The organism is Acinetobacter sp. AHP123, from assembly GCF_023757925.1.
Classification (GTDB): Bacteria; Pseudomonadota; Gammaproteobacteria; order Pseudomonadales; family Moraxellaceae; genus Acinetobacter; species Acinetobacter oleivorans.
This window is the reverse complement of sequence record NZ_CP092454.1, coordinates 3,458,980-3,516,650: the sequence shown is the minus strand read 5'-3', so window position 1 is coordinate 3,516,650 and position 57,671 is coordinate 3,458,980. Positions and strand designations below refer to the sequence as shown.

Sequence of the window (57,671 nt, the reverse complement as noted above, 5' to 3'; positions counted from 1 at the left end):
TCAGTTGCATTTCTGTGGCTGTTTTAGATAAATTTCCACAGCGCATAAAAGCTAAAAAAATCTGTATTTTTTTAAGGGTGAGTTCTTCATCAATTTCCATATTAATTCCTTGAACCTGTTTCCCTTAAAACTATAGATTTGAGCTATAAAGTTAACACAAAATAAAGTCTATAAAATTGTGCTTAGGTCGAAGCATTTCTTTAGAGACTTGCTTCAACTCTTTGTTGAATGGTTTTGATAACCTGATCCAATGCGCTTTGAATTTTAGTGTTCCATTCAAAAGAACAGTTAATTCTCAAATAATGTTGCTGTGTGGGTAAAACACTAAACAGAGGGCTTGGCGCAACGCCAATGTCTTGATGAATCAACGCTTCATAAACTTGCATACTGTCTAGCGTACTAGGAAGTTTGACCCATAGAAAATAGCCACTTGGGTAGTAATACACTTCGCAAGAGCTCGGTAAATGCTGCTTTAAATAGTGATAAAACTGCTTTTTATAACGCTCAAGCGAAAGTCTAAGTGTACGCAAGTGCTTTTCATAATGATGATGTGACAAAAATTCAACCAATGCATTTTGAATGAGTGCATTTACTGAAATGGTACTCATGAGTTGCAAGTGTTGAATATGATCTGAAAATTTGCCCGCATAGACCCAACCGACCCGAAAACCAGCACCTAATGTTTTAGAAAAAGATGAGCAGTGAAGCACCAGATTTTGTTGGTCAAAATACTTCATTGAAAGTGGTTTTTGGCCGCCATAAAAAAGCTCTTCATAGACATCATCTTCAATCAAATAAATTTGGTGTTCATGAAGCAACTTGGCAATTTTATATTTAATGTCATCACTGACGGTAAAACCAATCGGGTTATGGGCATTCAGCATCAGCCAACACACCTTAATTGGGTATGTTTGAATAACCTGTGCAAAAGCTTCTAAGTCAAAACCATGTTGAGGATGTTCAGGAATGGTAATCACTTTAAGCCCTAAACGCTCGGCAGCTTGCCAAGCGCCATAAAACACGGTTTGCTGTAATAAAATATAATCGCCAGGTTGAGCAACAGCTTGTAGGGAAAGGTTTAATGCGTCCAAGCCTCCAGATGTAATGACAATGTCATCTGGGTCAGTTTGTATACCTTGCATACAGTAGCGCTGAGCAATCAGTTTTCTTAACGCTAAATTGCCTGGCGGTAGGCTTGTGGTCTGGTCATAACTTTGTCTTTGGCGCGCAAGCTGTCCCATAATTTGAATGAGTTTGGGTGCTGTTAAAAGCTGACTGTCTGGAAAAGCTGAGCCAAAAGGCACGACAGATTCATGTTGAATTGACTTAAGATATTTAAAAACTAAGGAATTAATTTCAATTTTAGAGTTCAGTGAAACAACTGAATATTGTTCGAGTGGCTTTAGTGCAATTTGCTCGGCAACAAAGTACCCAGATTTTTCTTTTGAATAGATCAGACCTTGTGATTCAAGCTCCTGATAAGCATTCATTACGGTCATTAAACTAAAGCCAGAGCGTTGTACCTGATCTCTCAATGACGGTAATTTTTCATGCGCACTTAAAGTGCCGCTTTCAATGAGTTGGCGAATGCTATGGGCAAGTTGTTCTGATTTATACATGTATGAGCTGCACGAAATAAAAAAAGATGCACTGAATCAATAATAAATGCCGTTTGCAGAATCTACAAACGGCATTTGTTTATAAAGTTGGAATTACTTTAAGTAAGGGGCTGCATAAATCAATATCACTTTAAACAATCCAGCAATCACAGCTAAGGCTAAAAAACCACCGAGCCATAGCAGAATAAACCATTGGGTTTGATTGAGTTTAACAGATGACTTTTTCATAAAACCCTCCATACTTAATGATAGCCTTCATCACCTACACGAACTTTGTCTCTGAATACCCAGTAAGACACAATGGTGTAAGCAATAATGATCGGAATCAGAATAAGTGCGCCAACCAAAGCAAACATCTGGCTTGAGTGAGGGGCCGCTGCCTGCCAAATAGTCACTGATGGCGGAATAATATATGGCCATAAACTAATGACGAAGCCTGTAAATGCAAGGAAAACTAGAGCCAGTGTATATATAAATGGCTTGAGGTCATGTTGCTGCTTTTTACACGCTGATAAAATCAGGCCGACAAATAATAAGACCAAAATAGGCACAGGGCTAAAATAAAACAGGTTTGGTAAAGAGAACCAGCGATCTGCAATTTCAGGATGAGTTAACGGAGTATATAAACTCACGCCGCCAAAAATAATGAGCAACGCAATAATTAGCTTTGGCATAAGCTCATACATACGTTGCTGCAAACCTTTTTCAGTTTTTAAGATGAGCCATCCACATCCTAAAGTGGCATACATGGCAACTACGCCAATACCTGTGAAGATCGTAAATGGAGATAACCAATCAAGTGATCCACCCGCATAAATACCATTTTCGGTTTTAATCCCTTGAATATAAGCACCTAAAATAATCCCTTGCAGGAAGCTGGTTAAAACTGAACCCCAAATAAAAGCCAAGTCCCAAAGGTGTTTGGTGCGATGAGCTTTAAAGCGGAATTCAAAAGCAACGCCACGGAAAATCAGGGCAATCACCATGAAAATGATCGGTAAATAGAGTGCTGATAAAACTGTTGAATAGACCAGTGGAAATGCAGCATATAGACCAGCACCACCGAGAACCATCCACGTTTCATTACCATCCCAGACAGGAGCCACGGTATTCATCATCACGTCACGTTCTTGGCTGTTCTTAATGAAGGGGAACATAATCCCGATTCCTAAGTCGAAGCCGTCCATGACCACATAAATCATGACACCTAAACCGATAATACCGACCCATATTAAAGAAAGATCAATCATGACGGTTCTCCCCAGAGTTTTGTTTGCTGTCAATGTTTTCATCAACTGCACTAAGTGGACGCATTGGTGTTTTAAAGTGTCCGACACCACCAGTTTCAATATTTGGTGTATCAATAAATGATGGGCCTTTATTAATCAGTTTTAAGGTGTAGTAGATACCGCTACCAAAAACGATGGTATAGACCACCACAAAAATAAACAGGCTCAGTCCGACTTGTTCTGCAGAAACCGTATGTGAAAGTCCATCTTTAGTTCGCATAATGCCGTACACCACCCACGGTTGACGGCCAACCTCAGTGGTTACCCAACCTGCAAGCATAGCGACATAACCAGAAGGTCCCATCACTAAAGCAAATTTATGGAACCATGATGTTTCATAGAGTTTTCCGCGTTTACGTAGCCAAAGTGCAATTAAAGACAGGGTGACCATGAGTACACCAAGGCCTACCATCACACGGAAGCTCCAGAAAACAATCGTTGAATTGGGACGGTCTTCAGGTGCGAAATCTTTTAAACCTGTCACTTGGCCATCCAAGCTATGCGTTAAAATTAAGCTACCCAAATAAGGAACACCCACTTCGAAGTGGTTACGTTCTTCTTTCATATCTGGAATTGCGAATAACAATAAAGGCATAGGCTCATTGTGATTGGTTTCCCAGTGTCCTTCCATTGCTGCAAGTTTGGCAGGTTGATGTTCACGGGTGTTTAAACCGTGATTATCGCCAATCACCACTTGTAAACATGAAGTCACCAGCACCATCCAAAGACCCATCGAGAACGATTTTTTCACTAATTCATCACGACGGCCTTTTACTAAATGCCATGCAGATGTTCCAACGACCAATAATGATGAAACCAAGAAGGCTGCTGCACCCATGTGGGCAAAGCGGTAAGGGAAGGATGGGTTAAAGACAATTGCAAACCAGTCTTTTGGCACAATAATGCCGTTTTCAATGGCAAAGCCTTGAGGTGTCTGCATCCAGCTATTGGAAGATAAAATCCAGAACATGGAAATACATGTTCCGATGGCAACCATAAGTGTCGCAAAAAAATGGGCTCGAGGACCAACACGCCCCCAGCCAAATAACATAATGCCTAAGAAACCTGCTTCTAAGAAGAAGGCACTCAAGACTTCATAGGTAAGTAAAGGACCAGTAATACTTCCGGCAACGCGTGAAAATTCACTCCAGTTAGTACCGAACTGGTAACTCATGACTACGCCCGAGACCACACCCATACCAAAGGCAACGGCAAAGATCTTAATCCAGTACTTAAATAGATCTTTATAAATTGGGTTTTGGGTTCTTAACCACTTCCACTCTAGCACTGCTAAAAAGCAGGCAAGACCGATGGAAGTGGCCGGAAAAATAATATGAAAGGATACTGTAAAAGCAAATTGTATTCGCGCTAATTCTAGAGCGGTTAGACCGAGGCTCATAAACTTTCCCCCTGTGAACTAGCTGATGATGGTTAAATGAGTTAAATACTTATTTTCAGGCAACAAGGTATTCTGACGATTAAACTTGCTTCTGTGATAAATGTTCTTAGCAAGTAAAATGCCAACAGGGTTAAGCAATATAATTGCTTGATATTTCAAGAGAATAGACTGATTAATTGTTCTCAGTCTGTTAACAAAGTTTATGCTTGATGTTGCATTTGTAAAAATGCATGTTGCATTGAAACATTGATGAAATATCTGGCGATATGCAATAGATCGTCTCATGAAAACTACCTACCTTAAGAAGTTTCCTTAATCATGCACTTACTATTTTTGTATATGTAGATACAGAAATTTTTTATAAAACTATAACAGTCTGAAGCACTCATGAGGTGTGCTATAGTTTTTTTTCAAATATCTGTAGCTATGTATCCATTCTTCAAAAGTCCAAAATAAATGAACAAGATTTACGAATGGCCAAAATCACTTTCCAAAACAAAGTGAATGCGACTTTGGGTAATAAGCGCAGAATAGTTTCTTCTCTTTTATTCCTTTGTTGTTTTGCGTGAGGTCTGGTTGTTACGTAGGTTATTAAAGACCTGATTTAAGTGTAGCTCTTCTAAAATAGCTTGGATGTTAAAAAATGTTTATTACTTCTCAACTCAATGTCCTGCATAAAATTATTAAAAATCAGCCTATTCCTGTATCTATATTGGCTCAGTTAGAGCAGACTTACGTTAATTTTGAAGCTACTTTATTAAGAGCGAAAGTACTCAGAGACTTTTCTAAATCTGAAACTGTATATTTAATCCAATCTCATATTGAGCCACAGCAAAGTAATGTTGCCTATCTATTTTCACCATTTATTTTTGCTAACTTAAACAAGGCAGCTATTTATACAACGCCTGCAACTGCGCCTGTGCTTTCTATTCTTAATAAATATTATCAAGCTGAGAAGAAAGTACTCTTTAAAGTAGATGACGTTTTAGAAAGTCTAAAAATTTATATAGATTTGGAACTTGCAGAGCTTAATGAAGTTGAGTTTATTTATTTAAGCTTAATCAAGGCACTGTGCCGAAGTGATCTCTCAACAGTTTTTTTAATTACGAGTTTAGACGTAGATGTCGAGCATTTAAAAGCACTGGAGCAATTTTTAAAGATCAAAATTTATTGGATTAAAACCACAAAAGATGATGACTTAAAAAACCTCAATGGCTTAGAAATGCGGAAATTATTATTCAAAAATAAAGATGAAACTTATGTAAAATTATGCGCGAAGTTTGCTCAAATGAACGCAGCGCTGGTTGGTTTATGCGACACCTTTACTGCTGGTCAAATGACACATTTAATTGATGATATGTTCTATTCAGAGCATATTTTCGAAAAATTATCTGTCTATTCAGAATATATACAAACACTTCTGCAAAGCCAGCAGAGCATTAGACAAAAAGAGCTATCCTAGGACTTGATAGATGAGCTTTTTATCTTTGTGCTTGGGGGGCTTATATAAAGAATGAATACAGTTATAAAAAAATAATCGTTTTCATGTGAAATAAATATTTTATGGTAAAAGCAAAGCAATATTGGTTTTATTTACATGACAAATCTAAATTTTGAGCACCATCTCGGTTCACTAACGCATGCAGCACTTAGTCAGGCCTCAATTATTTCTCGCGTGTGGGGTGAAGGACCATCAGAACGGTATGATGAGTTGGCAAAAAATTTCAGACCGACTTTTGCCCGTATTAAAGAAGGGGCTTTAATCCGTGAGCAACAGCATATTTTGCCGTATGAACAACTTCAGTGGCTCAAAGATGTTGGTTTTACGCGCTTAAGACTTCCCAAAGCTCATGGTGGCTTTGATGCAACCATTCCTGAATTATTTGCATTACTCATTGAACTTGCAGAAGCTGACTCAAACTTACCGCAAGCTTTACGTGTGCACTTTGGTTTCACTGAAGATGTCTTAGTAAGTAAAGACAAAGCGTTTCAACAGCGTTGGCTTAGCCGAATTGCAAATGGGGAAACAGTCGGTAGTGCATGGTCTGAAGGCGGGAAAGAGTCAATTGATCAGTTCGAAACACATTTATATCGAGACAGTGACGGAAAAATTCGCGTTAAGGGTAAAAAATATTACACCACAGGGAGTCTATATGCAGACTGGGTGGATGTTGGTGTAACTGACTTAAAGGGTGAATCTGGCTCGGTCGTTGTCCGCCGAGAAGATGAAGGTGTAGAAATTGTTGATGACTGGAATGGCTTTGGTCAGCAACTCACCGCAAGCGGTACAGCATATTTCCATGACGTATTGGTCGATGAAAATGAAATTTTACCTGATGATGACCGCTTTAAATATTCAGCGGCTTACTATCAACTGGTTCAACTGGCAATCATTACAGGTCTAGGGCGTGCTGCAACCTATGATGTTTCTCAAGCTGTTGCTAAACGTACCCGAAACTACACTCATGCAAATGCGCAATTTGTAAAACAGGATCCACAAATTTTACAAGTCGTAGGACAAATTCGTGGTGCGGCTTACAGTGCAGGGGCGATTGTTGAAAAAGTCGCGCAAAGCTTACAGCGTGCTTACTTGGCTGCATTTCAAAACAATGAGCAGCTCGAAGAAGAGCAAAATGCACTTGCTGAGCTTGAAAGTGCACAATCTCAAACGGTTATTACCGATTTGATTTTAAATGCTTCTACGATTTTATTTGACGCTTTAGGTGCTTCCGCAACAGACAAAGATTTAGGTCTAGATCGATACTGGCGTAATGTAAGAACTTTATCTTCACATAATCCGAGAGTATTTAAAAATCGGATTGTCGGTGATTTTAGTGTAAACGGCACATTACCTCCGTATCAATGGCGAATAGGGAATGTTGATAAACAATAAATTGTAGTTTTAGATATTAAGCTGCTATTTTAGCGGCTTAATATTATTTATGTTTTTTTTTAATAAATTATAAAAACCTATTAGAATAAAATCATATTTTGTTTGGGGTTTATATTATAAAGAAAACATAAAAATTGCTTTAGTATAAAAATTAAATAAAATGCTGGCTGATATTTTATGACTAAGAAAATTAGTTTTAATGCTTTTGAAATGAATTGTATTGCCCACCAATCTCCTGGATTATGGCGACATCCTCAAGATCGATCTGTTGAATATAAAGATTTAGAATATTGGACAGATTTAGCACAAATTCTTGAGCGTGGTTTTTTTGACGGTATTTTTATTGCAGATGTGCTTGGTATTTATGACGTTTATCATCAAAGTGCTGAACATGCCTTAACAGGTGCAGTACAAGTTCCAGTCAATGATCCGCTACAGATTGTGCCTGCTATGGCAGCAGTCACAAAACACTTGGGTTTTGGTGTCACGACTTCTATTTCCTTTGAACATCCTTATCCTTTTGCTAGACGTATTAGTACGCTAGACCATTTAACCAAAGGGCGAGTTGGATGGAATATCGTGACGTCTTATTTGGAAAGTGGTTCGAAAAACTTGGGCCTAAAAACTCAGGTTAATCATGACAATCGTTATGATATTGCTGATGAATACTTAGAAGTCCTTTACAAACTTTGGGAAGGTTCTTGGGAAGAAGGTTCGGTACTTCGTGATCGTGAAAGTGGTATCTTTGCTGACCATAAAAAAGTGCATCCAATTCAGCACGAGGGTAAATACTTTACTGTACCGGGTATCCATATTTGTGAACCATCACCGCAGCGAACACCAGTACTTTACCAAGCAGGCGCATCTTCACGCGGGCAGAAGTTTGCAAGTCAAAATGCCGAGTGCGTATTCATAGCAGCGCCGTCTAAAATTGCCACTAAAAAAGTGGTACAAGGCATTCGCCAAAAATTGGCTCAAGAAGGTCGCGACCCATACTCTGTCAAAATTTATGCACTTTTGTCGATTGTCACTGATGAAACCGATGCAAAAGCACAGGCTAAGTTTAAAGAATATCAAAGCTATGGAAGTTACGATGGCGCTTTAACATTGCTATCTGGCTGGTCGGGTGTCGATTTTTCACAATATCAACCGACAGACAAAGTTGAATATATTCAAACCAACGCGATTCAATCTTTATTAGATTCTTATGTAAATGCAGATCCAGAGCGTGTTTGGACCATTGAAGAAATTGCAAACTGGAACAGCTTAGGCGGTAATGGACCTGTGTTAGTGGGTTCGGCAGAAACTATTTCGGATGCTTTACAGCAATGGGTTGAAGATACCGATGTCGATGGTTTCAACCTTGCCTATATTTTGGCTCATCAAACCTTTGCCGATGTGGTTGAGTTTATTGTGCCAGAGTTGCAAAAACGAGGGGTATATCAAACCTCATATGCACAAGGAACATTAAGAGAAAAATTATTTGGTGCTGGGCCATATTTGCCTGAAAATCACCGCGGTGCAAAATATCGTAATCTAAAAGAGTTAAAACTTGCTGAGGCGAGTTAATATTTTAGAAAACCTTTAAATAAATAGCTGGTTAAATACCAGCTTTTATTTTGTCTTTTATATCGGTTTTACTGCTGAGTTAATAATGAAAAGATAATTCTATAATTTAGATTAAAAAATCAGATTAATTTGTTTTTGTATTATGTGAATAATCATTATTTTGTTCCTGTTATTAAAGTTTAGGAATTATTAAGTGAGCACACAAGAACTCGATCATAACCATCGTTATGAAATTAAATCTCCCGATGATGTTTCACAATTAATTTCAAAATTTGCAGGGAAGGGTAAATCGAATAAAGTTATTTGGTTGGCACTGATTGGGGTATTTATTGATGCCTATGATTTAACAACGCTGTCCTTTGGTATTGAGCAAGTCATCTCAGAGTTTTCTTTAAGCCCTGTGATGACTGGTGTGGTGGCTTCAGCAATTGTCTGCGGAACCATTGTTGGTAACCTGATTGGTGGTTGGCTGACAGATAAAATTGGCCGTTATCGGGTCTTCATGGCGGACATGGTGCTCTTTGTCATTGCGGCAATTGTCGCAGGCTTTGCACCGAATGTATGGGTTTTGATTTTAGCCCGATTTATTATGGGGATTAGTGTTGGTATTGATTTGCCTGTGGCAATGTCATACTTATCTGAGTTTTCCAAGTTTAATGGAAGTAGCAACAAGGCAGCGCGTTTAGCCGCATGGTGCCCAATGTGGTATGCCGCTTCTTCGGTATGTTTTGGTCTAGTTCTGGCGCTTTATTTTCTTTTACCCCCTGAGCATAGCAACTGGTTATGGCGAGCATCTTTAATTTTTGGAGCAGTGCCAGCGTTACTCATCATTTTTATTCGCGGTAAATATTTAACTGAGTCACCCATTTGGCTTGCAAACCAAGGTGATTTAAAAGGTGCAGCTAAAGTTCTACAAGAATCCTATGCAATTAATGCAGTTGCTACAGTTGAAAAAGTAGAAAGAACTGCTGAAAAGAAAAAGCGCGAGGGGTTTGCAGTTTTATTTAATAAAACCTATTTGCCAAGAACGATTGTGGCAATTGTGATTCACATTTCAGTGGCGTTTCAGTACACCACCATTGCCTTCTTTTTACCTTCTATTTTAACGCGTTTCTTTCATACCGATGTCTTGACGACCATTACTACAACACTCGGACTCAATTTGCTGTTTGCATTTACGGGCGGGCTGTTAGGCGTATTTGTTGCTAGCAGATTTAAATCTCGTCATGTGTTGCTTACAGGCTTTTTACTCCAGTTTATAGCTCTTATTGCCTTAGCATTAATTGGTGAACCCGGTAATAGCTTTTTACTCTACACCGCAATTGGCATGCTAGGTTTATGGCTTTTTGCCGAAGGCTTTGGGCCTGGGGCACAAATGATGGTTTATCCAACCATGGCTTATCCAGCTTCGATTCGTGGCGTTGGGGTCGGCTTTAACCGTGCAGTAACGGGTGTTGCTCAAGCAATTGCTTTGTTTGTTTTACCGATCTGGATGGCGGGATATAAAACTGATGTTTACCTGATTATTTCTATCTTTGCATTTATTCCTTTAATTGTGATTGGACTACTGATTAAGTTTGAGCCTACCGCCCAAGATGTCGATGTTATCGATGAGGATAAAACAGAACTTCCTCTCAATAATTCACCAGTAATCGATTAGAGTAAAACTAGATATCTAGATAAAAACAAAGGCCAACATCTGTTGGCCTTTGTTTTTGGAGTTAGAAGTAATAAGCAAAAATTACAAATGCTTTTTTATTCCATTTATCATTGCTTCCTCCAGCCGCAAGGCCTTCACTATCTCCTAGATATGGATCGTGTTTACCCACTAGCAACTCGGCTTGTACTGTCAATTTTTGATAGTTAAAGGCAATGCCGGGAATAAAACGAGTGGAGTCTTTAAAGCCATCTTGCTCTTTTCGATAAGCACTATAGTTTAGGTAGGGGCGAACAGAGGTAATTGGGCCAAACTGCTGAGGAAATAAATAGCTCAGTTCGGCTGAGTAAATCTGACCTTTGGTTGCCGAGTTAAATGAATAATCGAAACCGCCCAAAGTCAGATGATCTTTATATTCAGTGTCGGCATTATCAATGTCTTGATAACCAGCCAAAAGCTGTAAATTCCATTGGTTATAATTGGTATTGCTAAAAACTGAATAGACTTGGCGATCGCCATCTTGCCCTGAACGTTTATTTTCAATAGTGGAATACCATGCAGAGGCACCCAGTTGGGTAGAGAAATTTTCTTGGCCTAAGACATTTTTAAAGGTATGAGCGCCGCGAACAACAATGGAGTTCTTTTCTTTAGTATTGGTACCTTGTGGTACAGAGTCATCCGCATTGACAGGGTTGATACTAAATCGACTCGAGTCTTTGCTTTTACCTCTATAGGTGCCACCATCGGTAGGATAAAAGGCGAGTTGTGCTTCATTGATTCCATCATTGAAATCATATTTCACCCCAAGGTTATGTACATCTTCCCAACCTGCACTATTGGCAATGCCTAAATAATAAGTATTTCCCCAAAAGCGACCTAAGCCAAAAGGAACTGGGTTTAAGCCCGCAATAATTTTACTGTTATCATTAATTTTATAACCCAACCATGCATCAGTAAGCCAATTGGCATCGCCTAAACGCCCGTAATATTCATAAACCCGATAATCTAGGCGGCCTATCCATTTCGGGGAGTTGTAATCTAGCCATAATACCGCGTCATTAAAGGAAAATTTACTGGTAGTGGGATCAGAGTCAAAATCATAAACATATTTAGCTCGAACAGTACCACTTACTTTAAGTTGACCTTCTTCAGCATTACCAAAGGTGAGAGCCGCATGACTTGAAAGGCTAAATGTAATTAAAGACGCTGTAATTAATGTTTTTTTCAAAATTTGATAATGTTTAAACAAAAGAATTTTTCTCCTATTAAAAATAAAAATTAAATTTGCGTCATGTATAAACCAGAAAAAGATTTGTCCAAATCTTAATATTTGCAGAAGTTTTAAGATAAAAAGATAATAAAATCTGAACTTTATATAAAAGAATGAAAATTAATTAGATGCAAAACTCTGGATGCGATAAGCAAAAAATAAAAATGACGAAATGAGTAGGATAAAATAATTAGAGTAGGTATGTCAGGTTTTTCTCATCATGTGTTTTTTGAATATCCTTTTTAATTATTGATATATAAGTATTTTAATTTTATGGCTAATCTGTAAGTTTGGTTGATATTTGCTTTTTACCAAAAGATAAAAACTTATATGAAAAAGTTATTTATCAAAAATAGATAAGCAACTCATATTTTTTTATTTTTCATTATAAAGCCAGCTGCATACCATGAGCTTATATTATTGAAAGATCATGAAATTATGAGCACAAAGACCAAACCGTTGATTATCACGGCAATTGTGGTTGTAGCAATTGTTGCATTTATCGTATGGCAAAATAAGAAAGACAATAATACAAGTGCTTCAGTTAGTGACACCAAACCTGTCGTGATTGCCTATCAAACAGGGGTGGACCCAAGCAAAGTTGCGCAGGCCAATGGGGAATATGAAAAACATAGTCAACGTAACATTCAATGGAAAAAATTTGATGCGGGTTCAGACGTTGTAAACGCACTTGCTTCAGGTGATGTCGTACTTGGCAATATTGGCTCAAGTCCACTTGCTGCTGCGGCAAGCCGTGATTTACCGATAGAAGTCTTCTTAATTACATCAAAACTTGGTGGATCTGAAGCACTCGTAGTAAGTAATAAATCAGGCATTAAAACGCCTCAAGATTTAATTGGCAAAACCATTGCTGTACCGTTTGTTTCAACCACGCATTACAGCCTTTTGTCTGCACTTAAACATTGGAACATTCCAGAAGACAAAGTAAAAATTATTAACTTGCGTCCACCTGAAATTTCAGCTGCTTGGGAACGTGGTGATATTGATGCAGCATATGTGTGGGAACCTGCTTTAAGTAAAGCCAAAGCATCTGGTACGGTTTTAACCGACTCAAAACAAGTGGGTGAATGGGGCGCTCCAACTTATGACTTATGGGTTGTGCGTAAAGATTTTGCAGAAAAAAATCCTGATTTCTTAAAAGCTTTTGTTAAAACTACGCTTGAGCAGCTTGAAAAATATAATCAAGATCCAGCCGCTTACGTTAAAGATGCCAATAACGTGCAAAAAATTGCGCAGCTTACAGGTTCTGATCCAAAAGATATCCCGCTTTTATTAAGTGGAAATATTTACCTAGACCACGCTCAGCAAAAACAAACTTTAGATGGTGAATTTGCACAAAATATTTTTGATACAGCGAAGTTCTTAAAAGGTCAGGGCAAAGTCGATCAACTTAAAGCCGATTATAAAGGCAATGTGAATTCTTCATTTTTGCAGCCTTAAGGAGTTGTCATGAGTGTACTAGAAGCCAAACATATTCATCTGACTTTTCCTAAACAGCAAAAGCCAGTTTTACAAGACATTAACCTAACGATTGAAGAAGGTTCTTTAACCGTGATTTTAGGCGAGTCAGGTTGTGGCAAAACAACTTTGCTTAATATCTTGGCAGGCTTTCAAAAGCCGAGTTCAGGTGATGTGCTTGTAAATCACGAAGTGGTAAATGGACCAGATGTAACCCGCGCTGTCGTGTTTCAGGATCATGCACTCCTTCCTTGGTTGAATGTTGCAGATAATGTTGGCTTCGCTTTGCAGTTAAAAGGTTTAAAGCGCGCAGATATCGAAGCTCAAGTGAACGCAATTTTAAAAATTGTGGGTTTAAGTCACGTTGAAAAAGCCAATATTTGGGAACTTTCCGGTGGTATGAAACAACGTGTTGGTATTGCCAGAGCTTTGATCAGCCACGCGCCGTTTATTTTATTGGATGAACCTTTTGCGGCATTAGATGCTTTTACGCGTGAAAACATGCAGCAGTTAGTGCTCGATTTATGGATTCAACAAAATAAAAGCTTCTTTTTAATTACTCATGACATTGAAGAAGCATTATTACTTAGCAATCAGTTAGTTCTGATGACAGCGCATCCAGGCAAAATTGTAGAAACTCTACATCTCGATTTTGCTAATCGATATCGTCAGGGCGAGTCTATTCGCTCAATTAAATCAGACCCTCAATTTATTCAGCTCAGAGAACAGCTATTTGAAAGCTTAAGAGCACAAAAGCAAAGCGGTAAGGAGGCGTTAACCACATGAGTACTAAAGATAACGTCTATGAGTATGACAAAGCAGGGCTAAAACTTAAGCCAGATGTCCAAACAGAAAATGCTTCATTTCTATCGTTATTTTTTGAAAAGCATCGTACTTTGGCAGTTAGCATAATTAGTGTGGGAAGTGTGGTTGCACTCTGGTTCCTCATTACTGCTTTGCATGTCGTACCTGAACTGTTTTTACCGAGCCCACAGGCAGTTTGGCAAAAATTTATATCGGTCAGCCAAGAAGGCTTTATGAAGGCTACTTTGTGGCAACACTTGGCCGCTAGTATCTCGCGTGTGTTCTTAGCCTTGATTGCTGCCGTGGTGATTGGTGTACCAATGGGTTTATGGATGGGCCTGAACAAATGGGTTCGTGCTGTTCTAGATCCTTTGGTTGAATTATTACGTCCAATTCCACCATTAGCTTATTTACCGTTACTTGTTATTTGGTTCGGTATTGGTGAAACCACAAAAGTACTTTTGATTTTCTTCTCGATTTTGGCGCCTGTCATCATTAGTAGTGCGCATGGTGTGTTAAGCCATCAACTTAATCGTGAGCGTGCGGCATTGTCGCTAGGGGCAAGTCAGTCACAAGTCTTTTGGCATGTCATTTTACCAACGGCTTTACCTCATATTATTACCGGTATTCGTATTGGTCTTGGGGTGGGCTGGTCAACCTTAGTTGCAGCAGAGTTGGTTGCAGCGGACCGTGGTATTGGTTTTATGGTGCAATCGGCAGCGCAGTTCTTAATTACCGATACGGTGATTCTAGGCATTATTGTGATTGCGATTGTCGCAGTTAGTTTTGAGCTGTTTTTACGTTGGTTACAAAAACAGTTTTCTCCTTGGTATGGTCAGCAGTTGTAGTAAAGAAGATGAATACAGTAGTAGCAAACTTAAATATTGAAGTGATCAAGCCTACCATTGGCGCAATTATTCACGATATTGATTTGAATGCGTTAAATGAACAGACAACGCAACAAATCCAGCAGGCTTTGCTTGATCATCAGGTTATTTTTTTTCGAAAGCAACAATTAGCGCCGCAAGCACAAGCAGACTTGGCACGCAGTTTTGGTAGCTTACATGTGCACCCGATTTATCCTTCAATTGAAGATGTACCTGAAGTGATGGTGCTCGATAGCTGGAAACAAGATTTGCGTGACAATGAACTTTGGCACACAGATGTGACTTTTAGTAAAAATCCACCTTTAGGCTGTGTGTTGCAAGCCATTAAAATTCCACCTGTAGGCGGAGATACATTATGGTCGAGTAACACAGCAGCTTTTAAAGGGCTTCCGCTTGAGCTACAGCAAAAATTGCGTGGCTTAATTGCAACACACGATATTCGTAAGTCTTTTCCACTTGAGCGTTTTGCTCATAACGAAGAAGAACGTGAAAAGCTTTTGCAAACATTTAAGCGTAATCCACCAGTGGTTCACCCAGTGGTGCGTACCCATCCAGTTACAGGTGAGCCTTTGTTGTTTGTAAGCGAGGGTTTTACCACTCGAATTAATGAGTTACCTGAACAAGAAAGTGAGCAATTACTTAATTTCTTGTTTGAACATGCGACCCAAGAGCAATTTCATTTGCGTTGGAAGTGGCAAGATGGTGATATCGCGATTTGGGATAACCGTTGTACGCAACATAAAGCATTATTTGATTATGGCGATGCTCATCGCATCATGCACCGTGCAACCATTAACGGTGATGTGCCATTTTATAAAAATGAACAACAGCCAGAGTTAGCTGAAGTTTAATTCTTTGGTTTTCAGCCGTTTCAATTCCAACGCAGCGTTTTGAGTTGGAATTGAAACAGTAATTTATTTCTAATGTGCTCCAAATCCTGACAATATGCCTGTGTAACTCTTTACAGGAGGTGAGGCCCAATCACCAACTTTGCTGGTTTTTAAATTTAACTGGACTAACATTTCAGCTTGTTTAACTGCTGCTGCAACGCCATCAATAACAATCACGCCCAACTCGTTTTGTAGCTTTTGGCACAAATCACTCATACCTGCACAGCCCAAAACAATCGCATCGCTTTTATCTTCTACTAGTGCTTTTTTGCACTCATCTCGTATGGTTCGATAAGCATCTGAGTCAGGAAGCTCTAACTCTTCAACTGCAATGTCACAAGCTCGAACATTTTTGCAAAATGGTGTAGCCCCATAGCGATGAGCCAGATGCCAACTCATATTCACTGTGCGTTGTAAGGTTGTGACCACACTAAAACCAGTACTTACATAACTTGCAGTTCGCATAGCTGCTTCGGCAATCCCAATCACAGGTGCTGAAGTGATTTCACGGGCAGCGTAAAGCGCAGGGTCCCCAAAACAGGCAATAACATAAGCATTTACACCAAGAAATTCACCTTGGCGAATTTCCTCCAGCACACCTACTGCACTTAGGGCTTCATCATAATAACTTTCAATCGTTGCAGGACCCATTTGAGGACTCACTGCAATAATTTGAGTACCAGAACCTGCGACTATCTTTGCTGATGCAGCAATTTTATCTGTCATGCTTTGGGTGGTATTAGGATTAATAATTTTAATTTTCATTGTACTTTTACCTTAGTCATTGCCGATTTAGCATGAGTAAGCGGTTGGTTAAGAAATCGGTAAATGACAAAACCGAATCCCATCCCAATAAACCATGTGAAATTAGCAAGAGCAGATAATTGTGGTAACAGCACACATAGAATAGGAATTAATGAAGCTGGAATTAAGGCATAAAAGGCAGAGTGGTTATAACCATTTTTGTACCAATATAAACCATTGCTATCTAAGGTATATAAATCATCTACTACGATTTTTTGTTTTTTAACGAGGTAAAAATCGGCGAGCAATACACCAAAAAGTGGGCCGATAAATGCACCTAAAATATCAATGGTGTAATGGATCACTTGAGGGTTATTAAACAAATTCCATGGTGTAATGAAAATCGAACCAACTGCTGCAATCATTCCACCCATGCGCCAGCTAATTTTGCTCGGTGAAACGTTGGAAAAATCAAAGGCAGGTGAAACAAAGTTAGCGACAATATTAATCCCGATGGTGGCAATCATTAAGGTTAAACTGCCTAAAATCACCACAAAGGTGTTATCAAGTTTGCCAACCATCTCGACAGGGTCTGTAATGAGCTTGCCGTAGACTGGAAGTGTTGCTGCAATACACACCACAGTAAGTAAAGAAAAGCCTAAGAAATTAATTGGTAGTCCAAGAAAGTTACCCATTTTAATGGCATTAAAACTTTTGCCATAACGAGAGAAGTCACCAAAGTTCAGCATCGGCCCTGAAAAATATGAAACAACAAGCGCAATAGCCCCAATCATAACTGGCACAACCGCAAAACCGTCGTATTGAACACCACTCAAGTTTAAATCAATATTTTGCCAGCCAGCTTTCCAGATCAGCCATACTGCCATCGCAAACATTACAACGTAGACAGCTGGACCTGCCCAGTCAATAAACTTACGAATACTGTCCATGCCAGACCAAAAAACAATCGCTTGAAGTAGCCAAAGCAGCATGAAGCCAACCCAACCTAGATAGGAAAGTCCAAGAAAGCCATAAGTTGAAACATCGGCATACACCGACCATTCTGGAAAGAACTTTAAAATGACTAATAAGAAAGCACTTGAGGCTAAATAGGTTTGAATGCCATACCATGCGACAGCAATAATCCCACGAATAACAGCAGGAATATTTGCACCAAGCACACCGAAGGTTGCGCGGCAAATAACCGGATAGGGCGTACCCGTTTGTTGGCTAGACTTGGCAATGAGGTTTGTAAAAAACTGAACTATGGCAATGCCGATGAGTAAAGAGAGAAGTACCTGCCAGCTATTGAGCCCGAGTGCAAAAAGGCTCCCAGCCATAACATAACCGCCGACACTATGAACATCAGACATCCAGAAAGCAAAAATATTATAAGCGCCCCATGTTTGCTTTTTTAAAGGAGCTAAATCTTGATTTGTCAGTTTTGCATCATAAGAAGGTTTAATTATTGCTTCGGTATTATTCATCTTGAACACTCACTTCCTTAAGATGGAGGCACTTTCAGCAGCATTGTTTTTCTGTCTAAAAGAATGAAATTAAAATTGTGTACAATGTGATATTTAAATTGTGCACAATTTTAATTGAGCAAAAGTTATGCCAAATTTAGGAAGTAGCGTTTATGAGTCATTAAAACTGGTATGGATTTTGGATATGAAGAGACAAATTTAGAAAATGAGAAGTGCTTAATTTTTTATAAAAAGTAAGTAAATTAAGGTGTATAAGTGGATATTTAGATGTCTAATATTGGATTGTTTAGCTCAACATAAGTGGTTTGGGAATGAGAGCAATATTCCAAAACGCTTAAGTTAAACTTACACTATTCAAAATAGATAAAGTTCTAAAAAAGGGGGGCATCAATAAAAATGGAGAAATCAATGCCATCGAATGCACCAAAAAAAGCCGTAGAAATGAGCAATGATGAAATTGATGACCATATATATAACGCTATTGTAGATGCTATTTTAAATCGACAACTTGCCCCTGGCGCACGTTTAGTTGAAGCACCTTTGTGTGAAGCATTCGGTGTAACGCGAGGAGTGTTAAGACGTGTTTTTGTCAAACTTGCACATGATAAGGTTATCGAAATTCAGCCCAATCGTGGAGCACTCATTGCAAAACATAGTGTTCATGAAACAAAAGAGGTCTTTGAAGCACGCAGCATGCTTGAAATCGCCACTGTAAAAAAGCTAGCTCAAAAGTCACATAGCCTAGATTTTAGTGAGCTTCGAGGTTTAGTCGATCAAGAGTCTCATGAGCGTTTAGCTGGAAATTGGGCCGAGTGGATTAAGCTATCAGGGCAATTTCATTTAAAGCTGATTGAAGCAAATCAAAATACGATTATGACCAGTTATTTGCAGACGCTTATTGCAAGGACTTCGTTATTAATTGGGTTATATGAAATTCCCAAACATAATAATTGTTCGGCAGATGAACATCGTGCAATTTTAAATGCCATTGAGCAAGGCGATGAAAAACGAGCCACTCAATTGATGGAAGAGCATTTAGAACACTACGCGACGACATTTGTTGAAGAAGACAGCACAGCAACAGCAGAGCAAAATTTATTAAATTTATTTAAAAATAAGAAGATTGAAACCATTTAAACTAACTGAAAAATAATGGGCCATTTCCTATGGAAAAGGCCCAGATTGGTTATTTTATAGGAATGATTTGATGCGTTAAAAAATCAATAAATAGTTTTACTTTCTTCGACAAAATCTTACGGTTTGGCCATGTCACATATAAATGAAGTGGCTGACTGGTGTAGTCCTCCAAACATTTTTGTAATTTACCTTCTTTGTAGTAAGGTTCCGCAATAAACTCTGGAAGAAAGACGATACCGTGATCTTTCAAGCACATATCTAATAATAATTCACCATTATTACAGGTCATCACAGGGAAGCAATTAAAGGAGACTTCTTTTTGATCTTTTTGGAAAATCAGTTTTTTATGTCGGCTATCTTGATAATAAATTAAAAACTTATGATCTTTAAGTTCTTCTAATGAGTCTGGTAATCCATGCTGATTAAAATACTCAGGTGTTGCATATAAATATCGTTGGTAGGTATTTAATATTTTACTATTTGCCAAATTTGGAGGGGAGCCATCTACGCGAATGGTTAAATCAAATTTATTATTATTCATGTCTAGTAGTTGATCAGTCATGAATAAATCAATTTTGATGCTGGGATATTTCTCAATAAAGTCTGAAATGATATTTTGAAGAAAAATATTGCTAAAAGACATTGGCGTATTGAGCTTGAGTTCGCCTTCTGGGTACTGCTGATTATAGCTAATTTCGTAGGCAGCCCATTCAAACTCACTTAAAATGACTTTGCTATGCTGATAAAACTTTTCTCCACAAGAGGTGAGGTTCATCTGTCTTGTGGTTCGGGTTAACAGTGTAGTTTTTAGGTCATTTTCGAGGTAGCAAACACGTTTGGCCACTAAATCACGTGAGATGTCGAGTGCTCTGGCTGCGCTACTAAAATTCCCATGTTCTACGACACTTACAAAAGTGGAAATACAGTCTAATCGATCCATGGTTAAGCAAAAGTTAAAAAAATATATATCAATGATTAAACTATAAAAATTAAAAAGCAATCATTGATTTTATTGTATTCGTACAGCATACAGATTCGTGCTGATTTGCTGTCTATGCTTTTACATTTTTATCTGTTTTGATAATGACCAGTAAGCAATTTTAATGCATTACTCATAAGGAATAATGGAGTTTACCCATGAATAAGTCACTTTTAGAACAACTTTCACCAACAAATTGTCAGGTTATTTTTATTGATCATCAGCCACAAATGGCTTTTGGGGTACAATCAATAGATCGCCAAGTATTAAAGAATAATACTGTAGGCTTAGCAAAAGCAGCTAAAACATTCAATATTCCTGTCACCATTACTACGGTCGAAACTGAAAGCTTCTCTGGTCATACCTATCCAGAACTTTTAGATGTATTTCCAGATGCTCCATTACTAGAACGTACTTCAATGAATTCATGGGATGACCAAAAAGTACGTGATTCACTTGCAAAAAATAATCGTAAGAAAGTGATTGTTTCAGGCTTATGGACTGAAGTGTGCAATAACACCTTTGCTTTTGGTGCCATGCTTGAAGGCGATTATGAAATTTATATGGTTGCCGATGCTTCTGGTGGTACATCGAAAGAGGCACATGACTATTCTATGCAACGTATGATTCAAGCAGGTGTTGTTCCGGTAACTTGGCAACAAGTATTACTTGAATGGCAACGTGATTGGGCACATCGTGATACGTATGATGCAGTTATGGCAATTGTACGCGAGCATTCTGGTGCTTACGGTATGGGTGTGGACTATGCCTATACGATGGTACATAAGGCGCCTGAACGTACAACATCAAAACACGAAGTACTTGCACCAGTTCCTGCAAAATAAAACAGTACTGATTTAGGTAAAGGCATGTCTAGTATTCAATATTTAAGTGATATTAATACAGATATGCCTTTATTTTTTAGAACGATAATTCACAAGAATGGAGTTCAGAATGACCGAAATAAACCTCATACTCATAAACGGTAAAATCACAACACTAGATCCTCAGAATCCCGAAGTACAAGCAATTGCGATTGCAGACGGTAAAGTCGTACGTACGGGTACAAATGATGAGGTTATGAAGCTCGCAACACCTACAGGCAAAGTCGTAGACTTAAATGGTCGTCGCGTTATACCGGGTCTAAATGACAGTCATCTGCATATTATTCGTGGTGGCTTAAATTACAATATGGAACTGCGCTGGGAAGGTGTGCCATCTGTTGCCGATGCATTACGCTTACTTAAAGAGCAAGCAGATAATACGCCAGCTCCGCAATGGGTTCGTGTAGTAGGTGGTTGGACTGAGTTCCAGTTTGCCGAAAAGCGGTTACCGACTTTAGAAGAAATTAATAAAGCTGCACCAGATACTCCCGTATTTGTTTTACATTTATACGCCAGTGCCTTGTTGAACCGAGCTGCGCTTGATGTATTAGGCTTTAATAAAGACACGCCAGACCCACCGGGTGGCAAGATTGTAAGAGATGAAAAAGGTGAACCAACAGGTCTCTTGCTCGCAACGCCATCCGCTATGATTTTATATTCGACCTTAGGTAAAGCACCAAAATTGCCAGTTGAAGATCAAGTCAATTCAACTCGCCATTTCATGCGTGAGTTGAACCGATTAGGTATTACGTCAGCAATTGATGCGGGTGGCGGCGGTCAAAACTATCCTGAAGATTATGATGTGATTAAGCAATTGCACGATCAAAATCAGATGACAGTGCGAATTGCTTACAACTTATTTGCTCAGAAGGCAGGTCAAGAGCTTGATGATTATCGCCGCTGGACAGAAATGACATTTCCGGGCGATGGTGATGAACTATTTAGAATGAATGGAGCAGGTGAGAACCTGACGTGGTCAGCGGGTGACTTTGAAGATTTCTATGAGCCACGTCCGGATTTACCAGAAAAAATGGAAGGCGAACTCGAAGCCATTGTAGAACACTTGGCTGAAAAGAAATGGCCATTCCGTATTCATGCAACCTATGATGAAAGTATTAATCGTTTGCTCAATGTCTTTGAGAAAGTAAATTCAAAACAGCCGTTTGCAACTCGATTTATTATTGACCATGCCGAAACGGTATCTGAGCGTAATATCGAACGTATTGGTGCGTTGGGTGGTGGTATTGCCATTCAACACCGTATGGCATATCAAGGTGAGATTTTCGTAAAACGCTATGGTGCCGAAGCTGCTCAGGCAACGCCACCAGTTAAGAAAATGTTAGAACTTGGTGTTCCTGTGGGGGCTGGGACAGATGCGACTCGTGTTGCCTCTTATAACCCTTGGGTGTGTTTGTATTGGCTAAGTACTGGTAAAACAGTCGGTGGTTTACCACTCTATGATGAAAAAAATCTGTTAGACCGTCAGACAGCACTTAAACTCTGGACTAAAGGTTCGGCTTGGTTCTCAGGTGAAAAAGATGTCAAAGGTTCACTCACAGCAGGGGAACTTGCTGACTTGGTCGTATTGTCCGATGACTACTTCAAAGTGGAAGCAGAAGATATCCAGTGGATTGAGTCTGTACTCACTGTTTTAGGCGGAAAAGTGGTATATGCAGGTGCAGAGTTTAAGCAAGACGATCCACCGTTACCGCCAGCATCTCCAACATGGTCGCCAGTAAAACGCTTTGGTGGTCAGTGGCGTTTATCCGAAAATCGTAATGCACCTTCGAATCAATCATTACAGTCACAAAGTGCATTGTGTGAATGTGCTAGCAGTTGTGGCATGCATGGGCATAGTCACTCTTGGATGCTTGATGTTCCTGTAAATGATAAAGATAAAAAGTCTTTCTGGGGTGCACTCGGGTGTTCTTGTTTTGCATTTTAAATAAAACAGTTTGGGAACCTGCCTCGTTAAATGGTTTGCTTCCCTAAGGTATGTACGATGAAAATGTACTTGTTATCTTTGGCTGTAGGGTTGCTCGTTGGTGTCTTATATTACGTTTTAAATGTTAAGTCACCAGCTCCACCTCTTGTTGCATTAGTCGGTTTATTAGGCATGGTAATAGGAGAGCAACTCCTTCCTTTTATCAAATCCTATTTTTAATCCGTTTCATTCAAAAAAGCTAAATGGTGTCGTGCCATTTAGCTTTTTATATTAATAAGTATCTTCAATTATTTTATACGACGACCTTGCTCATCAATGATTACTTCACCATCTTCTTTTGCAAAATAGCCTAAGTTTTTTGAATCTAAAATGTCCAGTACAATCTCAGAAGGGCGGCAAAGTCGTGTGCCTTTTGATGTAACCACAAATGGGCGATTAATTAAAATTGGGTACTGAACCATAAAATCAATTAACTGCTCATCGGTCCAATCGGCTTGTTCCAACTCTAAATCTTTATATGGATCAACATTTTTACGAATGGCTTCTCGTACAGTTAAGTTTGAATCTTTAATGAGTTGGATTAGCTCATCTTTACTTGGTGGTTTTTGCAAATATTCAATAACGATAGGTTCAAGTCCTGCACAACGAATAAGCGCCAAAGTATTGCGCGAGGTTCCGCAAGCAGGGTTATGGTAAATCTTCACTAGCTCAGTCATGGGAAATTCAGGGTCGAATTAAGATATTGCATTTATATATGGATATCCGTATATTTGCAATAACGAATATATTCTGTTGAAGATATGATCAATCAAGTCGATTTCTTTAAATGTCTATCTGATCAAACTCGGTTAAACATTCTTAAATTAGTTCTAAACAAACAAAATATTTGTGTCTGTGAGCTAACTGAACAACTGGATTTGAGTCAACCTAAAATTTCCAGACACTTAGCCTTATTAAGAACTCATGGCATTTTACTTGATGCACGACAGGGGCAATGGGTGTATTACAGCGTCAATCCAGATTTACCAAGTTGGGCCGTTGAAGTTTTGAAAATTATAGGAAACCAAGATGAAAGTTTAGTGAATCAATCATCTTCACAGTTTTCGTCAATTTCTACTTATTGTGAGTAAAAACATGAAATTTTTATTTTTATGCACTGGAAACAGTTGCCGTAGCATTTTGTCAGAAGTTTTATTTAACAGTCGTGCACCAAAAGGTTGGAAAGCTTACAGCGCTGGGAGTAAACCATCAGGGCAGGTGCATCCACTCACGCTCGAAACGCTTGAAAATTTAGGTCTTTCAACAGAAGGCTTATGGAGTAAAAATATTGATGATTGTGAACAATATCAGCCAGATGTTGTGATTACAGTTTGTGATGCTGCTGCTCAAGAAGCATGTCCACTTTATTTAGGTGGCGCAATCAAAGCACATTGGGGACTGAGTGACCCATCACATCTTGATTTGCCAAAAGAAGAAAAACTCAAAGCTTTTCAAGATACAGTGAATCATATTAATCGTCGTTTAGATGCCTTGTTTGCTTTAGATGTGGCACATTTAAATCGGTCACATTTGATTGCTGAGATTAATAAAATCTCTAATATTGAGTAAGAGAGCCGAGATGACTAAGCAAAAGCTTTCTTTTTTAGACCGGAACCTAACGCTATGGATTTTTATTGCCATGGGTTTAGGTGTGGCAATAGGTGTTTTTTTCCCTCAGGCCTCGGTTTCTTTGAATCAGATGAGTGTGGATAACGTTAATATTCCAATCGCAATCGGCTTAATTTTAATGATGTATCCGCCTTTAGCAAAGGTAGATTATGCTGCGTTACCAGAAGTATTTAAAGATAAGAAAACCTTAACTTTATCGTTGGTACAGAACTGGATTATTGCTCCAGTTTTAATGTTTATCCTTGCGATTATTTTCTTACATAGCTATCCAGAGTATATGACTGGCCTTATTTTAATTGGCTTAGCACGTTGTATTGCCATGGTATTAGTCTGGAATGGCTTGGCTTGTGGCGATAACCAATATGTTGCAGCGTTGGTTGCTTTTAACAGTATTTTCCAAATTTTGTTTTTTAGTACTTATGCATGGTTATTCTTGACCTTTTTGCCGCCGTATTTTGGTGTGGCAGGGCAAGTCATTGATGTCAATTTCTGGACTATTACACATGCGGTTTTGGTGTACTTAGGTATTCCATTCTTAATGGGGTTCTTGACGCGTTTGATTTTAGTTAAATCAAAAGGGTTAGATTGGTATCAAACCACATTTTTACCAAAGATCAGTCCAATCAGTCTTATTGCTTTACTTTTTACCATTGTGGCGATGTTTAGTCTAAAAGGTGGTGATGTGGTGAGCTTACCTTTAGATGTATTACGTATTGCAATTCCACTCACGATTTACTTTGTGGTCATGTTCTTTATTAGCTTTTTTATGAGTAAACGTATGGGGAATAATTACCCGCGTACAGCGGCAATTTCATTTACCGCGGCAGGTAATAACTTTGAGTTGGCTTTAGCTGTTGCGATTGCAACTTTTGGTTTAGCGTCACCTGTGGCATTTACTACAGTAATAGGACCATTGGTTGAAGTACCTGTGCTGATTTCATTGGTTTCAGTTTCGCTTTGGTTAAAGAAAAAGTATTACGCTTAAGAGATATAACAAAATTTATTTGATCAAAGTTTTATTAAAGTGCCTTTAGACAGGCACTTTTTTATTGTCTCGTTATTCACATTCAAGTCATCTTTGGCAAAAGTTTTTGCAATAGTTCAATAAAGTTTGAAACTTTCGCTGAATTTTCATTTTCACGTGTAATCAAGTAAATAGGCGCATTCATTTTTATAGAGTCATCAAACTCGCGATATACAATTTCATGTTCCCAAAAGTTATGCATTGAGGCTGGCACAATCGTTATACCAATTCCAGCAGCGACTAAATTTAATGTTGCAGTAGGGCGAGGTGCTTCCTGAATAATGCGTGGACTAAAGCCTGCTTGATAACAGCTATATAAAATATTGTCATATAAACCTTGTCCTGAAGAACGACGGTATAAAACAAAATTTTCATCTGATAAGTCATTTGAGCTAATTTTTTCTTTTTGTGTAAGTGGGTGGCCCATAGGTAATGCCACTACCATTGGCTCATCTAATATATGAAGATGCTTTAGCCCAATATCACGGCTAATCGGTGCTCTTAAAAAAGCGATATCAAGTTTCTCTGAGATTAATCGATCTAATTGTTTTTGGCTGCCTGCTTCTTCAAGTTTGGTTAGCACCTTTGGATATATTTCTCGATATGACCGCAATACGAGTGAAATGAGCGGATGCAAACCTGCGGAACTTGTAAAACCAATATTGAGTTGTCCAGTTTTACCTTGGCTAACATCTTGGACTAATTTTGGAATATGTTTGGCATGTTCTAATAAAAGTTGTGCTTCTTTAAATAAGGCTAAACCCGCTTCAGTCGGTTCAATGCCACGAGGCTGGCGAATAAGTAATTGTGTACCGAGTTCTTCTTCAAGCTTTTTGAGTAAACGCGTCAAAGGCGGCTGTTGAATAAATAATCGGTTTGCTGCGTGAGTAATATTTCTTTCTTCGACGACCACTACAAAGGCGTGGAGCTTATGCAAATCGAGCATAGGAATACCTTTAGGGTATGGTTAATGAAAATAAAAGCATTTGTAGATATATCATAAAAGTAGCATTCTATCTTGGTCAGATAAAGTGAAAAGTAACGAAAATGAACCATGTTGAGATTGCTGTGCAGAAGGAGACCGTACCGACCTGCACAGAACTGTTTTTAGGTTTTTTAACATTAGGTTTAATCGGATTTGGTGGCGTATTGCCTTTAGCGCGTAAAGTCGTTGTAGAGCAACGACAGTGGCTAAGTCCTGAAAAATTCACTGAGTTACTGGGTCTGTGTCAATTTTTACCGGGCGGCAATATCATTAATTTATCTGTTGCGATTGGCATGGAGTTTCGCGGTGTACGTGGCGCGGTGAGTTCACTGATTGGGTTGATCCTTGCGCCTACGATAATTGTTGTACTTTTACATTATGTCTATGAGCAGTTCCAAGACAACCTTATGGTTAAGCATCTTTTTGAAGGACTGGGAGCAGCAGCAGCTGGGCTTCTGGTTGCAACTGGTTTGAAAATGTTGAAACCATTGTTACGTAACCCAATAGCGATGTGTGTTGTTGTGGCAGCAATTGTTAGCATTGCTTTTCTAAAAATCTCCTTGCTTTTGACTATGCTGATTTTGTTGGCACTTTATTCAACTATTATTTGGAGACGTGTGTAATGGGCGCAGTTCTACTTACTTTAGCCATCATTTTTACTCAATTGTCTCTTATTGCATTTGGTGGCGGCAATACAATTTTGCCTGAAATGCAACGCCAAGTGGTTGATATTCATCATTGGATGACGGCACAAGAATTTAGTGCGTTGTTTGCCATGGCTCAAGCTGCACCTGGACCAAATATGATGATTGTACCGTTGGTAGGATGGCATGTAGCAGGATTGTCAGGTCTACTGGTAACGTCTACTGCTAAATTTTTACCTTCATCAATTATTACTGTGTTTGTAATGAGAGGTTGGTCAAAATTTAAAGATAAGAAATGGCGCCGTGTTTTACAGCTTGCTTTACAACCTGTCACTGTGGGAACTGTGCTTGCCAGTGCGTGGATTATTTCTGAGGCAGCGGCAATAAATACTTTACTTGTCATTATGGTCGTCATCGCAACTTTATTATCTTTAATTAAAAAGGTTCATCCCTTACATGTCTTGATTGCTGGGGCGTTATTTGGTGTGGTCTTACTCTAGTTTAACCAGTTTGCCGACCTGCGCTGGATGAGTTCAGGTTGGCTTTTTTTGATTTAAGTAAATAATAAAATCTAAAAAACCGATTAAATCTATAAAAACATACTGTTTCACCTATTTTGTGTTTTAACGTACTATGCATCTATTGAAAGAATTTGGATGCATTGGAGTAAAAAACAGATGTTAGATCAAAACATTAAAACTCAATTAAAAGCTTACTTAGAACGTTTAGAAAGTCCAATCGAATTAGTTGCTGCTTTAGATGAATCAGATAAAGCTGCTCAAATTAAAGAGTTAGTGACAGAAATCGCTGAGCTTTCTGACAAAGTCACTGCCCGTTTTGATGGCAACAATACACGTCGTCCAAGCTTTGGTGTGGCTAAAGCAGGTGAACAACCTCGTGTGTTCTTTGCAGGCTTACCAATGGGCCATGAGTTTACATCTTTGATCTTGGCTCTGTTACAAGTGTCTGGCTATGCACCTAAAGTGTCAAATGAAGTGCTTAACCAGATTAAAGGTTTAAACCTCAAAGCCAACTTTGATGTGTTTGTATCACTCAGCTGTCATAACTGTCCGGATGTGGTACAGGCGCTTAACCTGATCGCGATTTATAACCCGAACACAACAGCAACCATGATTGATGGTTCATTCTTCCAAGACGAAGTTGAACAACGCAAAATCATGGCTGTACCAATGGTGTTCCAAGACAATGAGCACATTGGCCAAGGTCGTATGACCCTTGAAGAGATTGTGGCAAAACTCGACACCAACTCAGCTGAAAAAGATGCAGCAGCACTCAATGCCAAAGATGCTTTTGATGTATTGGTGATTGGTGGTGGACCTGCGGGTGCAACAGCAGCCATCTATGCTGCACGTAAAGGTATTAACACAGGTATCGTAGCTGAACGCTTCGGTGGTCAGGTGATGGATACCATGGACATTGAAAACTTCACGTCTGTGCAAAAGACTCAAGGTCCTAAGTTTGCTGCCGAGATGGAATCACACGTTCGTGAATATGATGTGGATATCATGAACCTGCAACGTGTTAGCAAAATCACCGGTGCAAACCAAACGATCAATGGCTTGGTTGAAGTTGAACTTGAAAACGGTGCGAAACTTGAATCAAAAACAGTGATCCTTTCAACAGGAGCGCGTTGGAGAGAAATGAATGTACCGGGTGAGCAAGAATACCGTACCCGTGGTGTTGCGTACTGCCCACACTGTGATGGTCCATTATTCAAAGGCAAACGTGTCGCGGTGATTGGTGGTGGTAACTCAGGTGTTGAAGCTGCAATTGACCTTGCAGGGATCGTGGAGCATGTGACTCTGGTTGAGTTCGATACTAAACTTCGTGCAGACCAAGTTTTGCAAAACAAACTGCATAGCTTGCCGAACACCACTGTAATTATGAATGCCTTAAGTACAGAAGTGTTAGGTGACGGCTCACAAGTGACTGGTCTTAAATATAAAGACCGTGCGACTGATGAAGAGCATGTGGTAGAACTTGCAGGGATCTTTGTACAGATTGGTTTATTACCAAATACTGACTTCTTAAAAGACAGTGAAGTTGAGTTAACCAACCGTGGAGAGATCATTGTGAATGACCGCAATGAGACCAATGTCAAAGGTGTATTTGCTGCGGGCGACTGTACAACTGTGCCTTACAAGCAAATCATTATTGCCACAGGTGAAGGTGCTAAAGCATCACTCTCTGCATTTGATTACATCATCCGTTCTGGGCAGTAATATTTAGCCTAAAACGAAAGAGCCAAAGGCTAACCTTTGGCTCTTTTTGTGTTTATGGTTTATACAAACCATGTTCAACTAAGTGTTCTCGTAAAATACGACGTAGCTCTAGTACAGCTTGAGGTGTTAACTGAATAGAGTGTCCACCTGGAAGGACTTTCTCAGACTTTGCACCGTCTAAGTGAGCACTCTTATAAGGAACAATACCATCAGTAATCACATTGGGATCATCGCTCTTGGTAATGTTACCCATAATTGAGTGGAAGACTAATCCTTGATGTGGATTAATATTTTCGGTAAGTTCCATAAATTTAGATTGATGGCTTAAGTCACTTGGTCCATTTTGAATTAGACCATTATCAATATTATTCAAGAAATCTTTAACATCTAGGTTTTCAGTGGTGAGCGAAGTTGCTACAGCCGATAAAAAAGCACCCGGCAAACGAATAACTTTACGAGCAGCTAAGGTAAACCATCGATCTGCATAATCTGTACCTCTGTGAGGCGATGCCAAGAAAATTGCACGATCAAAGTTTCCAATTGAATGCATTTGCAATCGTTCAGTTACCATAGGGTGTTTTTTGAAACGGTTCTGTTGACGTACAGTCATCAGTTTTAAGGCAGGTTTGGTAATATCACCATCACTGACCAGTAAACGGCTAATAATACCGCCCATACTATGACCTACAAGCACAGCATCATGTGCAGCAGGGTCATTTGGGTTTAACGAACCAAATGCTTGCTTAAGCAGAGCGTAAATCTGGAAGCGACTTTCCAAAATTGGCATGTTGGTCGAATAGAAAACTTGCCAAACCTGATAGTTATCTCTTAAAACAGTATCACCCATCACATCGTTGGTGAGTGCAATCCATGCCTCGGGGCTACTTGCCAAACCATGCACCAGTACAATAATTTTTTTGTTTGGATTATAAGGTTCGAGCATATATAAATGTGGCATGGTTAAATGCTGATCACGATCAATCAGACTTAAATAAGCTGCCACACCTAAGTTATTTTCGGCTAGCCATAGACCATAAGGGGCAGAGAAGTTGGCTGCTAGAGGATATTGCTTACCAGCGACATTAATATTATCGGTGCGATAAGGGTCGTAAACGCGAATCACGAATTCAGAATTATTAATAATTTCTTCAACAGTGGTCGCATGTTTTGGTTCAGCGACAATCGTTGCAGCCAAATAACGTGCATGATGAATATTGGGGTTAACGCCATTTTTATAATTGTATTTAAGCGGGTCTAGAATATATTCATTAATATCTTCTTTTCCTGAACTAGGAAAAACCGCTACAAATTCAGAGCCAAAACCATCGCGGCGGTTAATGGTTCTTAACCCTGAAAAATTTAAATTATAACTAGAAATTAACTTTTCTAATTTTTGTCCAGCAAGTTGTTGGTGAAATTCAAAATCAATCGAATAGACACTTTTACCAATATGTATTTGAGGTTCTACGACATCTTTTTTTGGATAGCGTAAATCATAAACACTTACCATTTTTGCTATGGCTTGATTGTAAAAGTCCCGAATCTGAACTTGTCTATTATCAAAAATACGGTCGGTAGGCTTACGTTTTGTTGAAAACAGATAGGCATAGCTATAACGAATACTTTTATCGAGTAAATTTAATTGCTGATCTAAGCAATCATCATATTTATTCTGAATATTGGTTTGTTCTTCTTCGGACTTATGTTTAGTAAATCTACTAATTTTACAATCCGAGGAATCTGACAGGGCCATTGCTTTTGCCAGATACATTTCACTTGCAGCTGATAAAAACTGTTCATCTAAAATTTGAGGAAGTTTTTTGAGTTGATTTACACAGTTATCAGGTGTGTCAGTGCAGACTTTAGCTTCCTGACCAGACATTGATAAAACATTCAGACTTGCTTCGCTGAGTTTATCTTGCGTAAGAATACTATTACGTTCATTTGCAATAGTCACATTCAAAGCTTGCTGTTTAACATTAACGACCTGACAACCACTCAGAATTGAACCGAGTAGGATGACCGTCAATACTGTTTTGCTTCTTTTTATTGAAAACATTATGGTCAAAATTTAGTGGCTCAATGGTAGGTAGATCATACAAATTTTAAAATATTTTTCAAATGATCAAATAAAAAAAAGGGCTATCAAAACAGCCCTTTTTTAACTATTTAAGCTTATTTTTTAGGTGTTGCACTTGGTGTTGTAGTTGCAGACATTGCAGGGTTAGTCAAAACTTGCCATACATTCCAACGACCTTGTTTTTCAATTTCTTGAATTAAACGATCAGCAATTTCCGATTCATCTGGATATTTCACTTTATAATTTTTAAGTGTCTGAATCGCGTTTTTCTTTTGCTCCATTGCAATATAGTTATTTGCAGCAGCTAGATACGCTTCTTGAACATTACCTTTAATGGCTTTATCTAAGTAAGGAATGGCTTCACGTTGACCACCACCTTCAGATAAACCGAAACCAAACCAGAAGTTTGTTTCTGCATCATCTGGGCTAATTTTTAAAAGTCTTTGAGCATATTCTAAAGATCTAGTGGTATGAACGGTACCTAAATCAAGATTACGTGCAAGAACGCTTGCTTTAAAAGCGCGAAGCAAAATATCAAATGATGCATTTGGGTTTGCAGCAAGTGTATCAAGTTGTTGTGTTACTTCTTTAAGTTTACTTTCAAAGCCTTTACGTTCTTGGCGATCAGTAAAACGAGGTGGGTAGTGACGAGCTTTGCCTTCTACTAACTGTAAAAAGTCATCAATACTTGTTACATCAATTTCATTTTCACCAGCTAAAACTGCGTATTTCATTGAACGCTGTGAATTATTTACAGTCGGAACAATCAGTTTATTGACGTCGAGAGTAAGCTGTTTAGTTGGGTCATCTTGACGATTAACGACCATTTTGGTTACTGGCTGTGCAGCAGCGTCTTTTAAGGCAACTTCAAATGCTGGTGGTTGATCGTAGTTAAAAGGATTTAACGCATAAAAAGGAGGAGTAAGCTCTGGTTCCTTGAAAACAAAAGGCTCAATTTTTTGTTGTTTTACAGGTGCCATTGTACAAGCTGTTAAACTTGAGGTCGCAAGGATGATATATGCCAAAGGCTTAAAATTCATAGGATCTTCCGTTCATTTTAGTAAAGTCAGATTTGGTAGTGACAAGTCTAGAAAAAGCTAAACCGACATGCAAGGGTAAGCGTGTTACATTATGAATCAAGAATATTACGTTTTTGATATCTTGTTTTGTGCACCACATTCACGACGCACTTCTTCAAGAATTTTTAGCTCTTCATCACTAAAAGGTTGTTCATCTTGACTTTCTTTTTCGAAGCTAGGATCTAGCTCTGATAAACGCTGACATAAATTATTCATACGCGTTTCATTATGCTGAATACGATCAAGTAAAACACGCATGCCTTCTAAAATAGGGTCTGACTGATCAGCAGTTGTCGCATATGGGGCAAAACCAATACTTTGTGCATAATCACGGCGACGTTCTTCATCTTTATCTTTGTTGGCATCTTTATAGATATAGCGAGCAGGGTTTCCTACAGCAGTTACTCCAGCAGGAACAGCTTTGGTCACCACGGCATTTGAACCGACTTTGGCACCTTTACCTACAGTAAATGGACCTAAAATTTTCGCACCCGCACCAACAACTACACCATCTTCTAAAGTTGGATGGCGTTTACCAGTTTTCCATGTGGTACCGCCTAAGGTAACCCCATGATAAAGCGTAACATCATCACCAATTTCAGCAGTTTCACCAATCACAACACCCATGCCATGATCAATAAAAAAACGCTTACCGATTTTAGCGCCAGGATGAATTTCAATTCCAGTTGCAAAACGGCTAAATGAAGAAAGTAGGCGAGCTGCACCTTTACAGTCTTTTTGCCATAATTCATGCGCAACACGATGCATCATAATTGCATGAATACCTGGGTAAGTCGTGAGAACTTCAAGTGTATTGCGGGCAGCAGGATCTCGCGCAAATACAGCTTTTATATCTTCTTTAAGCTGCTTAAGCATTGGATTGATCCTCCTTGTCAGATAATGCTTTTTTCCATTTACCACTTGTTAAAGCTTGTACGCGACTAAAAATACCGCGAAGTAAATGATATTCCATACGATCTAATTGTATACGACCAAATAAACGACGCAAGCGTAAAGGTAATAAACGTGGATTTTCTGGATCTAAAAATTCAATTTCAGTCAGCATTTTTTCTAGATGAGGATAAAACTCTTCCATTTGTTGCTGAGTCACCAAGGGTTCATCCCATTGCATGCTTTGGCCTTGAACTAATGGCATTTCATCTACATTCTGATCGACTTGCTCTTGCTCTTGCTCGAGAGCAGACATGCGAAGTTCGTAACATACAACTTGAATCGCTTGTGCAACATTCAACACGCCATAGTCCGGATTAACAGGAATAGTTAAGTGATAATTTGCCAGTGCTAATTCTTCATTTGTTAAGCCACGGTCTTCACGGCCAAAAACAATAGCAATTTGTTGTCCTTGAGTGGTTGCCTTAATGGCTTCTTTAGCCGCAGGTCTCACATCAAGTAAAGGCCAAGGAATGGTGCGACTACGAGCACTTGTTCCAAATACTAAATGACAATCTTTAATCGCATCTTCTAAGGTATCTACAATCTCAAGATGTTCAAATAAATCTTGAGCACCAGCGGCAAGTGCTTGTATATCTGGATGAGGATATGTTTTTGGTGCTACGAGAACTAATTTAATTAGTCCCATTGTTTTCATGGCACGTAAAGCACTACCAATATTGGCAGGCAAAGTTGTATTTACCATGACAATACGCACTTGTGCTAATTGCTTTGACACGGTGGTGTGGTCAAACGAACTCATAAGATTTCCAGAAATTACGAATATTGAGAAACTTCGCTTTGGTATAAATCCAATGCATCGTCCATAGACATACCCGCAGGAGGAGGGGCAACAGCATGTGGACGAACAGGGTCTGCTGCTTTAGCTGCTTTCGACTTTACTTGATATTCAATATAAATATTATCTTTACCAAAATAATCTCTGAGTTTAGCAAGTAATTCATCTAGAGGAGCGACTTTCCATTGCGGACCAAACTGAAGTTCGGCTTGAGCATAGGGTTGATCAATCTGTAACTGTAGAGAGATATGTTGATGCATATCTACATTGCAAAATGGCAAGATCATGTTTTGCAGATCTTTTACCAATGTTGGCTGCATGAACTCTTCTGTCAATTTGATTTGAATACTGTTAGCACGTTTTTGTCTTATTTCATTTAATGTGAAAGCCTTGGTTAAACGTCCCATTGGACGATCAAAGCCTTCTCGCTCATAGATTTCGCCTTCGAAAACTACAACACGTTCAACTTGCACAATATCTTTAAAACGTTGGAAGCGCTCATGGTTACAGCTGACTTCAATACGTGCCGTACCATCATCTAGTACAATAACCACACGGTTCGGGAAGTTTGCGACATCAATGACCAAACCTGCATAAACCGTTGTAACACCACGACGCGTCGCAGTAATTTCATTTAGTTTTACAGGAATAAAAGCTTTGAGTTCTTGTCGGTAAACATCAATTGGATGACCGGTTAAATATAAACCAAGCGTATCTTTTTCGCCTTTGAGACGAACTTCGTCACTCCATGGTTTTACTGGTTTAGCTGGCTTGCGTTGAACTTCTTCAACCTCACCAAATAAATCCATAATTCCGCTTTCACGGTTACTGCGAGCTTGTTCAGCGGCTTGAACAGCTTCGGGCAATTGAGCCATTAAGCTTGCACGTTCAATTCCTAAGCAATCGAGTGCACCCGCGCGAATTAAGGCTTCAAGAGTACGCTTATTGATTTTCTTCAAATCAATACGATGGCAAAAATCGAATAGATCTGTATAAGGACCAAATTGTCGACGAGAGTCAATAACTGACTGCATTGCTTGTTCGCCGACGCCCTTAATTGCACCTAAACCGTAAACAATCGTTTTATCATTACTTGCATGGAAGTGATAAGTCGACATGTTGACTGATGGTGGTAAGACTTCAAGATTATTGTTTCGACAGTCATCAATCAAAAATACAACACTGTCCGTGTTTTGCATTTCCGATGTCATTACCGCTGCCATAAACTCAGCAGGATAGTGAGCTTTTAACCATGCAGTATGGTAGGCAACTAGAGCATAAGCAGCCGCGTGAGATTTGTTAAAACCATAGCCTGCAAACTTTTCCATATAGTCAAAGATATGGTTTGCTGTGCTTTCGTCAATCCCTTTTTCAGCAGCACCTTCTAAGAAGATTTGGCGCTGTTTCACCATTTCCTCAGGTTTCTTTTTACCCATTGCACGGCGTAATAAGTCTGCGCCACCTAAGGTATAACCCGCACAGATCTGTGCAGTCTGCATTACCTGCTCCTGATAAACCATAATCCCGTAAGTTGGTTCTAATACACCTTCTAAAAGAGGATGAAGATATTCAAAATCTCCACCATGCATACGGTGAATAAAGTCAGGAATCAGGTCCATTGGACCCGGACGATACAAGGATACGAACGCAATAATTTCTTCAAATTTGCTTGGACGTGCTTCTTTAAGCATCCGTTTCATGCCGACGGATTCAAACTGGAATACCGCTGTCGTATTTGCATCAGCAAAGACAGAGTAAGCTTTAGCGTCGTCTAGAGGAACATGCAAGATATTGAGTTGATCATTACTGTCGCGGTTTTTATTAATATTTTGAATCGCGTCTTCAATAACGGTTAAGTTACGTAAACCCAAGAAGTCGAACTTGACCAGACCTGCTGCTTCTACATCGTCTTTATCATATTGAGCAACGCGGTTTGTCCCATCTGCATCACAAAGTACAGCCGAGAAATCGGTAATTTTACCTGGTGCAATAACTACACCTCCGGCATGTTTACCGGTATTTCGGGTTACACCTTCTAATTTTAATGCCATTTCCCAGATTTCACTTGCATCGTCGTTATCTGGGTTAGATGGGTTGGTCACAATATCTTTAAGCTGTGGTTCCATATCAATAGCGGTAGCTAAATCCACACCGAGCGGTTTGGTAGGTACCATTTTTGAAATACGGTCAGCTAAACCGTAAGATTTACCCAATACACGTGCAACGTCACGGATTGCACCTTTTGCTGCCATGGTTCCGAAAGTTGCAATTTGTGAAACGGCTTCGCGACCATAAGTACGCGATACGTAATCAATAACGCGGTCACGTCCAGCAATACAGAAATCGACATCAAAGTCAGGCATCGATACACGTTCTGGGTTTAAGAAACGTTCGAAAAGCAGATCGTAACGAAGTGGATCAAGGTCTGTAATTTTTAAGCTGTATGCGACTAATGAACCTGCACCTGAACCACGACCTGGCCCAACTGGCACACCATTATTTTTTGCCCATTGAATGAAGTCCATGACGATGAGAAAGTAGCCGGGGAAACCCATCTTCAGGATAATACCGACTTCATAATCAATTCGTTCATCGTAAGGCTTACGAATCTCTGGCCAATCCTCACCACGTTTTTCAACAGGGTAAAGATAATTTAAGCGCTCTTCCAAACCTACTTTAGATAAATGTTCAAAATAAGTGTCGATGGTAAAACCATCTGGAATTGGATAGTCAGGTAAAAAGTAAGTACCGAGTTGCAGTTTAACGTTGCAGCGTTTAGCAATATGATAGGTGTTCTCGATAGCACTAGGAATATCGGAAAACAATTCGATCATTTCATCTGAGGTTTTAAAGTGCTGCTCAGGACTATATATGCGTGGACGGCGATTATCTGCTAGTACATAACCATCAGCGATACAAACACGTGCTTCGTGTGCTTCGAAATCTTCTTTTTCTACAAAGTGCACATCATTATGTGCAACTACACCAACATTATATTGTGCAGCAAGTTTAGCTGCTTCTTGAATAAAGTCTTCTTCACCAGGACGGTCGGTACGTGTTAAAGAAAGATAAACACGGTTACCAAACTTTTCGAGCCATGCTTCTAAAAGGGGAGCTGCTTTTTGCGGGTTAGATGAACAAAGCATCTGACCAACATCACTATGTTGGCCAAGTAAAACGATAATATCTTGATGCTGTTCAAGTACCCATTCTTTTTTTACACATGGAATACTGAGCTGTTGTCCTTCAATAAAACCGCGTGAAACGATTTCGGTAAGACTTTTCCACCCAACATCACTCATTGCAAGTAAAGTTGCACGGTGTTGAGCATCATCAAGGCGAATCGTGCTGCCTAAAAGAGGCTTAATGCCTTTTTTTAAACAAGAATTATAAAACTTTACCGCCGCATGGAGGTTAGAGAGGTCAGTTAATGCCAACGCAGGCATTTGGTCTTTAACCGCAGCATTGACCAAGTCAGGTATGCGAACTATCGACTCTGTAATCGAAAATTCTGTATAAATACCTAGATGAACAAACTGCATAAACCAATCCTTAATGCGACCGAAGCATAGTTTAACACGCAAAGTTAAAAGGAAATGGTTAATATTTTGGCAAACTGTTAGTGATTTTATTATTCAAGAAGAATGAGTTGAACATCTATTGTACAGTTTTAATATAAAAGACATTATTTTTATAAAATAAGACCAGCTCAAACACCAAGGTTTGAGCTGGTTGAAAAACTTAGTACTGCCAGAACATACGTTGAATTTCTTTAGCATCATTAGTCTTAGTAAGAGCTAATGCAGCAAGAAGACGTGCTTTTTGTGGGTTTAAGTCATGAGCAGCTACCCAACCATATTTATCGTCAGGTTGTTCAGCATTACGTAATACGAAACCTTGTGGTACACGTGATGAACGGATAATTTGAATACCGTCTTTATCATGAAGTTTTTGTAAAGTTGGAACGATATAGTTCGCAACAGAACCGTTACCAGTACCTGCATGGATAATCGCTTTAGCACCAGCTTTTGCATATGCTTCATAAGCATCAGGAAGCATAGAATCTGAACCGTAAACGATTTGTACTAGAGGAAGTGCATCACCTTTAATATTTTCGATATTAAATTCTGAAGCATTTGTAAAACGTTTTACAGACTGTCTGAACCAGTATGGCTTGCCTTCAACTAATGTACCTAAAGCGCCCCATTGGCTAACAAAAGCATTTGTATGAATGTTAATGCCTTTAGTGACATCACGCGCTGCAAAAATAGAGTCGTTCATCAGAACCATAACGCCTTTATTTTTTGCATCATCAGAAGCTGCTAAAGCAACTGCGCTATAAAGGTTAAGTGGTCCATCTGCTGAAAGAGCAGTTGAAGGACGCATTGAACCAACAATAACAATCGGTTTATCAGTGTGAACAACAAGATTTAAGAAAAATGCTGTTTCTTCTAAAGTGTCTGTACCGTGAGTAATCACGACACCATTAACAGATGGTTTTTTTACCAGCTCATTTACTTGACGAGCAATTTGTAATAATTCCTTGTCAGTAATACTTTCAGAAGCGACCTGTAATGCTTGAATACCAGTGACATTCGCCAAATCTTTGATTTGTGGAACAGCATTAATTAAGGCATCAACTGGAACTTTTGCAGCAGTGTAGGTTGCACTGTTTGCTGAGCTTGCGCCAGCACCCGCGATAGTACCGCCAGTGGCTACAACAACTACATTATTTTTTGCGTAAAGTGGGAGAGAGCAGGCCAATAAGCCCATCGCTAAACCTAAAGATTTAACAGTTTTAGTCAACATCGAAAATATCCTTATGAAGTGACGAAGTAGAAGTTTGCCGAATACGCCTGCTTTTCCTAAGCAAAATACATACCATGTAAAACATATTCGTAACTTGTTTGAATAAGAAGCATCCCTGAATAGCATTTTGTTTCATCAACAATTGCTTAGTCATTGCCTTTATTTAGCGTTAATAAATATCATGAATAAAATAAAAAATCTATTAAGTTTTTCTAATTTATCTCAATTTTTTTGTTTTCTATATAAACGATACAAATGATTTTCTTATTATTATAAAATTTAAAAATAATGGGTGTGATATGCTTTTTCTTTACCATTTGGTATTTATATATCATTGATTATATATCATATTGTTTGTAAATAAAATTATATAAATTTTTTGATAGATAAACTAAACAATAATTTCAATAGTTTAATATAATTAAGTGGTAATAAAATGAATTAAAAATTAATCAATTGATGTTTGTTTCTAAGAATATAAATTCTGTTTGGGTGAATTTTATTCTCTTTTTAAGGTTTGTTTTAAGAAAATTTAATAGCAGTAAAAATACATTATTGGGTTCATTATTTAATATGGAAATACACATAAATTTTTATTGTTTAATTTTAGAATAAAAAGAAGAGCAATTTTATAAGGTCATATAAAATTGCTCTTAAGTTGGGAGAGTGGGAGAAAAGAGAAACTTAAGCGGGCGTTTGTTCTTGAGTTGATTTAATTAATACAGGCTCTGGTAGCTCTTCAGTATCTGCTACTTTTTCGCCTTCAAGCTTAGCAACAACTGCGGTAGCAATACTGTTACCTACTACGTTTGTTGCAGTACGACCCATATCAAGGAACTGATCGATACCAAGCAATAAGAGAATGCCAGCTTCAGGTAAATGGAACATGGTGAGTGTTGCTGAAATAACCACGATTGAAGCTCGTGATACACCTGCAATACCTTTACTTGTCACCATCAGAGTTAACAGAATTAAGATTTGTTGAGTGAAGCTAAGATCGATGTTGTAAGCTTGAGCAATAAACAGTACTGCAAACGTGGTGTACATCATTGAACCATCTAGGTTAAATGAATAACCCAACGGTAATACAAAGCTGGTTACTTTTTTAGGCACACCAAATTTATTGAGTGCATCCATTACTTTAGGGTAGGCAGACTCACTTGAAGCTGTAGCGAAAGCAAGAGTTACAGGTTCACGAATTAATTTACCTAAGCGGAAAATATCTTTTTTAAGTACGATTGCACCAACAGAGAACAAAATGATCCAAAGTAATAGAAGACCGAAATAGAACTCAGCGATTAAAATACCGTAGTCAACAATTAAGCCTAAACCTTGTACTGTAATTGCTGAAGCAATTGCAGCAAATACTGCAAAAGGTGCAAACATCATGACGTAATCGGTGATACGGAACATGATCTTGCTAAGTTCTTCAGTCAAACGAACAATAACTGAATCTTTTTCGTTGCCTTGATTTACAAAAGCGAGTGCTGAACCAAAGAAAATAGCGAAAACAAGTACTTGTAAAATATCGTTATTTGCCATTGCTTCTGCAATGCTGCGTGGGAACACATGACTTAAAAATGATTGCAGTGTAAAGCCAGTAGTCTCTGGGAGAGAAGCGCCACTAAGTTGTTGAGCTGTTGGTAGTGCTAAATCTAGAGCTGCGCCTGGTTGGAAAAAGTTTGCTAAACCCATGCCGATGGCAAGTGATACAAACGAAGCAGTAATAAACCAAGTCATTGACTTGAGTGTGATACTACCAATCGATGTAGATTTCCCCATTGATACAATGCCTGAAACAATTGTGGCAAATACCAATGGAGCAATAATCATTTTGATGAGGCGTAAAAAGATGTCTGTGCCGATGCTAAAATAAGAAGCGATTTGTTTGAGTTGGTCACCTTCATTAAAAAAGTGGTGACAAATCCAGCCTGTCAGTACGCCAAGTAAAATAGCAATAACAATATACTTGAGCAATTTCTTTTGCTTCATATGAACCTCTATCCATTTGATTCAATCATTCTTTGATGGGATTTGAATGATTGAAAGCTTTCCTTGTTAGTTCAGTCCGGTCGTTCTACCGATTTTATCTTCCTAGATATCTGAATCTGTTTTAACCGAATCGAATATGGTGATGTTGTTATGGGAAGGGATTGTTGCTCGATTTTGAAGCAGTGTGAAATGCAAAAAAATATTGATCCATGCATTTTTTGCATAATGAAGATTGCGGGAAATGTGAAATTACGCACAAATTTAAACGTATGGTAAAAAATATAGAAATGAATTGTTAAACAGATTTTAAAGATTAAATAAATTAAATTTTTAATTAAAATTACTTAAATTCAAATAGTTATTTAAATTTAAGTGGAAGTTCGGAAGAGTTTGTAATTATTCTTTTTTAAATTAATTAAATAAAATTATCAAAAAAGGCATCTAATTTAAGATGCCTTTTTTGATATGCATTTTTTTAACGACGATTGGCTAAGAAACGACCTAAACGAGTGATTGCTTCTCGTAATTCATTTTCAGCTGGTAAGAAAACCACACGGAAATGATCTGGAGTTGGCCAATTAAAACCTGTACCTTGGACCAATAACACTTTTTCTGCGCGTAACAAATCAAGCATTAACTTTTCGTCATCTTCAATTGGATAGATGTTTGGATCAAGGCGAGGGAAACAGTACATTGCTCCATCTGGTTTTACGCAGCTTACGCCAGGAATTTCATTTAGCATTTCCCAAGCAATATTACGCTGTTCGTACAAACGGCCACCCGGACGAATCAGGTCATTAATTGATTGATAACCGCCTAAAGCAGTTTGAATCGCATATTGAGCCTGAACGTTTGCACATAGACGCATTGATGCCAACATATCTAAACCTTCGATATAGTCAGCAGCGCGGCTTTTATCTCCGGTAATTGCCATCCAGCCTGAACGGAAACCTGCAATACGATAAGCTTTTGATAGACCATTAAAAGATACGCAAAGCTGGTCGCCAGCTAATGATGCTACTGAAACATGTTCAATACCGTCATAAATAATTTTGTCGTAAATTTCATCAGCAAATAAAATTAGATCATATTTCTTTGCAAGCGCTACAATCTGTTCAAGAATATGACGTGGATAGACTGAACCAGTAGGGTTGTTCGGGTTAATGATGACAATACCGCGAGTATTCGATGTAATCTTGCTTTCAATGTCAGCAATATCTGGATACCAGCTATTTTCTTCATCACATTTATAGTGAATTGCTGTACCACCTGAAAGATTAACAGCTGCTGTCCAAAGCGGATAATCCGGCATTGGAATCAACATTTCGTCGCCATCATCAAGTAGGCCTTGCATCGCCATAACAATAAGTTCAGACACACCATTACCAATATACACGTCATTCACGTGCATATTTAGGATGCCTTTTTGTTGGTAATATTGGCAGATAGCTTTACGTGCTGGAAAGATACCTTTTGAGTCAACATAACCAATCGCATTTGGTAGGTTTAAAGCAACGTCATTAATAATTTCTTGTGGGGCTTCAAAACCAAATGGAGCAGGGTTGCCGATATTGAGCTTGATGATTTTATGTCCTTGCTCTTCCATTTCATTGGCGGCTCGTAATACTGGTCCGCGAATGTCATAACAAACATGCTCAAGCTTCGATGATTTCTTTATTTCTCGAGAAGTTGGCATGGATTGGAGGATAGCAGTATTTTTAGACATAGCTGGATTCACTTTTGCATATCGGTATAAATAACTTTTAAATGTTTTAACTGTTACCAAATTCAGATCGTGTTGATCTTTTAGTAATTCAACAATTTTTTCATGGGTAAAGCCCGATTGCTGATACTGTTTGATAACTGGTAATAGTTGCTGGAAAAGCACACTTTTTTTCTGAGACATGTTTTGTCCTATACAACCGTGCCGAACAAGAATAGCACCATATTTGCTTCCTTGGAAGAAAATAAAATATAAATTTGCTTACTTTAAATTTTGAATTTTGCTTACTTTTTGCTTTCTATTGCTTAGGTGATTAAATTCCAACAAATTTTACGTTCAGAGACTAGTGTTTTTGCGAGGAATGGCGTAAATATAAAACTCAATCATCAGAAATGTTTACTTCAGAATAAAGGTGCATGTCATGGGAAAAGTCAATAAAACAGACCGGGAATGGCAAAGAGAGTTATCACCAGAAGAGTATCGGATCACACGACAAAAGGGCACTGAACCTGCATTTACGGGGCAATACTGGAATACTAAGCAACATGGTACCTATGTCTGCCGTTGCTGCGGTGCAGAATTGTTCTCATCAGATACTAAATATGACAGTGGTTGTGGTTGGCCTAGCTTTTTTAAACCGATTGAGCCCACTGCAATTGAAGAACATGACGATTTATCGCATGGTATGGTCAGAACAGAAATAGTTTGTCATGATTGCGAAGCCCATTTAGGGCATGTTTTTGAAGATGGACCACAGCCGACTGGTTTGCGCTATTGTGTAAACTCGGCATCATTACAACTTAAATCACAAGAAAAAAATGATGAGGAAACCTATCCATGAGTAATATTTATCAGTTTGAAGCTGAACTGTTAGAGGGTGAAGTTAAGCAATTAGCTGATTACAAAGGTAAAGTTTTACTAATTGTAAATACTGCAAGTAAATGTGGTTTTACACCACAATTTGCTGGCCTTGAAAAGCTTTATGAGAAATATAAAGATCAAGGCTTGGAAGTTTTAGGGTTTCCCTGCAACCAGTTTGGTGGGCAAGATCCGGGTAGCAATAAAGAAATCGGTACGTTCTGCCAGCGCAACTATGGGGTGAAATTCCCGATGTTTGCTAAAGTAGATGTAAAAGGCCCAGAAGCTCACGTGATTTTTAGATATTTGACACGTGAAGCTAAAGGTATTTTAGGAAGTAGCACGATTAAATGGAACTTTACTAAATTTTTGGTAGGGAAAGATGGTGCAGTGCTTAATCGCTATGCCCCTACGACTAAACCAGAAGCATTAGAAGCTGATATTGAAAAAGCATTAGCAAGTTAATGAATTCAATGAACGCTATTCCTCAAGCTTTTGAGTTTTGGCAAGATGGGCGAATGCCTTATGTTGAAGCCAGAAGATCTTGTTTTAGTCGAACATGTTATAAGTCTCATAGTCATCCAACATTTTCTATTGGAGCTATAGATGAAGGGAATAGCGTTTTTCAAAGTTCATTTGGTACAGCACAAAAGATTTCTTCTGGTACCTTAGTCATTGTACCTGCCCACATAGAACATTCTTGTAACCCATTACCTGATCAGGTTTGGAGTTACCAGATGTTGCATCTGGATATATCTTGGCTTAATCAATGGTATGCCGAATTTCAAAAAGAGGGCTTTGATTTAAATTTACCCCAGCATAAACCTCTCATTATTAAAGATGAGTCTTTATATCAGGCTTTTTCTGGTATGAATAAAACGTTATTTGATTCTGAAAAATTGATTCTTGAAAAAGAACAGTCGCTTATCTATTGCCTTACTCAGTTGTTACTACCTCATTTTATATTAGAAGAAATACAGAAAACTCAATATTTGTATGAGGACTTTTTGGCCTTAATTCATATTATTAAATCATCCGAACGATTTATTTCTCTAGAAGAGCTTGCACAGCAGGTAGGTCTTAGTCGATATGCAATTATTCGTCTATTTAAAGCCAATGTTGGCTTAACACCCCATGCATTTCAAATTAATTTAAAGATTAATCAAGCCAGAGCTCAATTAAAACAAGGGATTTCGCTTGTGGAGTTGGCAGTAAATTTGGGCTTTAGTGATCAGAGCCATTTTCATAAAGCTTTCAAAGCGCATACAGGAATCACTCCTCGTCAGTTTCAACTCGCAGCCGCGCAATAATTTACAATAAATTATTTTTCTCTATTTTTAAGCTATTCCATACAGTTTTAAAGATGAAATCGTTATGGAAGTTTTCTTAGTTATTGCCTTTACTCACTTTTTAGCGCTGCTATCTCCGGGACCCGATTTTTTTCTTATTCTCACCAGCCTTTTGCAAAAGGGTTCGCGTTATACATATGGTGTCATTGCAGGAATTACGTTTGGTAATGCCTTAATTTTGATGGCGTGCATGTTCGGATTTATGTTACTTGGAAATTTGAGTACGACTATTCTTTTAGTACTTAAGTGGCTTGGGGCTGGGTATTTGGTTTATTTGAGTTATCTTTGTTTTAAGGCTGCTCGCGCTGGCACCTTAACTTTTGCTACTGAAAAAAATGATTTGATTGATCAAGAGTATCAGCATCAGGATAAAGTTAAGAGTTTCATGTTGGGAATACAATCTAGTCTTCTTAATCCCAAAAATATTATGTTTTATAGTAGTTTGATGCTGCTTATTCAGCATCAATTTAGTTTAGTTCAAAAATTGCTAATGAGTACGTGGATGACTGGAGTCGTACTTGGTTGGAACTTACTGTTGGTTCGGCTATTGCTTCAAAATCGAGTTCTAGAACAGATTAAACGTTCAGCGATAGGCCTGTATTATTGTTCTAGTCTGGCTTTTATATGTTTTGCAATCTTACTCATTGCTTATAGTTAATGTCGGTTGTATAGCCTTCATGCTAAATAATTATGAAGGCTATACAACTTATCTATGCTTAAAGAATTGCTTTCAAACGCTTAACTACTTCTTCACATTGCGCTAAATCGGCAACTAAAGCCATACGTACATGATTTTCGCCAGGGTTACCTTGATCTGTGTCGCGAGATAAATAACGACCCGGTAAAACTTTAATATGGGCTTTTTCCATTAACATCTTGGCAAAAGTTTCATCGTTATCGACTTTTAACCAATAATAGAAACCTGCATCTGGCTTTTGTAGAGGTAATAAGTGACCTAGTTCGTTTTGGAATAAATCAAACTTTGCACGATATTGCTTACGGTTTTCTTCAACATGGTTTTCATCATTCCATGCCGCAATAGATGCAAGCTGATGTTGAACAGGCATTGCTGCACCATGATAGGTACGGTACTGCAAATATGGTTTTAATAATTCTGCATCACCCGCTACAAAACCTGAGCGTAAACCCGGTAAGTTTGAGCGTTTAGAAAGTGAATGAAATACGACACAGTTTTTATAGTCATCACGACCAAGTTCTGCACATACTTCTAATAAACCAGTAGGTGCTTGCTCGAACCAAAGTTCTGAATAGCATTCGTCAGAAGCAATGACAAAATTATATTGATCAGATAAGGCGATTAACTTTTTGAATTGTTCTTTAGAAAGCACAGTACCAGTTGGGTTGCCCGGCGTACATACAAAAAGAAGGGCAGTTTTTTCCCATACTTCTGCGGGTACAGCATCAAAATCGCCTAAGTAACCATTTTCTTCGGTGCAATTAATGAAGTATGGTTTTGCGCCGGCAAGTAGGGCGGCACCTTCATAAATTTGATAAAACGGATTCGGCATTACTACATAAGGAGCGTCTTCACGGTTAATGAGCGCCTGAACAAATGAGAAAATCCCTTCACGCGTACCAGATACTGGCAAAATGTGGTTTTCAGCACTAATGCTATTAAGTTTAAAGCGCTTAGTGAGCCAGTCTGCAATACTTTGGCGAAGCTCAGGTAAGCCTTTGCTATTTGGATAAGTTGAGAGGTGATTGAAGTTGTCAATAATTGCCTGTTTAACAAACTCTGGTGCTGGATGCTTTGGTTCACCAATTGATAGAGGAATCAAGGAAAGGTTAGCAGGAGTAGTATCCTTAAAAAGCTGGTTTAACTTTTCAAATGGATATGGGTGCAATAACGACAAGCTAGAGTTCATTAAACAGTTACCAAGTAGTTGAGTTTCAGTGCTGACAAATTTGATTAGATGCTTCATCTAATGCAGCTTTAAGCTTTTCCGAGAAGAGTTTAACCTCTTCGTTATTTAACGGTTTTCCATCTTTTTTCGTGACAAAGAAAATATCTTCTGCACGTTCACCTAAAGTTGCAATTCTAGCTGAATGGATGTCTAAACCTTGCATCATAAATAAGCCACCTACACGTGCAAGTAGTCCGGGGTGATCGAGTGTTGAAATTTCAACCATATTTTGCTGTAACGCTTCATTCAACGTAACGTCAACTGTATTTTCAATATCGAAGTGACGTAGCTGACGTGGAATGCGGCGTTGCATAAGTCCCGGATATTGGTCTGGCTGACTAAGCGCCTTCACTAATGCGGTTTTAACTGTTTCTTCGCGTTCGGGGTCGGTTAGCAACGTACCAAAGCGATCGAGCACAACATAGGTGTCTAAGCTAAATGCGGTACTTGCTGTGATAATTTTTGCATCTTGAACGTCTAAGTTCATGCGGTCTAAAACTGCCACAGTCGTTGCAAAAAGGTTGGGTTGGTCACGTGTATATATAAAGATTTGCACGGCATCTTGCGCAGCTTTACGGTGAGCACGTAATAGTACTAATGGCTCTGGGTTATCGCCGTGTTTCAAAATTGCTTGAGTGTGCCATGCAATTTCATCTGCCGATTCTTTAATGAAGTATTCATCGCCCAGTTCTTGCCATACTTTTTCAACGTCTGCCAATGAGAAATTATTCACCAGTAATTCACTTGCTGCAAATTTGGTGTCTTCAATTAGCATTTGATAGTCAACAGGACGGCTTAAACCTGTACGAATGACATCACGGGCATGCGTATAAAGTTGACGCATAAGCGAAGCACGCCATGTGTTCCACAGTTTTGGATTTGTCGCATTAATATCTGCAACTGTTAAAGTATATAGATAATCAAGATGTTCCATATCGCCAAGTTTTTCAGCAAAATCTTTAACAACATCCGGATCGGAAATATCCTTTTTCTGAGCAGTCAGTGACATGAGCAAATGGTTGTGAATGAGCCATGCAATTAATTTACATTCACGCTCTGTAAAGCCGTGTGCACGTCCAAATTCAATCGCATCTTCTGCACCAAGTTCACTATGGTCTCCACCGCGGCCTTTGGCAATGTCATGAAATAATGCAGCAATAAACACAATATCTTGACGTGCAAGACGCTGGAAAACAGAGCTTACAACAGGGAACTCTTTAGCAAATTCTGGTTCTTTAAAACGGTTTAAATTGCGCAGTAATAATAATGTGTGTGCATCGACTGTATAGATATGGAATAGGTCATATTGCATAAGGCCCATAATCTGACCAAAGGCAGGAATATAGTTTCCTAAAACACCATATCGTTTCATCGCTACCAAAGTATCGTATAGACGATAAGGCGAGCGAATGATTGACATGAATAGGGCTTGATGCTCAGGATTATCTCGAAAATTTTGGTTAATACGTTTTGCAGCAAGAATAAGTAAGCGTAAAGTACGAGCGCGAATACCTTCAATATCTGGTCGATTAGCCAAAATATAGAATAGTTCTAAAATAGCACTTGGATGTTCTGCGAATATTTTGTGGTGCTGTACGGCAAGTTTATTGTCGACAATCTTAAAGTGGTCATTAACGACTTCAATTTTACGTTCGTAATTTGGTAAACGCGGAGTAATAACTGATTCGCTAAAATAGGCCAATAACATTTCATTGAGTGTTGAAACCTGTTGGGCAGTACGGTAGTAGCGTTTCATGAACTGCTCGACACCGTAGTTTACAGGCTGACCTTCTTGACGAGCGTAACCAAATTGAGCCGCAATTTCTCGTTGATGATCGAACAGAAGACGGTTTTCATCACGCTTCGCTAAGCGATGTAAATGGTGACGAATTTCCCAAAGAAAACTTTCCGCTTCTTCTAAAACGTTTAATTCAAATTCTGAAATAAAGCCTAAATGAACTAAGTCATAAATACGGTTTACGCGGAAATGACGCTTAGCAATCCAACCAATCTGGTTAATATCACGAATGCCACCAGGCGCATTTTTAATATCAGGTTCTAAGTTGCTTTCAGTATTGTTGTGTTGATGGTAACGCTTAGCTTGTTCAGCCATTTTTGCATCAAAAAATGTTTTGTCTGTCCACGTTTGCGAAACAATTCGACGCGGCCATTTTGCAAGTTGACTATTACCCGTAATTAAACGAGCTTCGATGAGTGTGGTTGCAACGGTTAAATCGGTAGCAGCTTGTTCAACACAGCTTTGAATGGTGCGAACGCTAATGCCGGGCTTGAAATTGCCAACATCCCATAAAGAGGAAATGAATGTAGAAATGCGTTTTTCATTTTCTTGGTTAATTTCATGTTCCGATAAAATCATGATATCAACATCGGAATAGGGCAACATTTCACGGCGCCCATAACCACCCACAGCAAAAAGACCTAGACCTGTCTGATCAAGTTCGGCATGTTTCCACAGAAAGATCAGTGCTTCGTCAACGAGGTCTGAGCGTGCTTTAATGACTTCCCGAATAGATTGCCCATTTTCATATGAATCCTGCAATTGCTTTTCTACATCCGTTCGCCATTGATTAATGGCTTTAATATCATGATGGCTTGTAACGTAGTTCAGCAATGGCGATGTATTGATCATGAAAATGGGTCTACCAAAAAGTAAATATTAAGAGTTGGTTTTTACGCTTACTTGATCAGCGGTTTCTTTCGCTAAAGTACGAGCAAGGTCTGTATTTTCAGCACGAGCCGTTGCCACACCCATACGACGTCGTTTGAAACCTTCTGGTTTACCAAACAGGCGTAAGTCGGTATTTGGGTTAGCTAATGCCGTATTTAAGCCCCTGTAGCTTAAATTGTTTGCATCGACCCCAGCATAAATAACTGCACTAGCAGCCACACTATGGCGAGCTGTATTTACTGGCAATCCTAAAATTGCACGAGCGTGCAGTTCAAATTCGCTTTGAAATTGTGAAGCTAGAGTAACTAGACCAGTATCATGTGGGCGAGGTGAAACTTCACTAAACCAGACCTTGTCGCCTTTAATAAACAGCTCTACACCAAAAATACCACAACCACCCAGTGCTGTTGTCACTTTATTAGCAATACGTTTTGCTTCTTCAAGTGCAGCCGCAGTCATTGGTTGAGGCTGCCAGCTTTCTACATAATCACCTGCATCTTGACGGTGACCAATTGGGTCGCAGTAGTGAGTTTCGATTTCACCAGTTTCAGGATTTTTAGCACGAACGGTAAGTAATGTAATTTCAAAATCAAAATCAATTTGAGATTCAATGATGACCGTACCTTGGTTAACACGACCACCTTGCATCGCATATTCCCAAGCAGCATCGACTTCATCGAAACTTTTTACACGAGACTGACCTTTACCTGAAGATGACATTACTGGTTTTACAAAATTTGGATAACCAATATCATCAGAAGCAGCGCGGAAGCTTTCTAGTGAGTCAGCAAAGCGGTAAGCAGAGGTAGGTAAACCAAGTTCTTCAGCCGCAAGACGACGAATGCCTTCACGGTTCATGGTCAGGTTTACAGCTTTAGCAGAAGGAATAACAGTTGCAGTTTGGTTCGCTTCAATTTCAAGCAAAACTTCTGTGGCGATGGCTTCAATTTCTGGAACAATTAAATTCGGTTTAATTTTCTCAATGAGCTGTTTTAACTCAGTTGGATTAGCCATATTTAACACATAAGAAAAATGTGCAACTTGCATGGCTGGCGCATGATCATAACGGTCGGCTGCATGTACTTCAACACCAAGGCGTTGTAAAGAAATTACAACTTCTTTGCCAAGCTCTCCTGAACCTAACAATAAAACTTTAAATGCAGAAGATTGAAGGGGGGTACCGAGTGTCACGCTCATGCGAATCATCCTGACAAAATTATTTTTTTAAGCATAGCAGAACTTATGAGGGAGTTAAGCTTTATCACACATAAAAAAATTAATTTTGTCGGACAATTAGGATGACACTTTTTTAGATGTTAACTTGATAGTTTAAAAGTAACTCATCTGCATTTTTGCCGCGAATACCCCAATTTTCTTTAGGAGTTTCAAAAATCGTAATTTCAATATCTTGTGGAGCTATTTTGCATTGTTGTTCAATATTGCGAAATAAAGTTTGAATGAGTTGTTTCTTAGTAGCTGCGCTACGTCCTGCAAACATTGAGAGTTCGATAATAATGTAGTGTTGGCTGCGGTCGGCAGGATAGATAAAATTTCCAGACTTAAGACTGATAAAACGCTGAAATCTTTTCTCGATAGGATATTTCAATTCTTCAATAAGTGCTTGATGGATTGCATGAGAAAGTAATTCTCGATACTGCATAATCGTTTGTTCATTGGCGTAAATTTTAACTTGTGACATTTTTATCTCTATTAAGTAGGTAAGATTATCTTTTTAATCAATTCAAAAATTAGATTTTTACGCCAGAAGTTTCAATTTTAAAGGCTTCTGGCTAGGTTTTATTTTATATAACGAAGATCAGTTTATCTATTTATAAAGGTAAATAAGTATAGATTAGGCCATAAACAATTGCGGCAGTTAACGTTGCCGGAACAATTTTCTTAAATTTAAAATATAGACCTGCTAGCACTAGAAAACCGATAAGCATGGCTAAGCTTTTATCTGGATTCTCAAGAAGTGGCGGAAGAGTGGCAACAATAAGCATGGCGCTAATTGCTGATATACCAATGCTTCCCAAAGCAATTTTTAGCCAGACTGAACCACGTCTTTGCTGTGTCCCTTGTAGCTTTTGTATAACAAAGAATGGTCCAAAACGTGAGGCAAAATTGGCAATACCAACAATGATACCAACCAGAATAATCTCTAGATTCATTTTAAACTTCGACCTCTTCTTGTTGTTTCAGCACATAATGTTTAAACAAGCCGGCTAAAATGCCTGAAAGAATACCAATAAAAATAGCCGCAGATAGGTTAATCCAATAGCAGGACAACGCTGAAACAACCAAAGATACAGCAACTACAAGACTATGCTTTCGCTCAAATGCTGCTAATAAAAAACTTAAGAATAAAGCAGGCAATAAGAAGTCTAAGGCTGCTTGTAAAAACTTTGGAAGATGAGACACTTGATCTGCAAATAATCCCCCTAACAATGAGCCAGTTGCCCAAGCCATCCAACTAAATAGACTCAAGCCTAACATCCAAGACTCGGACCATTGTTGTCTACGCTGTGAAAGTTGGATCATTCCACTTGCAAAAACTTCATCGGTTAAGCCCCAAGCCCATACCGCCGTTTTTTTTAGATTTAATTTGTTTGGAATCAGGTTATATAAAGCTGGTCCATAAAGCACATGGCGAATATCCAGTGCAATGACTGTTAATGCAGTTAACCAGATAGATGAACCACTGGCTAAAAGTGCGACAACTAAGAACTGGCTGGCTCCAGCATACATTGAACAAGATAGAAAAAATGCTTCCCATGGTGTAAAACCAAACTGAGATGCAGAAACGCCAAAGGCAAAAGAAACGGGTAAATAGGTGAGTACGATAGCTTGGCTATCTTTGGCGCCTTGCCAAAAAGTTGCCGTTTGGGCAGGCATCAATTGTTGTTCGGACACAATACACCTTGGCAATAAACCAAATGATAAAAATACTTGAAAGATTGAGTATTGTAGCCGAATTTAATAGCATAGTGCCGAAATGTTTAATCGGCAGTTTGCTATGTTCAACGCAAAGATTCGTTTAGTTTATATCGCCATGTTGAGTGCAGGTATTTTTACATTGCAGGGCTGTGACAATGGTAATCATGAGGCAGAAAAAAAAGTAGAAATTAAGCCAGCACCTAAACTGACCAATGACGCAACTGTTTATGCTCAAAAAGCATGGACATTGATTAATACGGTTGAGCATTTGGTTTATGAAAAGCAGTTGAGCCAAATCGATGACAAAGTTCGTAAACCTTTACGTCAATTGAGTACGGACTGGCGCATTAATGTGAAAATGACTGATTCCGTGACAGAAGGGAAATATGCCCTTTGTCGTAAAGCCCTGACAAGTTTAGATGTGTGGGCTCGTGAAACGCTTGAAAATAATGATTCAGTTGCTAAGAAACAAGCAGACTATGAGCGAGATAAAGCGCAATGTAAGGATGCGATCAATACGCCGAATCTTGGAAACACATCTCCAAAATAAAATTTATAAATATAAAAAAGCGAGATGATTAATCTCGCTTTTTTGCTTTTAAAACGATAATGAGTGAATGTTAATTACGGCTTTGTCGCAGCTTTAGCTGTGTTTGCTGTTTTCACTGCATCTTGTTTCATTTGATGAGTCATTTGCTGTGATTCATGTTGAGCATGTGTAGATTTCATCATTGCTTCATGCTTTTGTTCAGTCATATCTTTTTTAACATCTTGTTTTGCTTTTACTGCTTCTTTTTTAGCAGTTGCTTTGCCGTGTGCAGCAACACATTTTCCGCCTTTATGATTTGGCCCTGTACCACCTTGTAATTGAGTTCCTTTTGGACATGCAAATGCCGAAACACTTAACATAGCCAATACGCCAGCTGTAAGAATTGTTGATAATTTTTTCATGTTAATCAGCGCCTTGTTGAGTATTATTGCTCAGCTTGAGTGTAAAATGAAAATATCTGCTTTAAAACATTTATTTTGTGAAATAGAGTTTGAACAATGTGTTGTTTTGCAGCGTTATCTATTTTTTTAATTTGGTTTTAAGTTTTTATCATATAGCTGGTTGTGCAAAGACTAGGAATGGACTTGAGCAACTACTTTCAATTTCTCAATATCTAGAATCTCAATTTTTCTAAAAGCAATTTTGATGATTTTCTGTTTTTCAAGCAGACTCAGCTCATGGTTGATCGTCTGTCTAGATGTGGTCAGCATATTTGCCAATTGTTCTTGAGAAATATGGATGTGATGATCTTGAATAAGAGTATGATTTCCATATCCTTCTAAAATAAATAGAAGACGTTGAGCAAGCCTTTGAGAAATACTGCGTGTTTGGATAGCAATCTGTTCTAAGAAAACGTACCTGAGTTTTTGGCTGGTTAAACGAGCAAAGTAATACCAGTAATATGGATTGTCTTTGAGTAATTCATTTAATGGTTTTGCAGGAATATGCAGAACGGTACTTTTTTTCAAAGAAATCGCATCGTGCGAACGTGGTTCATGATCAATCAGCGATATTTCACCAAACCACATAATTGGCTCAGCAATTGCAGAAAGAGCTTCATTACCATTTACATCGACATAACCTAAGCTAATTGAGCCTTCAAGCACAGTATAAATGCCATCAAACACATCTTGGGCACGGAACACATAATTGTTTTTTTCAAAGGTTCTTTGCTTACCATGCTCTAGAATAAAGTTTTGGAATGCTTCTGGAAGCAAACTAAACCATGTGTTTTCTCTTAGTCGATTAATATAAATAAGATCCAATATCAGCCCATCCATGAAAAAATCATTACTTTGTCAAATAGCTGACAACTTTAAGTTTTCCTTATTTGTACAGTATGACTATAGATAGATGAATAGGGAACAACTCATGTCAAATCTGGAGCAACAGCTTAGCAAATATGCGGCTTACCACTTAAATCATAAGAATATTTTGACGCATTTTATCGGTATTCCGCTCATCGTGTTTTCAATTTTATGTTTAACTGCGAGAGCTGGAGTCGATATTGGCAGTTTTAAACTGACTTTAGCTGTAGTGTTGATTGCAGTTAGTACGATCTATTATTTCATTTTAGATAAAGTTTTTGGCGTAATTATGCTGATTCTTTTAGCCGCTGTTTATCCACTGGCGAGCCAAATTGCCCAGTTATCTTTGGGAGAATGGTTGGCAGCAAGTATTGGTTTCTTTGTGGTTGGATGGGTCTTTCAGTTTGTGGGGCATTATTTCGAAAAGAAAAAACCAGCTTTTGTTGATGATGTGATTGGACTCGCGATAGGTCCATTATTTGTATTGGCAGAATTTATATTTATGCTAGGTTTTAGAAAGCCTTTGCATGCGCGTATTTTACAAGAGGCGCGCAGTAAACGAGAGGCGATGGATTTAAGTCATTAAACATAAAAAAAGCCCCAATATGATGGGGCTTTTTTTGAGCTTTAACTTATACGTTAAAACGGAAGTGCATTACATCGCCGTCTTGAACAACGTAAGTTTTACCTTCTAAACGCCATTTACCAGCTTCTTTAGCGCCGTTTTCACCGTTGTATTGTACGAAGTCGTCATATGCAACAACTTCAGCACGGATAAAGCCTTTTTCGAAGTCAGTATGAATCACACCAGCTGCTTGAGGAGCGGTTGCGCCAACTTTTACTGTCCATGCACGGACTTCTTGTACACCAGCAGTGAAATAAGTCTGTAAACCTAAAAGCGCATAACCTGCACGAATAACCACATTTAAACCTGGTTCTTCCATGCCCATTGCTTCTAAGAACTCAACACGATCTTCATCTTCTAATAATGAAATTTCAGCTTCGATTTGGTTGCAAAGAGGAACAACAATTGCGTTTTCTTCAGCCGCAAGTTTTTTAACTGCTTCTAAATGTGGGTTGTTTTCAAAACCATCTTCTGCAACGTTTGCAATATACATGGTTGGTTTTAAAGTCATTAAACCAAAACCACGAACTAATTTACGTTCGTCATCAGACAAATCAGCCGCGCGAGCTGGTTTACCTTCGTCAAGTAAAGGTTGGATTTTTTCTAAAACTGCTTTAGTTGCTACAGCTTCTTTGTCACCGCCTTTAGCAACTTTAGTTAAGCGTAAAATTGCTTTAGCAACAGTTTCAAGATCGGCAAGCGCAAGTTCAGTATTAATAGTTGCGATATCGTCTAATGGATCAATTTTACCATTTACGTGAATTACGTTTTCGTCTTCGAAACAACGTACAACATGAGCGATTGCATCAGTCTCACGAATGTTAGCAAGGAACTGGTTACCTAAGCCTTCACCTTTTGATGCACCAGCAACAAGACCTGCAATGTCCACAAATTCCATTGTGGTTGGCAAAATACGCTGTGGTTTAACAATCGCAGCAAGTTTGTCTAAACGTGGATCTGGTACAGGAACAATACCTGTGTTTGGTTCAATGGTACAGAAAGGGAAGTTTTCCGCTGCAATCGCTGCTTTCGTTAATGCATTGAAAAGGGTAGATTTCCCTACGTTTGGCAGACCAACAATACCGCAATTAAAACCCATGAAAACCACTCACAAATGTGTAAATTAAAAATTGTCGCTGATTTTACATGAAAGCCATGACAAAGTCATGGCTAGAGCGGGGTTGTATTGCTTTTAAACTTTACGTTTATCAAGTTGCTGGGCTAATGCATCGCCAGTCGCTTGTACTAACATGACTAAAACAATCAGCACAAAAATTACAGCCAACATAATTTGCATATCAAAACGTTGATAACCATATCTATATGCGATGTCTCCTAGACCACCTGCACCAATAGCACCAGCAATCGCAGAGGAGTTAATCATAGTCACAATAGTCACGGTAAAGCCTGCCACTATACCCGGCAAAGCCTCTGGTAAAAGCACATGCCAAATAATTTGTTTACGGTTACAACCCATGGCTTGAGCAGCTTCAATTAAGCCTTGGTCGACTTCACGTAAGCTGACTTCTGCAATACGAGCAAAAAAGGGAATTGCCGCAATCGTCAATGGAACAACGGCTGCCCAAACGCCATAACTTGTACCTACAATCCAGCGAGTAAGCGGAATAAGTGCAACCATTAAAATAAGAAAGGGCACAGAACGAGTAATGTTAATGACCCAACCTAAAGCCTGATTAATCTTTTGTGACGGGTGAATGCCGTGCTCAGAAGTGCTAACTAAAACAACAGCAATCGGTAAGCCAATTAAAAAAGCAATAAATGCAGATGCACCTACCATGAGTAAGGTGTCTACAGTTCCAGTAATTAATAAATCAATGAGCTGGTCGTGCATAGCCAAGTACCTCAAATTGTGCAATTGCAGTTGATGCGTCTTGTCGTATAGATGAAAGATCAATTTCTACGTTAGGAATACCGACTAAAAGTGAACCAATAATGTGCCCTTGAATGGTATCGACCTGACTTTGATATAAATTGACGGGCGCTTTAAATCTAGCAAGTAGCTCTTGTATATCGGGTACTTGATGCGCTTCAGCCTCATATTTCAGTTTTACAATAATATGAGTTGAATCTTCATCGGGTAGAGGACTGATTTTAAAAGGCAGAGTGATCTGCTCAAGGTTTAACAATTCTTGAGTAATTTGTTGCTCTGGTCGTGAAAATACAGACCAGACTTGGCCAGCCTCTACAATTTCACCTTGGTCAATCACAACGACCTGATCACAAATTTCTCGAATGACCTGCATTTCGTGTGTGATGAGAACAATCGTTAGACCAAGTTCCTGATTAATCTTTTTAAGTAAAGCCAAAATAGTGGCAGTACTTTCAGGGTCAAGTGCTGAGGTGGCTTCATCACAAAGTAAAATTTCAGGATGATGGACAAGTGCACGTGCGATACCGACACGTTGCTTTTGTCCGCCCGAAAGTTGTGATGGATAATGACCAGACTTATCTGCAAGACCTACGAGTGCCAGAACTTCATTT

54 protein-coding genes (2 of these 54 only partly in view) are annotated in these 57,671 nt (G+C 38.7%); 24 read left to right on the top strand and 30 right to left on the bottom strand.

The genetic code is table 11. The annotated features are described in order from the left end of the window. The 5 genes from MJX77_RS16720 to MJX77_RS16700 all read right to left on the bottom strand — a co-directional run. Window positions 1-100, bottom strand: the start of a protein-coding gene (locus tag MJX77_RS16720) for a LysR family transcriptional regulator (RefSeq protein WP_005132240.1). It extends 833 nt beyond the left edge of the window; only the first 100 of its 933 coding nucleotides appear in the window; it begins with the start codon at window positions 98-100; its stop codon lies off the left edge, out of view. A gap of 100 nt (window positions 101-200) precedes the next feature. Beyond that, window positions 201-1,619, bottom strand: coding sequence for an aminotransferase-like domain-containing protein (locus MJX77_RS16715; RefSeq protein WP_252059738.1), 1,419 nt, complete (start codon window positions 1,617-1,619; stop codon window positions 201-203). Between the two features lie 93 nt (window positions 1,620-1,712). Beyond that, entirely contained in the window at window positions 1,713-1,847 is a 135-nt protein-coding gene (locus MJX77_RS16710) for a hypothetical protein (protein WP_000749813.1), read from the bottom strand. A gap of 14 nt (window positions 1,848-1,861) precedes the next feature. Continuing rightward, window positions 1,862-2,869, bottom strand: coding sequence for a cytochrome d ubiquinol oxidase subunit II (gene cydB, locus MJX77_RS16705; RefSeq protein WP_252059736.1), 1,008 nt, complete (start codon window positions 2,867-2,869; stop codon window positions 1,862-1,864). Continuing rightward, window positions 2,862-4,307, bottom strand: a complete 1,446-nt coding sequence (locus MJX77_RS16700) for a cytochrome ubiquinol oxidase subunit I (protein WP_252059734.1) — start codon at window positions 4,305-4,307, stop codon at window positions 2,862-2,864. Before MJX77_RS16700 ends, cydB begins: the two co-directional genes overlap by 8 nt. A 643-nt stretch (window positions 4,308-4,950) precedes the next feature. Here MJX77_RS16700 and MJX77_RS16695 point away from each other — a divergent pair. The 4 genes from MJX77_RS16695 (at window position 4,951) to MJX77_RS16680 (ending at window position 10,429) form a co-directional block, all read left to right on the top strand. Beyond that, the gene (locus tag MJX77_RS16695) at window positions 4,951-5,769 is read left to right on the top strand and encodes a hypothetical protein (RefSeq protein ID WP_252059733.1); all 819 of its coding nucleotides are present in this window, start codon (window positions 4,951-4,953) and stop codon (window positions 5,767-5,769) included. A 135-nt stretch (window positions 5,770-5,904) separates the two neighbouring features. After that, window positions 5,905-7,200 carry an acyl-CoA dehydrogenase family protein gene (locus MJX77_RS16690; protein WP_252059731.1) on the top strand — a complete coding sequence of 432 codons (1,296 nt, stop codon included), beginning with the start codon at window positions 5,905-5,907 and terminating at the stop codon, window positions 7,198-7,200. A gap of 177 nt (window positions 7,201-7,377) precedes the next feature. After that, the gene (locus MJX77_RS16685) at window positions 7,378-8,769 is read left to right on the top strand and encodes an LLM class flavin-dependent oxidoreductase (RefSeq protein WP_252059729.1); all 1,392 of its coding nucleotides are present in this window, start codon (window positions 7,378-7,380) and stop codon (window positions 8,767-8,769) included. A 193-nt stretch (window positions 8,770-8,962) separates the two neighbouring features. After that, window positions 8,963-10,429: an MFS transporter gene (locus MJX77_RS16680; protein WP_057085541.1), complete on the top strand. Its 1,467-nt coding sequence runs from the start codon at window positions 8,963-8,965 to the stop codon at window positions 10,427-10,429. Between the two features lie 61 nt (window positions 10,430-10,490). Here the strand turns inward: MJX77_RS16680 and MJX77_RS16675 are convergent, their stop codons facing one another. Next, window positions 10,491-11,675 carry a hypothetical protein gene (locus MJX77_RS16675; RefSeq protein ID WP_252059728.1) on the bottom strand — a complete coding sequence of 395 codons (1,185 nt, stop codon included), beginning with the start codon at window positions 11,673-11,675 and terminating at the stop codon, window positions 10,491-10,493. A 441-nt stretch (window positions 11,676-12,116) separates the two neighbouring features. Between MJX77_RS16675 and tauA the strand changes: the two genes are divergently transcribed. The 4 genes from tauA to tauD are packed head-to-tail and all read left to right on the top strand — an operon-like array spanning window position 12,117 to window position 15,717. Continuing rightward, a complete protein-coding gene (tauA, locus tag MJX77_RS16670; RefSeq protein ID WP_252059726.1) occupies window positions 12,117-13,157 on the top strand; it encodes a taurine ABC transporter substrate-binding protein in 1,041 nt (346 codons plus the stop codon). A gap of 9 nt (window positions 13,158-13,166) precedes the next feature. Then, window positions 13,167-13,961, top strand: coding sequence for a taurine ABC transporter ATP-binding protein (locus MJX77_RS16665; protein WP_086497183.1), 795 nt, complete (start codon window positions 13,167-13,169; stop codon window positions 13,959-13,961). After that, window positions 13,958-14,827: a taurine ABC transporter permease TauC gene (gene tauC, locus MJX77_RS16660; protein ID WP_252059724.1), complete on the top strand. Its 870-nt coding sequence runs from the start codon at window positions 13,958-13,960 to the stop codon at window positions 14,825-14,827. Before MJX77_RS16665 ends, tauC begins: the two co-directional genes overlap by 4 nt. Before the next feature lie 8 nt (window positions 14,828-14,835). After that, window positions 14,836-15,717 (top strand): taurine dioxygenase, encoded by an 882-nt coding sequence (gene tauD / locus MJX77_RS16655; protein WP_252059723.1) that lies wholly within the window; start codon window positions 14,836-14,838, stop codon window positions 15,715-15,717. A 69-nt stretch (window positions 15,718-15,786) separates the two neighbouring features. On the opposite strand, the gene MJX77_RS16650 is transcribed toward tauD, so the two are convergent. After that, on the bottom strand, window positions 15,787-16,521 hold the full coding sequence (locus tag MJX77_RS16650) for an aspartate/glutamate racemase family protein (protein ID WP_252059722.1): 735 nt from the start codon (window positions 16,519-16,521) through the stop codon (window positions 15,787-15,789). Then, the gene (locus MJX77_RS16645) at window positions 16,518-17,987 is read right to left on the bottom strand and encodes an NCS1 family nucleobase:cation symporter-1 (protein WP_252059721.1); all 1,470 of its coding nucleotides are present in this window, start codon (window positions 17,985-17,987) and stop codon (window positions 16,518-16,520) included. The genes MJX77_RS16650 and MJX77_RS16645 overlap by 4 nt, the downstream gene beginning before the upstream one ends. A 396-nt stretch (window positions 17,988-18,383) precedes the next feature. Between MJX77_RS16645 and MJX77_RS16640 the strand changes: the two genes are divergently transcribed. Next, on the top strand, window positions 18,384-19,124 hold the full coding sequence (locus MJX77_RS16640; protein WP_252059720.1) for a GntR family transcriptional regulator: 741 nt from the start codon (window positions 18,384-18,386) through the stop codon (window positions 19,122-19,124). Between the two features lie 49 nt (window positions 19,125-19,173). On the opposite strand, the gene MJX77_RS16635 is transcribed toward MJX77_RS16640, so the two are convergent. Then, window positions 19,174-20,064 carry a LysR family transcriptional regulator gene (locus MJX77_RS16635; protein ID WP_252059719.1) on the bottom strand — a complete coding sequence of 297 codons (891 nt, stop codon included), beginning with the start codon at window positions 20,062-20,064 and terminating at the stop codon, window positions 19,174-19,176. A 197-nt stretch (window positions 20,065-20,261) separates the two neighbouring features. Here MJX77_RS16635 and MJX77_RS16630 point away from each other — a divergent pair, with 197 nt between their 5' ends. From MJX77_RS16630 to MJX77_RS16620, 3 genes are all read left to right on the top strand, one after another. Continuing rightward, the gene (locus MJX77_RS16630; RefSeq protein ID WP_003651277.1) at window positions 20,262-20,948 is read left to right on the top strand and encodes a hydrolase; all 687 of its coding nucleotides are present in this window, start codon (window positions 20,262-20,264) and stop codon (window positions 20,946-20,948) included. Between the two features lie 109 nt (window positions 20,949-21,057). Beyond that, window positions 21,058-22,932 (top strand): amidohydrolase, encoded by a 1,875-nt coding sequence (locus MJX77_RS16625; protein WP_252059718.1) that lies wholly within the window; start codon window positions 21,058-21,060, stop codon window positions 22,930-22,932. Between the two features lie 57 nt (window positions 22,933-22,989). Next, window positions 22,990-23,151, top strand: a complete 162-nt coding sequence (locus MJX77_RS16620; protein WP_000784879.1) for a DUF1427 family protein — start codon at window positions 22,990-22,992, stop codon at window positions 23,149-23,151. 68 nt (window positions 23,152-23,219) lie between these two features. Here MJX77_RS16620 and arsC read toward each other — a convergent pair whose 3' ends face one another. Beyond that, window positions 23,220-23,648 (bottom strand): arsenate reductase (glutaredoxin), encoded by a 429-nt coding sequence (gene arsC / locus MJX77_RS16615; RefSeq protein WP_252059717.1) that lies wholly within the window; start codon window positions 23,646-23,648, stop codon window positions 23,220-23,222. A gap of 84 nt (window positions 23,649-23,732) precedes the next feature. Between arsC and MJX77_RS16610 the strand changes: the two genes are divergently transcribed. The 3 genes from MJX77_RS16610 to arsB are packed head-to-tail and all read left to right on the top strand — an operon-like array spanning window position 23,733 to window position 25,585. Further along, window positions 23,733-24,062, top strand: a complete 330-nt coding sequence (locus MJX77_RS16610) for a metalloregulator ArsR/SmtB family transcription factor (RefSeq protein ID WP_252059716.1) — start codon at window positions 23,733-23,735, stop codon at window positions 24,060-24,062. A 4-nt stretch (window positions 24,063-24,066) separates the two neighbouring features. Next, a complete protein-coding gene (locus MJX77_RS16605; RefSeq protein ID WP_252059715.1) occupies window positions 24,067-24,540 on the top strand; it encodes an arsenate reductase ArsC in 474 nt (157 codons plus the stop codon). Between the two features lie 10 nt (window positions 24,541-24,550). Then, a complete protein-coding gene (arsB, locus tag MJX77_RS16600; RefSeq protein WP_252059714.1) occupies window positions 24,551-25,585 on the top strand; it encodes an ACR3 family arsenite efflux transporter in 1,035 nt (344 codons plus the stop codon). Between the two features lie 82 nt (window positions 25,586-25,667). On the opposite strand, the gene MJX77_RS16595 is transcribed toward arsB, so the two are convergent. Further along, window positions 25,668-26,570, bottom strand: a complete 903-nt coding sequence (locus tag MJX77_RS16595; protein WP_252059713.1) for a LysR family transcriptional regulator — start codon at window positions 26,568-26,570, stop codon at window positions 25,668-25,670. 101 nt (window positions 26,571-26,671) lie between these two features. On the opposite strand from MJX77_RS16595, the gene MJX77_RS16590 reads away from it, so the two are divergent. The 3 genes from MJX77_RS16590 (at window position 26,672) to ahpF (ending at window position 29,496) form a co-directional block, all read left to right on the top strand. After that, window positions 26,672-27,232: a chromate transporter gene (locus MJX77_RS16590; RefSeq protein ID WP_013198158.1), complete on the top strand. Its 561-nt coding sequence runs from the start codon at window positions 26,672-26,674 to the stop codon at window positions 27,230-27,232. Then, window positions 27,232-27,753: a chromate transporter gene (locus tag MJX77_RS16585; RefSeq protein ID WP_004792909.1), complete on the top strand. Its 522-nt coding sequence runs from the start codon at window positions 27,232-27,234 to the stop codon at window positions 27,751-27,753. The genes MJX77_RS16590 and MJX77_RS16585 overlap by 1 nt, the downstream gene beginning before the upstream one ends. A 177-nt stretch (window positions 27,754-27,930) precedes the next feature. Next, entirely contained in the window at window positions 27,931-29,496 is a 1,566-nt protein-coding gene (gene ahpF / locus MJX77_RS16580; RefSeq protein WP_252059712.1) for an alkyl hydroperoxide reductase subunit F, read from the top strand. Between the two features lie 52 nt (window positions 29,497-29,548). Here ahpF and MJX77_RS16575 read toward each other — a convergent pair whose 3' ends face one another. From MJX77_RS16575 to MJX77_RS16540, 8 genes are all read right to left on the bottom strand, one after another. Next, complete coding sequence (locus MJX77_RS16575; protein ID WP_252059711.1) at window positions 29,549-31,555, bottom strand: esterase/lipase family protein; 2,007 nt, start codon at window positions 31,553-31,555, stop codon at window positions 29,549-29,551. A 116-nt stretch (window positions 31,556-31,671) separates the two neighbouring features. Further along, complete coding sequence (locus tag MJX77_RS16570) at window positions 31,672-32,616, bottom strand: ABUW_2363 family tetratricopeptide repeat lipoprotein (protein WP_005304468.1); 945 nt, start codon at window positions 32,614-32,616, stop codon at window positions 31,672-31,674. A 105-nt stretch (window positions 32,617-32,721) separates the two neighbouring features. Next, window positions 32,722-33,531 (bottom strand): serine O-acetyltransferase, encoded by an 810-nt coding sequence (cysE, locus tag MJX77_RS16565; RefSeq protein ID WP_252059710.1) that lies wholly within the window; start codon window positions 33,529-33,531, stop codon window positions 32,722-32,724. Further along, window positions 33,524-34,369: an RNA methyltransferase gene (locus MJX77_RS16560; protein WP_252059709.1), complete on the bottom strand. Its 846-nt coding sequence runs from the start codon at window positions 34,367-34,369 to the stop codon at window positions 33,524-33,526. Before MJX77_RS16560 ends, cysE begins: the two co-directional genes overlap by 8 nt. Window positions 34,370-34,383: 14 nt before the next feature. After that, complete coding sequence (gene dnaE / locus MJX77_RS16555) at window positions 34,384-37,947, bottom strand: DNA polymerase III subunit alpha (protein WP_252059708.1); 3,564 nt, start codon at window positions 37,945-37,947, stop codon at window positions 34,384-34,386. 199 nt (window positions 37,948-38,146) lie between these two features. Beyond that, complete coding sequence (locus tag MJX77_RS16550) at window positions 38,147-39,214, bottom strand: type II asparaginase (RefSeq protein WP_013198152.1); 1,068 nt, start codon at window positions 39,212-39,214, stop codon at window positions 38,147-38,149. A gap of 684 nt (window positions 39,215-39,898) precedes the next feature. After that, window positions 39,899-41,206: a dicarboxylate/amino acid:cation symporter gene (locus tag MJX77_RS16545; protein ID WP_013198151.1), complete on the bottom strand. Its 1,308-nt coding sequence runs from the start codon at window positions 41,204-41,206 to the stop codon at window positions 39,899-39,901. A gap of 475 nt (window positions 41,207-41,681) precedes the next feature. Then, window positions 41,682-43,112, bottom strand: a complete 1,431-nt coding sequence (locus MJX77_RS16540) for a pyridoxal phosphate-dependent aminotransferase (protein ID WP_198308441.1) — start codon at window positions 43,110-43,112, stop codon at window positions 41,682-41,684. Between the two features lie 238 nt (window positions 43,113-43,350). Here MJX77_RS16540 and msrB point away from each other — a divergent pair, with 238 nt between their 5' ends. From msrB to MJX77_RS16520, 4 genes are all read left to right on the top strand, one after another. After that, the gene (msrB, locus tag MJX77_RS16535; RefSeq protein WP_004792889.1) at window positions 43,351-43,770 is read left to right on the top strand and encodes a peptide-methionine (R)-S-oxide reductase MsrB; all 420 of its coding nucleotides are present in this window, start codon (window positions 43,351-43,353) and stop codon (window positions 43,768-43,770) included. Further along, window positions 43,767-44,252, top strand: coding sequence for a glutathione peroxidase (locus MJX77_RS16530; protein WP_005304488.1), 486 nt, complete (start codon window positions 43,767-43,769; stop codon window positions 44,250-44,252). The genes msrB and MJX77_RS16530 overlap by 4 nt, the downstream gene beginning before the upstream one ends. Then, a complete protein-coding gene (locus tag MJX77_RS16525; protein ID WP_252059707.1) occupies window positions 44,252-45,097 on the top strand; it encodes an AraC family transcriptional regulator in 846 nt (281 codons plus the stop codon). The genes MJX77_RS16530 and MJX77_RS16525 overlap by 1 nt, the downstream gene beginning before the upstream one ends. Before the next feature lie 64 nt (window positions 45,098-45,161). Next, on the top strand, window positions 45,162-45,794 hold the full coding sequence (locus MJX77_RS16520; RefSeq protein ID WP_252059706.1) for a LysE family translocator: 633 nt from the start codon (window positions 45,162-45,164) through the stop codon (window positions 45,792-45,794). Between the two features lie 58 nt (window positions 45,795-45,852). On the opposite strand, the gene dapC is transcribed toward MJX77_RS16520, so the two are convergent. The 6 genes from dapC to MJX77_RS16490 form a co-directional block, all read right to left on the bottom strand. Further along, the gene (gene dapC / locus MJX77_RS16515; protein WP_252061353.1) at window positions 45,853-47,022 is read right to left on the bottom strand and encodes a succinyldiaminopimelate transaminase; all 1,170 of its coding nucleotides are present in this window, start codon (window positions 47,020-47,022) and stop codon (window positions 45,853-45,855) included. A 25-nt stretch (window positions 47,023-47,047) separates the two neighbouring features. After that, on the bottom strand, window positions 47,048-49,711 hold the full coding sequence (glnD, locus tag MJX77_RS16510; RefSeq protein ID WP_252059704.1) for a [protein-PII] uridylyltransferase: 2,664 nt from the start codon (window positions 49,709-49,711) through the stop codon (window positions 47,048-47,050). A gap of 27 nt (window positions 49,712-49,738) precedes the next feature. Further along, entirely contained in the window at window positions 49,739-50,956 is a 1,218-nt protein-coding gene (gene purT / locus MJX77_RS16505; protein ID WP_252059703.1) for a formate-dependent phosphoribosylglycinamide formyltransferase, read from the bottom strand. Between the two features lie 103 nt (window positions 50,957-51,059). Continuing rightward, window positions 51,060-51,449 carry a tautomerase family protein gene (locus tag MJX77_RS16500; protein WP_252059701.1) on the bottom strand — a complete coding sequence of 130 codons (390 nt, stop codon included), beginning with the start codon at window positions 51,447-51,449 and terminating at the stop codon, window positions 51,060-51,062. Window positions 51,450-51,579: 130 nt separating this feature from the next. Further along, on the bottom strand, window positions 51,580-51,921 hold the full coding sequence (gene ygaH / locus MJX77_RS16495; protein ID WP_151767955.1) for an L-valine transporter subunit YgaH: 342 nt from the start codon (window positions 51,919-51,921) through the stop codon (window positions 51,580-51,582). Between the two features lies 1 nt (window position 51,922). Then, window positions 51,923-52,645 carry an AzlC family ABC transporter permease gene (locus tag MJX77_RS16490; protein WP_081402146.1) on the bottom strand — a complete coding sequence of 241 codons (723 nt, stop codon included), beginning with the start codon at window positions 52,643-52,645 and terminating at the stop codon, window positions 51,923-51,925. Window positions 52,646-52,766: 121 nt separating this feature from the next. Between MJX77_RS16490 and MJX77_RS16485 the strand changes: the two genes are divergently transcribed. Continuing rightward, window positions 52,767-53,237 carry a hypothetical protein gene (locus tag MJX77_RS16485; RefSeq protein ID WP_176564279.1) on the top strand — a complete coding sequence of 157 codons (471 nt, stop codon included), beginning with the start codon at window positions 52,767-52,769 and terminating at the stop codon, window positions 53,235-53,237. A gap of 74 nt (window positions 53,238-53,311) precedes the next feature. Here MJX77_RS16485 and MJX77_RS16480 read toward each other — a convergent pair whose 3' ends face one another. Both MJX77_RS16480 and MJX77_RS16475 read right to left on the bottom strand, forming a co-directional pair. After that, complete coding sequence (locus tag MJX77_RS16480; RefSeq protein WP_004792870.1) at window positions 53,312-53,638, bottom strand: hypothetical protein; 327 nt, start codon at window positions 53,636-53,638, stop codon at window positions 53,312-53,314. Between the two features lie 171 nt (window positions 53,639-53,809). Further along, window positions 53,810-54,517: a Crp/Fnr family transcriptional regulator gene (locus MJX77_RS16475; RefSeq protein ID WP_198308437.1), complete on the bottom strand. Its 708-nt coding sequence runs from the start codon at window positions 54,515-54,517 to the stop codon at window positions 53,810-53,812. A gap of 91 nt (window positions 54,518-54,608) precedes the next feature. Between MJX77_RS16475 and MJX77_RS16470 the strand changes: the two genes are divergently transcribed. Continuing rightward, entirely contained in the window at window positions 54,609-55,130 is a 522-nt protein-coding gene (locus tag MJX77_RS16470) for an Mpo1 family 2-hydroxy fatty acid dioxygenase (protein WP_252059699.1), read from the top strand. Window positions 55,131-55,176: 46 nt separating this feature from the next. Here MJX77_RS16470 and ychF read toward each other — a convergent pair whose 3' ends face one another. The 3 genes from ychF to MJX77_RS16455 all read right to left on the bottom strand — a co-directional run. Next, on the bottom strand, window positions 55,177-56,268 hold the full coding sequence (gene ychF / locus MJX77_RS16465) for a redox-regulated ATPase YchF (RefSeq protein WP_252059698.1): 1,092 nt from the start codon (window positions 56,266-56,268) through the stop codon (window positions 55,177-55,179). Between the two features lie 93 nt (window positions 56,269-56,361). Further along, entirely contained in the window at window positions 56,362-57,021 is a 660-nt protein-coding gene (locus MJX77_RS16460; protein WP_004792864.1) for a methionine ABC transporter permease, read from the bottom strand. Further along, on the bottom strand, window positions 57,002-57,671 hold the 3' portion of the coding sequence (locus MJX77_RS16455; protein ID WP_078225416.1) for a methionine ABC transporter ATP-binding protein. Its footprint extends 407 nt past the window's final position; the window shows 670 of its 1,077 coding nt (coding positions 408-1,077); its start codon lies beyond the right edge, outside the window; its stop codon occupies window positions 57,002-57,004. Before MJX77_RS16455 ends, MJX77_RS16460 begins: the two co-directional genes overlap by 20 nt.

Coding starts and splice junctions, on each gene's coding strand:
- MJX77_RS16715 (WP_252059738.1), bottom strand. CDS start 1,619: ATGTATAAATCAGAACAACTTGCCCATAGCATTCGCCAACTCATTGAA.
- MJX77_RS16710 (WP_000749813.1), bottom strand. CDS start 1,847: ATGAAAAAGTCATCTGTTAAACTCAATCAAACCCAATGGTTTATTCTG.
- cydB (WP_252059736.1), bottom strand. CDS start 2,869: ATGATTGATCTTTCTTTAATATGGGTCGGTATTATCGGTTTAGGTGTC.
- MJX77_RS16700 (WP_252059734.1), bottom strand. CDS start 4,307: ATGAGCCTCGGTCTAACCGCTCTAGAATTAGCGCGAATACAATTTGCT.
- MJX77_RS16695 (WP_252059733.1), top strand. CDS start 4,951: ATGTTTATTACTTCTCAACTCAATGTCCTGCATAAAATTATTAAAAAT.
- MJX77_RS16690 (WP_252059731.1), top strand. CDS start 5,905: ATGACAAATCTAAATTTTGAGCACCATCTCGGTTCACTAACGCATGCA.
- MJX77_RS16685 (WP_252059729.1), top strand. CDS start 7,378: ATGACTAAGAAAATTAGTTTTAATGCTTTTGAAATGAATTGTATTGCC.
- MJX77_RS16665 (WP_086497183.1), top strand. CDS start 13,167: ATGAGTGTACTAGAAGCCAAACATATTCATCTGACTTTTCCTAAACAG.
- tauC (WP_252059724.1), top strand. CDS start 13,958: ATGAGTACTAAAGATAACGTCTATGAGTATGACAAAGCAGGGCTAAAA.
- tauD (WP_252059723.1), top strand. CDS start 14,836: ATGAATACAGTAGTAGCAAACTTAAATATTGAAGTGATCAAGCCTACC.
- MJX77_RS16650 (WP_252059722.1), bottom strand. CDS start 16,521: ATGAAAATTAAAATTATTAATCCTAATACCACCCAAAGCATGACAGAT.
- MJX77_RS16645 (WP_252059721.1), bottom strand. CDS start 17,987: ATGAATAATACCGAAGCAATAATTAAACCTTCTTATGATGCAAAACTG.
- MJX77_RS16640 (WP_252059720.1), top strand. CDS start 18,384: ATGGAGAAATCAATGCCATCGAATGCACCAAAAAAAGCCGTAGAAATG.
- MJX77_RS16635 (WP_252059719.1), bottom strand. CDS start 20,064: ATGGATCGATTAGACTGTATTTCCACTTTTGTAAGTGTCGTAGAACAT.
- MJX77_RS16630 (WP_003651277.1), top strand. CDS start 20,262: ATGAATAAGTCACTTTTAGAACAACTTTCACCAACAAATTGTCAGGTT.
- MJX77_RS16625 (WP_252059718.1), top strand. CDS start 21,058: ATGACCGAAATAAACCTCATACTCATAAACGGTAAAATCACAACACTA.
- MJX77_RS16620 (WP_000784879.1), top strand. CDS start 22,990: ATGAAAATGTACTTGTTATCTTTGGCTGTAGGGTTGCTCGTTGGTGTC.
- arsC (WP_252059717.1), bottom strand. CDS start 23,648: ATGACTGAGCTAGTGAAGATTTACCATAACCCTGCTTGCGGAACCTCG.
- MJX77_RS16610 (WP_252059716.1), top strand. CDS start 23,733: ATGATCAATCAAGTCGATTTCTTTAAATGTCTATCTGATCAAACTCGG.
- MJX77_RS16605 (WP_252059715.1), top strand. CDS start 24,067: ATGAAATTTTTATTTTTATGCACTGGAAACAGTTGCCGTAGCATTTTG.
- arsB (WP_252059714.1), top strand. CDS start 24,551: ATGACTAAGCAAAAGCTTTCTTTTTTAGACCGGAACCTAACGCTATGG.
- MJX77_RS16595 (WP_252059713.1), bottom strand. CDS start 26,570: ATGCTCGATTTGCATAAGCTCCACGCCTTTGTAGTGGTCGTCGAAGAA.
- MJX77_RS16590 (WP_013198158.1), top strand. CDS start 26,672: ATGAACCATGTTGAGATTGCTGTGCAGAAGGAGACCGTACCGACCTGC.
- MJX77_RS16585 (WP_004792909.1), top strand. CDS start 27,232: ATGGGCGCAGTTCTACTTACTTTAGCCATCATTTTTACTCAATTGTCT.
- ahpF (WP_252059712.1), top strand. CDS start 27,931: ATGTTAGATCAAAACATTAAAACTCAATTAAAAGCTTACTTAGAACGT.
- MJX77_RS16575 (WP_252059711.1), bottom strand. CDS start 31,555: ATGTTTTCAATAAAAAGAAGCAAAACAGTATTGACGGTCATCCTACTC.
- MJX77_RS16570 (WP_005304468.1), bottom strand. CDS start 32,616: ATGAATTTTAAGCCTTTGGCATATATCATCCTTGCGACCTCAAGTTTA.
- cysE (WP_252059710.1), bottom strand. CDS start 33,531: ATGCTTAAGCAGCTTAAAGAAGATATAAAAGCTGTATTTGCGCGAGAT.
- MJX77_RS16560 (WP_252059709.1), bottom strand. CDS start 34,369: ATGAGTTCGTTTGACCACACCACCGTGTCAAAGCAATTAGCACAAGTG.
- dnaE (WP_252059708.1), bottom strand. CDS start 37,947: ATGCAGTTTGTTCATCTAGGTATTTATACAGAATTTTCGATTACAGAG.
- MJX77_RS16550 (WP_013198152.1), bottom strand. CDS start 39,214: ATGTTGACTAAAACTGTTAAATCTTTAGGTTTAGCGATGGGCTTATTG.
- MJX77_RS16545 (WP_013198151.1), bottom strand. CDS start 41,206: ATGAAGCAAAAGAAATTGCTCAAGTATATTGTTATTGCTATTTTACTT.
- MJX77_RS16540 (WP_198308441.1), bottom strand. CDS start 43,112: ATGTCTCAGAAAAAAAGTGTGCTTTTCCAGCAACTATTACCAGTTATC.
- msrB (WP_004792889.1), top strand. CDS start 43,351: ATGGGAAAAGTCAATAAAACAGACCGGGAATGGCAAAGAGAGTTATCA.
- MJX77_RS16530 (WP_005304488.1), top strand. CDS start 43,767: ATGAGTAATATTTATCAGTTTGAAGCTGAACTGTTAGAGGGTGAAGTT.
- MJX77_RS16525 (WP_252059707.1), top strand. CDS start 44,252: ATGAATTCAATGAACGCTATTCCTCAAGCTTTTGAGTTTTGGCAAGAT.
- MJX77_RS16520 (WP_252059706.1), top strand. CDS start 45,162: ATGGAAGTTTTCTTAGTTATTGCCTTTACTCACTTTTTAGCGCTGCTA.
- dapC (WP_252061353.1), bottom strand. CDS start 47,022: ATGAACTCTAGCTTGTCGTTATTGCACCCATATCCATTTGAAAAGTTA.
- glnD (WP_252059704.1), bottom strand. CDS start 49,711: ATGATCAATACATCGCCATTGCTGAACTACGTTACAAGCCATCATGAT.
- purT (WP_252059703.1), bottom strand. CDS start 50,956: ATGATTCGCATGAGCGTGACACTCGGTACCCCCCTTCAATCTTCTGCA.
- MJX77_RS16500 (WP_252059701.1), bottom strand. CDS start 51,449: ATGTCACAAGTTAAAATTTACGCCAATGAACAAACGATTATGCAGTAT.
- ygaH (WP_151767955.1), bottom strand. CDS start 51,921: ATGAATCTAGAGATTATTCTGGTTGGTATCATTGTTGGTATTGCCAAT.
- MJX77_RS16490 (WP_081402146.1), bottom strand. CDS start 52,645: ATGCCTGCCCAAACGGCAACTTTTTGGCAAGGCGCCAAAGATAGCCAA.
- MJX77_RS16485 (WP_176564279.1), top strand. CDS start 52,767: ATGTTCAACGCAAAGATTCGTTTAGTTTATATCGCCATGTTGAGTGCA.
- MJX77_RS16480 (WP_004792870.1), bottom strand. CDS start 53,638: ATGAAAAAATTATCAACAATTCTTACAGCTGGCGTATTGGCTATGTTA.
- MJX77_RS16475 (WP_198308437.1), bottom strand. CDS start 54,517: ATGGATGGGCTGATATTGGATCTTATTTATATTAATCGACTAAGAGAA.
- MJX77_RS16470 (WP_252059699.1), top strand. CDS start 54,609: ATGTCAAATCTGGAGCAACAGCTTAGCAAATATGCGGCTTACCACTTA.
- ychF (WP_252059698.1), bottom strand. CDS start 56,268: ATGGGTTTTAATTGCGGTATTGTTGGTCTGCCAAACGTAGGGAAATCT.
- MJX77_RS16460 (WP_004792864.1), bottom strand. CDS start 57,021: ATGCACGACCAGCTCATTGATTTATTAATTACTGGAACTGTAGACACC.